The organism is Paenibacillus sp. FSL R7-0026 (assembly GCF_038004485.1).
In the GTDB taxonomy this organism is placed as follows: Bacteria; Bacillota; Bacilli; order Paenibacillales; family Paenibacillaceae; genus Paenibacillus; species Paenibacillus xylanexedens_A.
On the sequence record NZ_JBBORG010000001.1, the window covers coordinates 1901475 to 1959145 of the forward strand.

53 protein-coding genes, 1 tRNA gene and 1 riboswitch (2 of these 55 cut by a window edge) are annotated in these 57671 nt (G+C 46.3%); of the genes, 37 read left to right on the plus strand and 17 right to left on the minus strand.

Annotated features, from left to right (window positions below):
- Positions 1-48 carry the start of a thiol peroxidase gene (tpx, locus tag MKY44_RS08800; RefSeq protein WP_036609653.1) on the minus strand. 471 nt of this gene lie to the left of the window's left edge, so 48 of the gene's 519 nt are visible here — the first part of the coding sequence; the start codon lies at positions 46-48; its stop codon lies beyond the left edge, outside the window.
- 148 nt (positions 49-196) lie between these two features.
- Between tpx and MKY44_RS08805 the strand changes: the two genes are divergently transcribed.
- Together MKY44_RS08805 and MKY44_RS08810 are read left to right on the plus strand one after the other, a co-directional pair.
- The gene (locus MKY44_RS08805; protein ID WP_341006797.1) at positions 197-823 is read left to right on the plus strand and encodes a rhomboid family intramembrane serine protease; all 627 of its coding nucleotides are present in this window, start codon (positions 197-199) and stop codon (positions 821-823) included.
- A gap of 69 nt (positions 824-892) precedes the next feature.
- Positions 893-1804, plus strand: a complete 912-nt coding sequence (locus tag MKY44_RS08810; RefSeq protein ID WP_036609648.1) for a LysR family transcriptional regulator — start codon at positions 893-895, stop codon at positions 1802-1804.
- 43 nt (positions 1805-1847) lie between these two features.
- Here MKY44_RS08810 and MKY44_RS08815 read toward each other — a convergent pair whose 3' ends face one another.
- Together MKY44_RS08815 and MKY44_RS08820 are read right to left on the minus strand one after the other, a co-directional pair.
- Positions 1848-2528 (minus strand): zinc metallopeptidase, encoded by a 681-nt coding sequence (locus MKY44_RS08815; protein WP_036609646.1) that lies wholly within the window; start codon positions 2526-2528, stop codon positions 1848-1850.
- A gap of 28 nt (positions 2529-2556) precedes the next feature.
- Positions 2557-2985: a MerR family transcriptional regulator gene (locus MKY44_RS08820; protein WP_017689377.1), complete on the minus strand. Its 429-nt coding sequence runs from the start codon at positions 2983-2985 to the stop codon at positions 2557-2559.
- A 352-nt stretch (positions 2986-3337) separates the two neighbouring features.
- Between MKY44_RS08820 and MKY44_RS08825 the strand changes: the two genes are divergently transcribed.
- Genes MKY44_RS08825 through MKY44_RS08835 form a run of 3 tightly spaced genes read left to right on the plus strand, consistent with a single transcriptional unit; the run spans position 3338 to position 6599 of the window.
- On the plus strand, positions 3338-4738 hold the full coding sequence (locus tag MKY44_RS08825) for an ammonium transporter (RefSeq protein WP_074094452.1): 1401 nt from the start codon (positions 3338-3340) through the stop codon (positions 4736-4738).
- Between the two features lie 41 nt (positions 4739-4779).
- A complete protein-coding gene (locus tag MKY44_RS08830) occupies positions 4780-5865 on the plus strand; it encodes a DUF294 nucleotidyltransferase-like domain-containing protein (protein WP_445670680.1) in 1086 nt (361 codons plus the stop codon).
- The gene (locus MKY44_RS08835; RefSeq protein ID WP_017689374.1) at positions 5862-6599 is read left to right on the plus strand and encodes an exonuclease domain-containing protein; all 738 of its coding nucleotides are present in this window, start codon (positions 5862-5864) and stop codon (positions 6597-6599) included. The genes MKY44_RS08830 and MKY44_RS08835 overlap by 4 nt, the downstream gene beginning before the upstream one ends.
- Here MKY44_RS08835 and MKY44_RS08840 read toward each other — a convergent pair.
- Positions 6585-7076, minus strand: a complete 492-nt coding sequence (locus MKY44_RS08840) for a M67 family metallopeptidase (protein ID WP_341006799.1) — start codon at positions 7074-7076, stop codon at positions 6585-6587. The two genes, MKY44_RS08835 and MKY44_RS08840, sit on opposite strands and share 15 nt — an antisense overlap.
- A 225-nt stretch (positions 7077-7301) precedes the next feature.
- On the opposite strand from MKY44_RS08840, the gene MKY44_RS08845 reads away from it, so the two are divergent.
- Entirely contained in the window at positions 7302-7853 is a 552-nt protein-coding gene (locus MKY44_RS08845) for a TlpA family protein disulfide reductase (RefSeq protein WP_341006800.1), read from the plus strand.
- An 82-nt stretch (positions 7854-7935) separates the two neighbouring features.
- Here the strand turns inward: MKY44_RS08845 and cimA are convergent, their stop codons facing one another.
- On the minus strand, positions 7936-9555 hold the full coding sequence (gene cimA / locus MKY44_RS08850; RefSeq protein WP_100529309.1) for a citramalate synthase: 1620 nt from the start codon (positions 9553-9555) through the stop codon (positions 7936-7938).
- A 531-nt stretch (positions 9556-10086) separates the two neighbouring features.
- Here cimA and MKY44_RS08855 point away from each other — a divergent pair.
- The 3 genes from MKY44_RS08855 to MKY44_RS08865 all read left to right on the plus strand — a co-directional run bounded on the left by MKY44_RS08855 (position 10087) and on the right by MKY44_RS08865 (position 13411).
- A complete protein-coding gene (locus tag MKY44_RS08855; RefSeq protein WP_341009810.1) occupies positions 10087-11388 on the plus strand; it encodes a DNA polymerase IV in 1302 nt (433 codons plus the stop codon).
- A gap of 117 nt (positions 11389-11505) precedes the next feature.
- Positions 11506-11748, plus strand: a complete 243-nt coding sequence (locus tag MKY44_RS08860; RefSeq protein WP_091032191.1) for a ferredoxin — start codon at positions 11506-11508, stop codon at positions 11746-11748.
- Positions 11749-11968: 220 nt separating this feature from the next.
- Positions 11969-13411, plus strand: coding sequence for a L,D-transpeptidase family protein (locus MKY44_RS08865; RefSeq protein ID WP_341006801.1), 1443 nt, complete (start codon positions 11969-11971; stop codon positions 13409-13411).
- Positions 13412-13453: 42 nt separating this feature from the next.
- Here the strand turns inward: MKY44_RS08865 and MKY44_RS08870 are convergent, their stop codons facing one another.
- Positions 13454-13591, minus strand: a complete 138-nt coding sequence (locus tag MKY44_RS08870) for a hypothetical protein (RefSeq protein ID WP_017689367.1) — start codon at positions 13589-13591, stop codon at positions 13454-13456.
- Between the two features lie 255 nt (positions 13592-13846).
- On the opposite strand from MKY44_RS08870, the gene MKY44_RS08875 reads away from it, so the two are divergent.
- The 3 genes from MKY44_RS08875 (at position 13847) to MKY44_RS08885 (ending at position 16364) form a co-directional block, all read left to right on the plus strand.
- On the plus strand, positions 13847-14944 hold the full coding sequence (locus MKY44_RS08875; RefSeq protein WP_017689366.1) for a quinone-dependent dihydroorotate dehydrogenase: 1098 nt from the start codon (positions 13847-13849) through the stop codon (positions 14942-14944).
- Positions 14945-15079: 135 nt separating this feature from the next.
- Positions 15080-15895, plus strand: a complete 816-nt coding sequence (locus MKY44_RS08880; protein ID WP_036609636.1) for a GTP pyrophosphokinase — start codon at positions 15080-15082, stop codon at positions 15893-15895.
- Positions 15882-16364: a DUF309 domain-containing protein gene (locus MKY44_RS08885; protein ID WP_074094460.1), complete on the plus strand. Its 483-nt coding sequence runs from the start codon at positions 15882-15884 to the stop codon at positions 16362-16364. Before MKY44_RS08880 ends, MKY44_RS08885 begins: the two co-directional genes overlap by 14 nt.
- A 218-nt stretch (positions 16365-16582) precedes the next feature.
- Here MKY44_RS08885 and MKY44_RS08890 read toward each other — a convergent pair whose 3' ends face one another.
- Entirely contained in the window at positions 16583-17131 is a 549-nt protein-coding gene (locus tag MKY44_RS08890) for a thioredoxin family protein (RefSeq protein WP_036609632.1), read from the minus strand.
- A gap of 221 nt (positions 17132-17352) precedes the next feature.
- Here MKY44_RS08890 and MKY44_RS08895 point away from each other — a divergent pair, with 221 nt between their 5' ends.
- The 6 genes from MKY44_RS08895 to MKY44_RS08920 all read left to right on the plus strand — a co-directional run bounded on the left by MKY44_RS08895 (position 17353) and on the right by MKY44_RS08920 (position 24244).
- Complete coding sequence (locus MKY44_RS08895) at positions 17353-19050, plus strand: RsmB/NOP family class I SAM-dependent RNA methyltransferase (protein ID WP_341006802.1); 1698 nt, start codon at positions 17353-17355, stop codon at positions 19048-19050.
- Positions 19047-19793, plus strand: a complete 747-nt coding sequence (locus MKY44_RS08900) for a pseudouridine synthase (protein ID WP_341006803.1) — start codon at positions 19047-19049, stop codon at positions 19791-19793. Before MKY44_RS08895 ends, MKY44_RS08900 begins: the two co-directional genes overlap by 4 nt.
- Before the next feature lie 342 nt (positions 19794-20135).
- Positions 20136-20939, plus strand: a complete 804-nt coding sequence (locus MKY44_RS08905) for a Cof-type HAD-IIB family hydrolase (protein WP_036670159.1) — start codon at positions 20136-20138, stop codon at positions 20937-20939.
- 97 nt (positions 20940-21036) lie between these two features.
- Positions 21037-22077: a hypothetical protein gene (locus MKY44_RS08910; RefSeq protein ID WP_341006804.1), complete on the plus strand. Its 1041-nt coding sequence runs from the start codon at positions 21037-21039 to the stop codon at positions 22075-22077.
- A 104-nt stretch (positions 22078-22181) separates the two neighbouring features.
- Complete coding sequence (locus MKY44_RS08915) at positions 22182-22733, plus strand: GNAT family N-acetyltransferase (RefSeq protein WP_341006805.1); 552 nt, start codon at positions 22182-22184, stop codon at positions 22731-22733.
- A 380-nt stretch (positions 22734-23113) separates the two neighbouring features.
- A complete protein-coding gene (locus MKY44_RS08920; protein ID WP_341006806.1) occupies positions 23114-24244 on the plus strand; it encodes a glycosyltransferase family 4 protein in 1131 nt (376 codons plus the stop codon).
- A gap of 135 nt (positions 24245-24379) precedes the next feature.
- On the opposite strand, the gene MKY44_RS08925 is transcribed toward MKY44_RS08920, so the two are convergent.
- Complete coding sequence (locus MKY44_RS08925; protein ID WP_074094468.1) at positions 24380-25435, minus strand: YkvI family membrane protein; 1056 nt, start codon at positions 25433-25435, stop codon at positions 24380-24382.
- A gap of 204 nt (positions 25436-25639) precedes the next feature.
- Here MKY44_RS08925 and MKY44_RS08930 point away from each other — a divergent pair, with 204 nt between their 5' ends.
- The 4 genes from MKY44_RS08930 (at position 25640) to MKY44_RS08945 (ending at position 27458) form a co-directional block, all read left to right on the plus strand.
- On the plus strand, positions 25640-26221 hold the full coding sequence (locus MKY44_RS08930; RefSeq protein ID WP_036609617.1) for a xanthine phosphoribosyltransferase: 582 nt from the start codon (positions 25640-25642) through the stop codon (positions 26219-26221).
- A gap of 97 nt (positions 26222-26318) precedes the next feature.
- Positions 26319-26648: a hypothetical protein gene (locus MKY44_RS08935; RefSeq protein ID WP_036609615.1), complete on the plus strand. Its 330-nt coding sequence runs from the start codon at positions 26319-26321 to the stop codon at positions 26646-26648.
- A 119-nt stretch (positions 26649-26767) separates the two neighbouring features.
- On the plus strand, positions 26768-26986 hold the full coding sequence (locus MKY44_RS08940; RefSeq protein WP_307413871.1) for a hypothetical protein: 219 nt from the start codon (positions 26768-26770) through the stop codon (positions 26984-26986).
- Positions 26987-27128: 142 nt separating this feature from the next.
- Complete coding sequence (locus MKY44_RS08945) at positions 27129-27458, plus strand: carboxymuconolactone decarboxylase family protein (protein ID WP_017689352.1); 330 nt, start codon at positions 27129-27131, stop codon at positions 27456-27458.
- Positions 27459-27531: 73 nt separating this feature from the next.
- Here MKY44_RS08945 and MKY44_RS08950 read toward each other — a convergent pair whose 3' ends face one another.
- The gene (locus tag MKY44_RS08950; RefSeq protein ID WP_341006807.1) at positions 27532-27996 is read right to left on the minus strand and encodes a C40 family peptidase; all 465 of its coding nucleotides are present in this window, start codon (positions 27994-27996) and stop codon (positions 27532-27534) included.
- A 5-nt stretch (positions 27997-28001) separates the two neighbouring features.
- Positions 28002-28133: riboswitch (cyclic di-AMP (ydaO/yuaA leader) on the minus strand.
- Positions 28134-28552: 419 nt separating this feature from the next.
- Between MKY44_RS08950 and pelA the strand changes: the two genes are divergently transcribed.
- Both pelA and MKY44_RS08960 read left to right on the plus strand, forming a co-directional pair.
- A complete protein-coding gene (gene pelA / locus MKY44_RS08955; protein ID WP_341006808.1) occupies positions 28553-29515 on the plus strand; it encodes a pectate lyase in 963 nt (320 codons plus the stop codon).
- Between the two features lie 176 nt (positions 29516-29691).
- A tRNA-Leu gene (locus tag MKY44_RS08960) sits at positions 29692-29775 on the plus strand.
- A 143-nt stretch (positions 29776-29918) separates the two neighbouring features.
- Here MKY44_RS08960 and MKY44_RS08965 read toward each other — a convergent pair.
- Positions 29919-31613, minus strand: coding sequence for a carbohydrate-binding protein (locus MKY44_RS08965; protein WP_445670644.1), 1695 nt, complete (start codon positions 31611-31613; stop codon positions 29919-29921).
- 408 nt (positions 31614-32021) lie between these two features.
- Between MKY44_RS08965 and MKY44_RS08970 the strand changes: the two genes are divergently transcribed.
- A complete protein-coding gene (locus MKY44_RS08970) occupies positions 32022-32861 on the plus strand; it encodes a divergent polysaccharide deacetylase family protein (RefSeq protein WP_341006814.1) in 840 nt (279 codons plus the stop codon).
- On the opposite strand, the gene MKY44_RS08975 is transcribed toward MKY44_RS08970, so the two are convergent.
- Positions 32836-33579 (minus strand): N-acetylmuramoyl-L-alanine amidase family protein, encoded by a 744-nt coding sequence (locus MKY44_RS08975; protein WP_341006815.1) that lies wholly within the window; start codon positions 33577-33579, stop codon positions 32836-32838. The genes MKY44_RS08970 and MKY44_RS08975 overlap by 26 nt on opposite strands.
- A gap of 195 nt (positions 33580-33774) precedes the next feature.
- Here MKY44_RS08975 and MKY44_RS08980 point away from each other — a divergent pair, with 195 nt between their 5' ends.
- Complete coding sequence (locus MKY44_RS08980) at positions 33775-33993, plus strand: YqzE family protein (RefSeq protein ID WP_339784717.1); 219 nt, start codon at positions 33775-33777, stop codon at positions 33991-33993.
- Between the two features lie 154 nt (positions 33994-34147).
- Here MKY44_RS08980 and MKY44_RS08985 read toward each other — a convergent pair whose 3' ends face one another.
- From MKY44_RS08985 to MKY44_RS08995, 3 genes are all read right to left on the minus strand, one after another.
- Entirely contained in the window at positions 34148-35155 is a 1008-nt protein-coding gene (locus tag MKY44_RS08985) for a hypothetical protein (protein WP_341006816.1), read from the minus strand.
- Between the two features lie 153 nt (positions 35156-35308).
- Positions 35309-36487, minus strand: coding sequence for a YqhG family protein (locus tag MKY44_RS08990; protein WP_341006817.1), 1179 nt, complete (start codon positions 36485-36487; stop codon positions 35309-35311).
- 3 nt (positions 36488-36490) lie between these two features.
- Positions 36491-38254 carry a DEAD/DEAH box helicase gene (locus tag MKY44_RS08995; RefSeq protein WP_341006818.1) on the minus strand — a complete coding sequence of 588 codons (1764 nt, stop codon included), beginning with the start codon at positions 38252-38254 and terminating at the stop codon, positions 36491-36493.
- A gap of 528 nt (positions 38255-38782) precedes the next feature.
- On the opposite strand from MKY44_RS08995, the gene MKY44_RS09000 reads away from it, so the two are divergent.
- Positions 38783-41422: an adenosylcobalamin-dependent ribonucleoside-diphosphate reductase gene (locus MKY44_RS09000; protein WP_341006819.1), complete on the plus strand. Its 2640-nt coding sequence runs from the start codon at positions 38783-38785 to the stop codon at positions 41420-41422.
- Positions 41423-41505: 83 nt separating this feature from the next.
- Here the strand turns inward: MKY44_RS09000 and catA are convergent, their stop codons facing one another.
- Positions 41506-42153: a type A chloramphenicol O-acetyltransferase gene (gene catA / locus MKY44_RS09005; RefSeq protein ID WP_341006820.1), complete on the minus strand. Its 648-nt coding sequence runs from the start codon at positions 42151-42153 to the stop codon at positions 41506-41508.
- Between the two features lie 231 nt (positions 42154-42384).
- Between catA and MKY44_RS09010 the strand changes: the two genes are divergently transcribed.
- From MKY44_RS09010 to MKY44_RS09050, 9 genes are all read left to right on the plus strand, one after another.
- Positions 42385-42945 carry a flavin reductase family protein gene (locus MKY44_RS09010; protein ID WP_341006821.1) on the plus strand — a complete coding sequence of 187 codons (561 nt, stop codon included), beginning with the start codon at positions 42385-42387 and terminating at the stop codon, positions 42943-42945.
- Between the two features lie 575 nt (positions 42946-43520).
- Positions 43521-45605, plus strand: a complete 2085-nt coding sequence (locus MKY44_RS09015) for an acyltransferase family protein (protein ID WP_341006822.1) — start codon at positions 43521-43523, stop codon at positions 45603-45605.
- A gap of 257 nt (positions 45606-45862) precedes the next feature.
- Positions 45863-47176 carry an extracellular solute-binding protein gene (locus tag MKY44_RS09020; protein ID WP_341006824.1) on the plus strand — a complete coding sequence of 438 codons (1314 nt, stop codon included), beginning with the start codon at positions 45863-45865 and terminating at the stop codon, positions 47174-47176.
- Between the two features lie 101 nt (positions 47177-47277).
- Positions 47278-48159: a carbohydrate ABC transporter permease gene (locus MKY44_RS09025; RefSeq protein ID WP_091032136.1), complete on the plus strand. Its 882-nt coding sequence runs from the start codon at positions 47278-47280 to the stop codon at positions 48157-48159.
- A 15-nt stretch (positions 48160-48174) separates the two neighbouring features.
- On the plus strand, positions 48175-49050 hold the full coding sequence (locus MKY44_RS09030) for a carbohydrate ABC transporter permease (protein ID WP_445670645.1): 876 nt from the start codon (positions 48175-48177) through the stop codon (positions 49048-49050).
- Between the two features lie 30 nt (positions 49051-49080).
- Positions 49081-50862: a cache domain-containing sensor histidine kinase gene (locus MKY44_RS09035; protein ID WP_341006825.1), complete on the plus strand. Its 1782-nt coding sequence runs from the start codon at positions 49081-49083 to the stop codon at positions 50860-50862.
- On the plus strand, positions 50859-52445 hold the full coding sequence (locus tag MKY44_RS09040) for a helix-turn-helix domain-containing protein (RefSeq protein WP_341006827.1): 1587 nt from the start codon (positions 50859-50861) through the stop codon (positions 52443-52445). Before MKY44_RS09035 ends, MKY44_RS09040 begins: the two co-directional genes overlap by 4 nt.
- A gap of 90 nt (positions 52446-52535) precedes the next feature.
- Positions 52536-55112, plus strand: coding sequence for a beta-mannosidase (locus MKY44_RS09045; RefSeq protein WP_341006829.1), 2577 nt, complete (start codon positions 52536-52538; stop codon positions 55110-55112).
- A 217-nt stretch (positions 55113-55329) separates the two neighbouring features.
- Positions 55330-55557, plus strand: coding sequence for a hypothetical protein (locus MKY44_RS09050; protein ID WP_047842410.1), 228 nt, complete (start codon positions 55330-55332; stop codon positions 55555-55557).
- 117 nt (positions 55558-55674) lie between these two features.
- Here MKY44_RS09050 and MKY44_RS09055 read toward each other — a convergent pair whose 3' ends face one another.
- Complete coding sequence (locus MKY44_RS09055; RefSeq protein ID WP_341006830.1) at positions 55675-56790, minus strand: FAD-dependent monooxygenase; 1116 nt, start codon at positions 56788-56790, stop codon at positions 55675-55677.
- A 266-nt stretch (positions 56791-57056) separates the two neighbouring features.
- Here MKY44_RS09055 and MKY44_RS09060 point away from each other — a divergent pair, with 266 nt between their 5' ends.
- Positions 57057-57539: a MarR family winged helix-turn-helix transcriptional regulator gene (locus MKY44_RS09060; protein ID WP_017689314.1), complete on the plus strand. Its 483-nt coding sequence runs from the start codon at positions 57057-57059 to the stop codon at positions 57537-57539.
- Positions 57540-57636: 97 nt separating this feature from the next.
- Here MKY44_RS09060 and MKY44_RS09065 read toward each other — a convergent pair whose 3' ends face one another.
- Positions 57637-57671 carry the end of a hypothetical protein gene (locus tag MKY44_RS09065; protein ID WP_341006831.1) on the minus strand. 265 nt of this gene lie beyond the right edge of the window, so only the last 35 of its 300 coding nucleotides appear in the window; the start codon falls outside the window, past its right edge — the gene reads right to left on this strand; its stop codon occupies positions 57637-57639.

Here is a 57671-nt window from a genome sequence, read left to right on the forward strand (position 1 = left end):
AATAGGGTTGCCTTTAAATGTGGCTGCGCCTGTACGTTCTTGTGTCATAATAATGTTCCTCCTTATAAATTGGTGATCCGTACCAAAATCCATTATAATCTTTTATGAAAGGCATTGTCCAATTCGGGCATGTACCATTACGATGGATCAGAGATGTAAGTCCGATCTGAACAGGGTGGAGTGAAAGAAGAAATTTATGATATTTATTCGCTATGAGAACTGGAAAGGTTATTTGAAGTATTTCCCTTTGACGTCGCTTTTTTTAATTGCCAATGTAGTCATGTTTATTGTGTTAACGGTGAACGGTGGATCAACGAACAATATGGTGCTGCTGAAATTTGGGGCACTTACGAATCATGAACTGTTCGCACAGGAGTGGTGGCGTTACATCACATCCATCTTCCTGCATGCGGGCTTCAGTCATTTATTGTTTAACAGCTTTGCGTTAATCGTATTTGCACCACCGATGGAACGGTTGCTCGGGTCGGTGAGGTATGGTGTATTGTACCTGGGTGGCGGTGTATTGGGTAATATTCTTGCTGTTGCGTGGTATAACTCGGTTGGGAGTATTACCATCTCGGTAGGTGCTTCAGGAGCGATCTATGCTGTCTATGGTGCATTCCTGTATGTAGCGCTGTTCCAGCGAACGATGATGGACGAGGCTTCGCGCAAAACGATGTACACATTGCTTTTGTTCGGAATCATATTCTCCTTCGCCATGTCAGGAATCAACTGGATGGCTCACCTTGGCGGATTGTTGGGTGGATTCTTTATTTACGGACTGTTGATCAGATTGTGGAAACCCCGCAGCTTAAAGCGGTAGTCAGAACGTTCTCAAGATGGAATGCAATCAAGGATAAGTAGGGTATAACAGATTGGAGCGATCAGGCGAGTGGAATTAAGACAGTTGCATTACTTTTTGAAAGTGGCACAGAAGGAACATGTAACACAGGCTGCTGAAGAGTTGCATGTGGCACAGTCGGCGGTGAGTCGTCAGATTCATCAGCTGGAAGAAGAACTGGGCGTGGACCTTTTTATGCAAAAGGGACGAAACCTGCAGTTGACTGCAGTGGGACAGCTTTTTTGCAAACGAATTGAAGGTATATTAAAAGATTTGGACAAGGCAGTCGGGGAAGTTCATGAGTTTCTGGACCCGGAGCATGGGGAGATTCGAATTGGATTTCCGCATAGCCTGGGGATTCATCTCATTCCTTCCGTGGTGGCTGCTTTCCGTCAGCGCTACCCCAACGTGAAATTCAGATTCAAGCAGGGGATGTTCCCTACACTGATTCGTGATGTGTTATCGGGAGAGGTAGACTTGGCATTCATTTCTCCTTTTCCAGAGAAACATGATCAAGTAGATGGCGATATTGTACTCACGGAAGAATTACATGCCATCCTTCCTCCTAATCACCCGTTAGCTGGTGAAGAGACAATTGCGCTTGAACAGCTCAAGGATGATAAATTTGTATTATTCAGCAAAGGTTATTCTCTTCGTCCTATTGTGTGGCATGCCTGTCTGGAAGCTGGTTTTACACCCAAGATCGCTTTTGAAGGGGAAGAGACCGACACCATCCGCGGATTGGTCGCTGCGGGCATGGGGGTTAGTCTGCTGCCTGAGATGGCGTTATTCCAGACGAATCCGTTGCAACCGGCACATGTGGCCATCTCTCATCCTAAAGTAACGCGAACTATCGGGTTAATTCATCGTGCGCATGATAAACTGCCGCTGGTTGCTCAGTCCTTTCGTTCATTCTTGCTTGATTATTTCGGTTTACAACAAAACAATACCCCATCCGATTAACGGTGGGGTATTGTTTTTTGTTTTTGTTGTATTAGGTACCCAATTAATCGCGGCTGTTGAAGATTCCGATGTAACGAATCAACTCAAGCAGTGAGATCAACGCTGCAGCAACGTAAGTCAAGGCTGCGGCATTCAGAACTTTTGCAACACCTTTTTCTTCTTCATTACGGATGTACCCTTCGGATACCATAATCTCTCTAGCGCGATTACTTGCATTGAACTCAACCGGTAAAGTGATGAGTTGGAATGCTACAGTTACGGAGAAGAAGATGATGCCGATACCTACAAGGTTCATGGCATTGAAGATGAATCCTGCAATTAACAGGAATGGAGCTAATCCGGATGCAAAGTTCACAATTGGGAAGATCCGGTGACGCAGTGCCAGCATCGGATAACTTTCTTTATGCTGAATGGCGTGGCCAACTTCGTGACACGCTACCGAAACAGCTGAGATTGAGTTTTCATAATATACTGGTTCTGATAAACGTACAACCCGATTGATCGGATCATAGTGATCAGAGAGCGTGCCGCGTACAGGTTCAATTGGAACATCGTGCAGGCCGTTAGCATCAAGCATCTGGCGAGCGGCATCGTAACCAGTCATTCCGTTCTGGTTCGGTACCTCCGACCAACGTCTAAACGTACCTTTAACGCGAAATTGCGCCCATAAAGAGAGCAAAAAGGCGATAATGATCAATACGAACATACCGTTATTAAAACTCATATTCATTCCTCCGCTTTCTAAGAATAAGCTACATCATGGTGTTCTCAAGCAAGATTTTTAGTGCCTCCATTGTACCGGCACTTTTGGTGAGGAGTCCTGCCATCATTTTACGTGCTTGTACAGGTTTCATCTCTCCAAGTAGCGGTTTGAGTTCGTTAACCTCTCGCTCAAGTTGTTGTACATGAAGCTCCAATGTTGTCAGTTTGCTGGCAACTTGTTCTTCTGTACTAACCAGACGCCACTTCTCAAGAGATTGCTTAATCTCGTCGAGACTATACTTCTCTTGTTTCATCTGTACAATACGTTCAAGCCTCGTTAAAGTTTCATTACTATAGAGACGATAATTTTTTTGTGTACGTTCTTCGGGAGCGATTAGTCCAAGCTTTGTGTAATAATCAATCGTCCGTTCACTAACACCAGCGGTCTTGGCAAGTTCGCCAATCCGAAAAAGTTTCATATCCCCAATGATATTCACCTCGCTTGCAAGTTCAAATGTAGGGAATTGTAGTTTCCACTTGTGAATTTCTAGACTACGCCCAATTTTTCTTACTAATAAGTATGATACATGATCTTTAACCGTACAGTCAAACGTTATGCTTTGGCAATCAGCATACTGCATTTCTATATCTATGTACTCATAGAATGTGATTATGTACTTAAGTGCAAGAAAAAGACGTATGACTTTATTCCCAGAAATAATTTTCAGTTTTGATGAAAATACTCTTGTCAACTTTCCTCTCTTCTGCTTATAATGACATTAAGAGTTTCACGTTATGTGAAGAAACTTAACATAAGAGGGAGTGGGGTATATGAGAAAGAAATGGTTGGTTTCTGTGTTAGTAATGCTCACTTTGTTCGCTTTTCCGGTTAGCGCATTTGCGGCTGCGGAGGGTCCGACTAACATTGAACTTCAAAGTGGTTTGAACTCAGCCTTTACGTTTCTGGCTGTTGTACTCGTGTTCTTGATGCAAGGGGGATTTGCTTTACTCGAAGCGGGTTCAACACGAATGAAGAATGCAGGACACATTGCGGGTAAGACCATCCTGACATTGGGAATTTCAGTTATTGCCTTCTGGGCTTTGGGTTTCGGTCTTGGTTTCGGTAATGGTAACAGCTTCTTTGGAACAACAGGATTCTTCCTGAGTGGTGACAAGATGGCTGCTTCCTTCGAATCACTGGCTTTCTCCGATGTTCCACTGACTATTAAATTCGTATTCCACCTCGCCTTTGCGGCGGTATCACTGGCCATTGCCTGCGGTGGTATGGCTGAACGTGCAAAGATGAGCGTATATATTGTTTTCGGTACTCTTTATACCATTATCATGTATCCGGTTGTTGCTCACTGGGTATGGGGTGGCGGCTGGTTGGCTGAGCTGGGTATGCAAGACTTTGCAGGATCGACGGTTGTTCACTTGACTGGTGCGACTGCAGCATTGGTAGCGACCATCTTGTTGAAACCACGTATTGGTAAATATAACAAAGACGGCAAACCTAACATCATTCCAGGTCACAACCAAGTGTATTCCGTACTCGGGGTTATTATCCTCTGGATCGGTTGGTTCGGATTCAACCCAGGTAGTACATTATCTGCCATGGGGGATGGATTCTTCGGTTATGTCGCGTTGACTACTAACGTAGCTGCTGCAGCCGGTGGTGTTGCTGCACTGTTGATCTCATGGGCAGTACTTGGTAAGTCTGATATTCCTAGCATGTTAAACGGTGTGCTTGCGGCACTCGTTGCGATTACGGGAGCATGTGCATTCGTTGAACCTTGGGCAGCGCTGGTTATCGGTGCTCTGGCGGGTATCATCACATTCTTCACAGCACAGTACTTCGATCGTAAAGGAATTGACGATCCAATCTACGCTTTCTCCGTGCATGGTATTGCTGGTATGTGGGGTGCGATCTCCACAGGTTTGTTCGCTACTCCTGAACTTGCCGAGAATGCGGGTGTAGGTCAAGCAGGTCTGTTCTATGGCGGTGGATTCCACCAATTGGGCGTACAGCTTCTCGGTCTGGCAGGTGCTTTTGCCTTCGTACTGGTCATGTCCTTCATTATTCTGGGCGGAATGAAAGCGATCATGGGCATTCGTGTTACTGAAGAAGAAGAAACAATGGGTCTGGATATCAGTGAGCACGGTACTTACGGATACCCTGAACAAATGAAAAATGTAGATTCTAAATCCAATGGTGGTACGTTCAGCTCCTGAGGTGAATGATGCTGAATCATGCTTCAAGGAGGCTGGACATGATGGAACCCATCTCGTATACAAACTATTCCTGGTCTTATCAGGGAATCGATGGTGCGGTGTCTTCTCAAGAACTGCGCCAGGCACGTGTGATATTACAGAACGAGCTCCAGGAATTGTTGTCCGCTTCCTTGTCGCCGATCGAGTGGTACCAAACGGTAAATGAACTGCATGACCGGATTGCACGGAAAGCAGTAGAGTTATGCATTCAGGGGATGGTTGAGGAAGGCTTCGACCAACCTCCCGTCCCCTATGCCTTTATCGTATTTGGCAGTTCCGGCAGGGAAGAAGCAACGTTATGGAGTGATCAGGATAATGGCATGATCATTAGCGATACTCCGCATGAAGGTAAAGAGGAATATTTTGCTCAGCTCGGACAGCGAATGACGGACATGTTAGAAGAGCTTGGTTATGCCAAGTGCGAAGGCAAAGTCATGTGCTCTGAGCCACTCTGGAGAAAAACGCTGGCGTCATGGAAGCAACAATTAGCAGCTTGGAGCTCTGATCTGAATTGGGAGCCTGTTCGTAATCTGATTATTGCTTCAGACATGCGTTTTGTTGCAGGTGAGCAAAGTCTGACAGAGGAATGGATCACGAGTTTTTATGAACAGTTCAGACTGGTTCCTGAACTTTCGGATGCAGTTCTTCGCAATACGGTTAAACATAAAGCGACATTAAATGTACTTGGACGTGTGGTCACAGAACGATTTGGTGAACATGCAGGTGGATTTGATGTCAAGTATGGTTTGTACATTCCACTGGTGAACAGTGCCCGTTATTTGGCTTTGCAACATGGGATCAAGGAGTCATCTACATTAAAAAGAATGGAGAGACTGACAACACTTGAAGCTGTTCCGTTTACATTACTGGATGCATGCCAGCGGGCCTTCTTAGCCGCTTTGAAGTTTCGCCGAAGTACACCGGTTGTCATCCAAGGGGATTTGCAACATAGCAGCGGGTTCCTGGATGAGAAACAGATGAAACAAAAACAGATTCATTATGAGCTCAGGGATACGCTCGGGTTGGTACGAAGAGTGCATCGTGCTTTGCAAAGACAGTTGCGTTTTGCAGAAAGGAGACGTCCATGAGAGAGCCGGCAAGGGGCAATACAGGATTCTGGAATTCGCTGCGTCAGGGAGGGGTCCCTTCCGCCATCGCTTCCATTATGGGAGCCCCTACGGCGCAACACATGGCGTTTATCCGCTCCATGATGAGAGAACAGCGCAGACCTGAGGTTCTGCATACACCTTTAAATGAGCTGGACGCAGTTGTATTTGATCTGGAAACGACGGGATTTTCGCCCCAGCATGGGGATGAGATTATCTCATTTGGTGCGGTCCGTATACATGGTGGTGTGGTACTGGAAGGGGAGCAGTTCTATACGGTGGTGCAGTCCAAGACCGCGGTTCCGGAACATATTACTGAACTTACAGGTATTACACAGGAGATGACGTTGGACGCACCGACTTTGCTGGAAGGGCTGCATGATTTCATGTCTTTTGTAGGTGGAAATGTTCTGATTGCACACGCAAGTGCGCATGATCGAGCCTTTTTGAATGCAGCTCTGTGGCGGACTTCAAAGGTAAGGCTGACACATCGTTTAATCGATACGATGATGTTGGCCCGCTGGCTTGAACCAAGCAGGCCGGGGTATGGTTTGGATGAATTGCTGGAATCCAGAGGGATTCCGATCTATGGACGTCACCATGCACTGGAAGATTCAAAAATGACTGCACAGTTATGGTCCTGCTACTTGGAGGACATGACTCGTAAAAATGTGGAGACCTTGGGTGATCTGTATACCCAGCTAAGTCACGCATAACGGAACGGGAAGCAGATTGTATGAAGGCACAACGTGTTGTGTCGGATCCTGCGATTCCTTCGAAGATTCAATCAGATAACCGTTCAGATGCATATGAGATCGCGACCCGCTTGTAAGGTCGGGTGAGCCGATGAGGTACATCTGAAGCAAACCGGCGAAGGCTGGAAGAGCTTGGATGTCCTCTAAGGAAGGAACAGGCCTGGTCTGGGGATGAGAATGGAAGATACCAATGAGCTTAGGCTCGGAGAATACGCACCGAATCCATTCGGCATCGTCCAGAGCAAAATGGTGCAGCGGGTCAGGTGCTACGTTACGAATGGGCTGAAACCGACTGATTCGTATACCGCCCGCTGCGGTTTCACCCAGCATAACCCCGCAGGCTTCTTGCGGCAGCGAAAGGAACATGTGCTTTGACATCTGTTGTTCTACGGAAGAAGGGATGTAGAAGGCGTTTTGCTGCCCGTGAAGTGCTGCCATTTGTATTCACCCCTCTCTCTTTGGCTCCTGCTTAGGCAGGAGTCCTTTTTCATTTTATTTTCTGTAATGCGGATTGTAAAATTTTAAAGGAAAAGGGTACAATAATAAAGAGAACATTTGGAATCATGTTCTGGTGAACTATGATAGAGCGTGATAAACACTTAGCATGTGCAGAAATTACGGTTTCAGTTTCAATATGCTAATTATATAAAAGGGTGGCGGGTTATGAAACGAAACATATACATACTCCTTGGTGTTGTCTTGCTGGTTGGTATTGCACTGGCCCAGAATGCGGGTGACGGCATTGCAGCCGTCTTTAAGCAGGAAGAACCGATGCCTACAGAGACGGGACCTCGTGCGGGTCTTCTGGCGCCTGCTTTTTCTCTGACAGCAATGGATGGAAAGACGTACAGTGTGGGCGGTACCAAAGATAAGGCCACGTTCGTCAGTTTCTGGGCATCCTGGTGTGAGCCGTGTAAGCAGGAAGCTCCAGAGCTGAATAGAATGGCCGCGAAATACAAGGATAAGCTTGACATGTATGGGGTTAATGTAACGTCATACGATAAACTCAAAGATGCCAAAGCTTTTGTAGATGAGTACCAACTGACATTCCCTATTCCCTTGGATGAGAAGGGGACTGTGTATGCTCAATACAATGGGGTGGCTTTTCCAACGAATGTTCTGATTGACTCCAGAGGAGTTATACAGGAGATTGTTCTGGGCATATTGCCCGAGAAAGAGTTGGAACGTAAGATTAAAGAGTTAATTGCAAATTAATTTTCTGCAAACAAAGAAGCCTTTGCATCCATGAATCATGGGTACAGAGGCTTCCTTTTTATTTTCCGGGAAATAAGCGTTATTAGTGGTTGCTTATCCCATGAGCAGGAATAGGGAGTGTGCCCGGCTCATCCTGCAATTTTTCTTGAAGCAAAGCATAGCGGAAACTGTGTACAAGAGCTTCCCAACTTGCTTCAATTACGTTCTCGGATACACCGACAGTGTTCCATGTGTTCTCCGTATTTTTGGATTCGATCAATACACGAACTTTGGCAGCTGTAGCATCCTTCTCATCCAGAACACGCACTTTGTAGTCTGACAGATGCATGTTGGCAAGTGAAGGGAAGTATTGCACCAGCGCTTTCCGAAGGGCGTTATCGAGTGCGTTAACCGGACCATTGCCCTCAGCAGCGGTATAAGCGCTTGTTCCAGCGATATTCACTTTGACAAAAGCTTCAGAAACAACGGATTTGCCCGCTGTTTTCTCCACAAGCATTTTGAATGATTCAAACGTGAACAATTCTTTCATGTCACCGTTCGCTTCACGAATTAACAATTCAAGCGAAGCATCTGCGCCTTCGAACTGGTAACCCTGATGTTCCAGATCTTTGATCTTCTCAATAATCTGACGTGAGTTGGCACTGCTTGGATCGAACTCAAGCCCCAGTTCCTGTGCTTTGGATACAATGTTACTTTGTCCGGCAAGTTCTGAAACCAGCACACGCTGTTTGTTGCCGACCAGTTCAGGCACGATGTGTTCATAGGTACGTGAATCCCGCAGGATGGCAGAGACGTGAATTCCACCTTTGTGAGCAAAAGCAGCATTGCCGACATAAGGCTGATTAATCGGCATATTCACATTGGCAATCTCGCTAACATAACGAGCCACGTTTGTAAGTTGTCTCATGGAATCCTCAGTAACACATTCATAGCCAAGTTTCAGTTGCAGGTTCGGGATAATGGATGCGAGATTGGCGTTACCGCAACGCTCTCCATAACCGTTCATCGTTCCTTGCACCTGACGGGCTCCGGCTTGTACAGCGCTGAGTGTGTTGGCCACAGCCAGTTCACAATCATTATGTGTATGGATACCGAGATGTGCATGAGGCAGGCTTCTATGCAGTGTGGATACGATCTCGTGCACCTCGTTTGGCATCGTCCCGCCGTTGGTATCACACATAACGAGCCAGTCCGCTCCAGCCTCGTGAGCCTTGGTCAAGACAGCTTGAGCATACTCCGGGTTATGTTTGAATCCGTCAAAGAAGTGTTCTGCATCAAAGATCACTTCCATACCATTCTGTTTCAGATAGGCGATGGAATCATAGATCATGGACAAGTTTTCTTCCAATGTAGTCTGCAAAGCGGTATGCACATGGAAGTCCCATGATTTACCGACCAAAGTTGCAGCCTGAGCACCAGATTCGATCATGCGTTTCAGGTTGGCGTCTTCACTAGCAACGCTGCCTTTACGGCGGGTACTGCCAAAAGCAACAACCTTTGCGTTCAGGTTTAATTCCTTGACTCTTTTGAAAAACTCAATGTCCTTGGTATTGCTGCCGGGAATTCCGCCTTCAATATAATGGACGCCCAGGTCATCAAGCTTCTTGGCAATTTTGAGTTTGTCGTCTGCCGATAAGCTGACACCCTCCCCTTGTGTGCCGTCACGTAAAGTCGTATCGAAGATGGAAATGGCCTTTGACATGAAGATCCTCCTTTGAGATAAAGCGCTCTTTTAAAAGTTTGGATTGTAAGTTGGGAAAAGCTGTTAAGTACGTTAGTGGACGAATCCTTCGATTCGGCAACGCTACACTGTGTTAAACTCCATGCGCTGATTTGTCCTAAAGTCGTCAATTTGTATAATTAATTATTATAGCACCATTATAGCCAAATGCTACATAGAAATCGCAGTTTCATGTAACAATTAACGGATTTTAGAGAAAAAAGAAGGATGTTAATCATAATTCGGATGTATGTTATAATCTATTATTGAGTTTTAATTGGAATATATGGAAGAAAAGGAGGAGTGATTTTGACTTTTTTATGGGGAAATACGATTATTGCTCTGATCACTTTGATACTTTTTGTGAGTGTAGGCTGGTTAATTATTCGGTCTCTGATCAGATCTCGCAGAAAATAAATCCTCATGACTGAATTAACATAACGGGTTTGATATACTATAGAAGAAAGAAATTCGTTTCATTAATTAGTGTGCAAGAAAGGGCGGGGGTTCATGATGTCTTCAGACGGCAATCCTCCAGCAAATGTGGATCAATATTACCCAGCAGCCGGACGGGTGATTCTGCATGTCGATATGAATGCTTTCTACTGCTCTGTACATGAAGCCGAGGAACCAGATTTATATAGAGAAAAAGCAACGGCCGTTGCGGGCAGCAGTGAACTGCGAAAGGGTGTAATTGTAACCTGCTCATATGCCGCTCGTAATCGAGGCATCTCAACAGGTATGGTCGTGCACCAAGCCATGAAAAAGTGCCCTGATCTCATTGTAATTCGTCCTGATTTCCATTTATATCGTCAATATTCAAGAGCCTTCATGCAGATTGCGTATAGTTATACGCCTCAACTTGAGGCTACATCCATTGATGAATGTTATCTTGATATTACAGGTTCAAGGCAATTCGGGAATCCAATGGAGATTGCGGAGAGTATTCAGCGTAGAATCAAGGATGAATTGGGGCTGCCATGTTCCATTGGTATTGCACCCAACAAATTATTGGCAAAAATGGCTTCGGATCTGAAAAAACCGAATGGTATCTCCATTTTACGCATGAGAGACGTACCCCGGATTCTTTGGCACAGACCATGCAACGAGATGTTTGGCATTGGCAAAAAAACGGCTGAAAAGCTGAAAAAACTGGGCATTGAAACGATTGGTCAATTGGCCAAGTCGGATGAGAACATGTTGACCGAACTATTTGGAGTTAATGGAACATGGCTCAAAAATTCCGCGAATGGCATTAACCATTCCGCAGTTCACGCGGAACGTGAGGCCAATAAATCCATTGGGCATACAACCACTTTACCGGCGGATGTATCGGATATGAATGAGATTCATCGGGTGTTCCTCAATATAAGTGACCAGGTAGCCAGAAGATTGCGCAAGCACGAAATGTTCAGCCAGGGGATTCAGATTACAATCCGCACACCGGATATGAAGACAATCACCCGATCACGTCTAATGGAAGTACCTACGGAGGATGCAACGGTCATATACCGTGAGGCCTGTAAACTATTTGAGAAGCATTGGGGTAGTGGCAAGCCTGTACGCATGCTGGGTGTGACACTCCAAAACCTGATTCCAAGAGAAGAATCCGCTGTACAGATGGACTTGTTCGAATATGAGCAGAAGCCCAAGAAGGACAATCTCATTCGGATTATGGATCAGTTACGTGATAAATTTGGTGAGAATGCTGTTGTGACCGCTGGCATGCTTGGAGATGATCCTTCCGTGCTGCTTCGCAATCATAAAGTGCGCGGTACTTCCCTGCAAAAAGATAACTTGCAAAGTCTTGATTAAATAAGGGATAATAGAGACTTGTGGTTGCAAAATGATTTGTAATTATCCTTACTTTGTATTAATATGTTTCTAGATAAAAACACTGTACGTTTCGAATTTTAGGAGGAGAGAATGTAAATGAGTAAATATACTTGGGTTGAAAAAGACACATGCATCGCATGTGGCGCTTGTGGAGCAACAGCTCCTGACATCTACGATTACGATGATGAAGGTTTGGCAGAAGTTATCTTTGACGGCGATGCTAACCATGGTATCAAAGCTATTCCAGACGACTTGTTTGACGATATGCAGGATGCATGCGATGGCTGCCCTACAGATTCAATCAAAGTAGCGGATGAGCCTTTTAATAAAGAGGGTTAAGTATTTCTTGCATGAACACAGAGCACTTTCTTTTGTCTTTACGACAAGGGAAGGTGCTTTTTTTGTTTTCATTTAACTGTGATCTTATGACCTGTGGATCAAGGACGAACATTGTCGAACCCTCTTTTTTTCCACCGGGTACTCAAGTCCTATGGATTCAACGCCTGGTTATGCCGATATATAATGGTATACGCAAAAAGGCGAAATAGTGGAGGATCGGATGCAGAATACTCATCTAAGAACATATGTCAAGAAACATCCCGACAATAAAATGGCTTGGTACTTGCTTGGAAAGGAGTATTTGGGCGAAGGACAGGAGGCCAAAGCCAATTATTGCTTTCAGCAAGCGGGCGAGGTTTACGAGGCATTTGAACGCAGTAAAGCTCCTGCTGACATCTGGGTAGACTATCAGGAGAAACTGGTGGAGATGTCTGAGCAAAAAGAGAAAAAACAACGTAGACGCAAAATGTGGCTTACGTTGTTCATGCTGCTTGTGCTGGCAGGTCTGCCACCTGCGGACGCTCCGGGTTTCAGTCGTGAAGCGGCCGACGCACTGTCAGCAGCACTGGAATCCACAGATGACATCGAAGCGCCTGTAAAAGCGGATAAACAGGTTGGAACTGCATCCATTGCGCCAAGCAATGTGTTCACTGCTGCGGCATTTGGTGGAGGTAATCATGGCGAGGCTGCGCTCGCAGCTGCCTGGTCCGGGTCTGGCCCAAAAGTAGAGACCTCTGCTGTACTGGGCATGCAAACCTCGGATGACTGGTCTTTATGGAAACGAAATATGCCTGTGAAATACATAGTACAAACCAATACAAGCGGGAAATTGACTGCACAGAGTTATGATGCCAAGCAATGTAACTGTGAACCTCCTGAAATTACACCGAAAATCAAAAAGATGGCCTTGGCGTGGACCGCCAAGCAGGAAGCAGCTGCATCATTATCAAGTGCAATCGTTGCCTATCGCAAAAAAAATGATGCTTGGCCCAAGAGTGTAACGCAAATGGCTCAGCCATTTCCGAACAATATTCTGGGAGAGACTGCGTCAGGGATGACCGAGATGTTTCCGAAGCTGCTAGCTTTGCATCAAGGAAAGGCACAGGAAGGAAAGAACGATTCGAGTGGTAAAGAGAATGGTTCAACGACTTCGAATTCGTCTCAAAGCAAAAATGCCGCTTTTGCAGATACGCTGGGAGGTCAGCCTTTTTTGCAGGAACCGCTGGAGATTGTCATTGATAAGGATAAACATAAACTTGCATTAATCAGTGGGGATACCATTATTCGTATGTATGATGTGGGACTTGGCGGTGATCGCACACCGGAGGGTTCATTTATCATTACAGATAAAGTGGTCAATCCGAATGGACGCTCGAACGGTGAGTTTGGAAGCAGAGGTATGCAGCTCTCAAATACGAATTATGCCATCCACGGGACCAACGAGCCAGACAGTATCGGACTGGATGAATCCCTTGGATGTGTGAGAATGCGTACAGGAGATGTAGAAGAGTTATTCGCTCTTGCTCCGCAAGGCACTCCAGTACGCATTGGAGAAGATGTACTGCCAGATCTGACGCTTGTTCCAGAAGCAAAGCAGCGTTATCAGCATACACTTGTTCCAAAGCAGAATAATCCGAACAAAACGTATCACTGGCTGAATTGATCTGTTTGATATGTAGAATCAGATGGATTCAGCCTGAATCATCTACATGTTGGCAATAATGATAAGAGCACCAATGATGATGATCAAGCCGCCTACACTGGCTGCTGTCCATGCAATGGCTTTGCGATTCACTTCTTCTTTCTTTTGCTGTAATGCAGGTGGTTTACGTTTGGGAGCCATGAGTTATTCCTCCTTATTTGGAATAGAACTGGTGTAGAGTAACCATGCTCTCATTGTAAAGAATTCAACTCGTCATTTCCAGTGGGCGGGTGGATTTCTTGTGAGCATTTTGTATTATTCGATTTGTGCTGTCTATGCGCAAACTACTTTCCTTTTTAATAAGAAACAGATAAACTTGTGAGTAGAGTGTTTTTTTACATATGAAAAGACGGACAACGGCTTTTTGGCGTACCGGACCAGAACGGAGTGAGTGATTTGTTATACAGAAGTCTTGCTAAACCTTTGTTGTTTAAAATGGACCCTGAACAGGCCCATCATCTGATTATTGGCGGTCTTAGTGGCGTGGGTAGCATCCGTCCGGTTCCTTCCGGACTGCGTGTGATGTACGGCGTTCGTGAAACGTCTGATCTGGCTGTTGACATGTTTGGGTGTCATTTCCCTACACCTGTTGGTCTGGCTGCGGGTCTGGACAAAAACGGGCAGGCCGTAACGGGCTTTTCTTCCATCGGATTTGGATTCATGGAAGTGGGAACCGTGACACCACTTGCACAACCAGGTAACGATCAACCACGGCTGTTCCGTTTGCCTCCAGATGAGGCGTTGGTGAACCGAATGGGCTTCAACAATCTTGGTGCGGAAGCCATGGCAGGTGAATTGGCACGTCTACAGGATCGGCGTATTCCAGTGGCTGTTAACATCGGCAAAAATAAGGCTACGTCTAATGAGGAAGCTCACCTGGACTATTCGAAGTGCATTCAGGCACTATACGATTATGCTGATCTATTCGTGGTTAATATCAGTTCACCAAATACACCTGATTTGCGTAATCTGCAACATGGGAATGAATTGAAGGAACTGCTCGCTGCGGTTATGAACGAGATGAACGTGCAGCATGCACGAGCGGGCGGAGCGACCAAATCCGTTCTGGTGAAGATTGCACCGGATGTGAATGATCAGGAACTTGAATATATGGTTCGCACAATTGCAGACAGCGGTGTTGCTGGCATTATTGCAACGAACACAACCATCAGTCGTACAGGACTCTCCCACCAACATGCGAAGGAAACAGGCGGTCTGAGCGGTAAACCTCTACGTGATCGTTCGACGGAGATTATTCGCCAGATCTATCGCCAGACCGAAGGCAAACTTCCGATTATCGGTTCAGGTGGCATTTTCACAAGTGAGGATGCATACGAGAAAATTAAAGCCGGAGCAAGTCTTGTTGAAATATATACAGCATTGATCTATGAAGGACCTGAGGTGAATCGGCGCATTCATGCCGGACTGCGTGAGTTGCTGCGCAAAGACGGTTATCGTCATATCTCTGAAGCGGTTGGTGCGGAACATCGTTAAGAAGGAATGTGAATCCCCGGAATGAAAATATAGAAGCATGGGAAGAGCGTAAAATGGTTCGGGACTCTTCCCCCCGCCAAACATCATGTATAATGGAATAGAACAGGGGACGCTATAGAGACAGGAGGCATAAGCATGGACGGTAGAGACTGGGGTACATTTTTACTTCCTTATGAACAAGCGGTAGAGGAATTGAAAGTCAAGTTTAAGACAATGCGAGCGGAACTGAAGAAACGGGAAGAGTATGCCCCGATTGAATTCGTTACCGGTCGTGTCAAAAAAATATCCAGTATTCTGGAGAAATCCAGACGACTGAATGTGTCGCTTGATGACGTGGAAACAGGCATTGAGGATATTGCAGGTATCCGCATTATGTGCCAGTTCGTGGATGATATCCGCCGGGTTGCCGAGTATATTCGAGGCCGTAAGGATCTCACGGTACTCATTGAGAAAGATTACATTACGAATTTCAAAGAGAGCGGCTACCGAAGCTTCCATATGATTATTGAGTATCCCGTTCAGACGGCTCTGGGACAAAAGAAAGTTCTGGCCGAGATACAGATCCGGACGCTTGCCATGAACTTCTGGGCTACCATTGAACATTCGCTGAGTTACAAGTTTCGCGAAGGGTTACCTGATGAGATGAGAACCAGGCTGAAAAAAACGGCTGAGGCCGCGTTTATACTGGACAACGAGATGTCTGCAATTCGTCTACAGATTTTGGAGGCGCAGAAGGCATTTGAGGATGATTCCAATATCGTGTCAAGAACATTGAATATCATTCATCAATTATACTTCTACCACCTTGTCAGTGAAGCAATTGAAGCACAGAAGCGATTTAACGATTACTGGGAACGGCATGATATGGAAGGGCTCAAAGACTTGCTGGATGACGTGAAGAAACTTCTGAACAACGCCAGAAAGGGCGAAAACCCGGATGAGCATCTATGAGCCACTGTACGTTGACTACCTAATCTACTTCAATCGGGATCAGGATTATTTCGAGTGCCATGAGGTGCTGGAAGAATTGTGGCTTGAACGGAACCGGGATTCTCTCTATAAAGGGTTGTTGCAAATTGCGGTTGGTTTATACCACTTCAGGAATGGCAATCTCCGCGGAGGAACGATGATGTTACAGAGCTCACTTGATCTTCTGGAACCTTATCCTGCTACGATTCTGGGCATTGACCTTGGGGCTTTGGTACGGGATGTACAGGAAATCGTGAAGCAACTGTCCCAATCAGATGTTCAGTCTGTGACTTACAGGGATTTGTCCATACGAATTGTTGATGAGGTCTTAGAACAAGAGATATCTAGAAGATCGCTTGAGCTAAAACCAAATATTCCGCAGCGCCGGAGTCCTACCAGAGGGCGTATATACGAAGAGAAGATGAAGGCGATGGATCAGAGTAAAAGTTGAACCGTAATCAGCGTTAACATTCAAATGAGCATTCCATGGATATGAAGTTCCATGTATATGAAACACCCCGACGATTCCTGTAAAGGGAACGATCGGGGTGTTTTTGAATGTTGCGTCATATTCAGATGGTTGCAGGTGCCACAGTCTGTCCTTCAACAGAACAGTGTCTGGTGATACAAGTACCTGATTGTAGATACTTGTGGGAACGGATCTATCAGTTAGCTTGCCGAAGGAGCGGCACTTCCTTTATATTTTTGGAAAAATTGTTTGTAATCATCCAGTGTGTAGCCTTGGTCACTGCCATTCTCTTTCAGTCCACCAACCATACGGTCTTTCTCGACACCAGCCTCATAATAGACGAGTGTAGGTGTGAACTCGATATTGTAATCGGTCCATCCTGCTTCGAATTCACGCAGATTGAACTGCGGAAGCTCAATACCTTCACTGTCAACTAGCGGCATCAACTGAGGTGTTGTGGCACGGCAGTGCGAGCAGTCGGAAGCAAAGAAATAAACAAAAAAGCTGTCTTTGTTATCGATTTTGGCTTTGAGATCTGTGGGTACAATAATTTGTTGATAGTTGGGATCACTAAGTAGCTCCCGTGTAGCTGGATTAAGCTTGGAAGCAGCGATGCCATAAGCATTTTCCACTGAATCCATCTGTTTCTTGGATTGCTGGTCTACGACAACCAGTGCTGCAATCATAATGATTAAAATACCCAGGAAAATAAGGATCGCAGCACTTTTCTTTTTCTTCTTGGATTTCATTGGACATCCCCCATCGATCATATCGAAATATAGTTTGGGCAAAAATAAAGGTTGGGATTATATGCATAAACACCCGAATTTTTGCTCAGGAATCAATCTACTTGCCATTATACTACATTACACGCTGTAGTGGAATAGATACGATATGATAGGAAAGCAAAGCTTGGATATGATAAAATAAAACGATATTGCAATCTTACCAAGACAGGATGAGTGGGAATATGGGTGTAAAGTTACCTTTGATATTTGCTGAGCGAATGAAAAGTTTGCTGGGTGATGAGTTTGAACAATTTATGAAATCGTATGAACAGTCTCCTCATGCGGGACTGAGAGTGAATACGCTAAAAATATCGATGGAACAATTCGATGAGATTGCTCCGTTTGATCTAAGACCTATTCCGTGGTGTGAGACAGGGTTCTATGTACCTCATGGTGTTAAACCGGGGCTCCACCCTTATTATCATGCAGGCCTGTATTATATACAGGAACCAAGTGCTATGGCACCAGTTGAATTATTGCAGGTGGAGCCTGGAGATCGTGTGCTTGATCTATGTGCTGCTCCGGGAGGGAAAACCACACAGATTGCTGCAAAGCTGCAAGGCAAGGGTGTACTTGTGACGAACGATATCCATGCTGAACGCACAAAAGCACTGGCCAAGAACGTGGAATTGTACGGGGTGCGGAACGCCGTTGTTTTGAATGAGTCGCCAGAGCGGATCGCAAATGCATTTCCTCATTATTTTGACAAAGTATTAATCGATGCGCCTTGTTCAGGTGAAGGTATGTTCCGCAAGGATGAAGACATGGTGAAATCGTGGGAACATCATTCGGTGGAAAAATGTGTGCTCATGCAGCGGGATATCTTGGAGACTGCGGCACGATTGCTGGCCCCGGGAGGAACCATCGTATATTCGACATGTACCTTTGCGCCGGAGGAAAACGAAGCGATGATTGCGGAGTTCCTAAATGTAAACCGTGATTTCGTAGTCATGGACATTCCTGAAGAGACAGGGTTTGCTCCAGGACGTCCGGAATGGGTACGTCAGATGATGCCGGAGAAGGCAGAAGAGACGGAAGCTGTACTGGATCAAACGCGTGGCACCGCAAGATTGTGGCCTCACCTTTTGGAAGGAGAGGGACATTATGTCGCTGTATTGCAGCATCGTGCAGGTCAAGAATTAGAAACAGATCAACCTGGAGTAGTTAAAGAAGGAGCAATGGAGTATGGACAGGTCGTGGATGTGTCCAGGATTGAAGTAGAGGGGAACAAGGATCACTCTATTGCTGCTTCTTCAATTGCTATGACCAAGGCTGATCGTAAAAAGGAACGTTTGTTGCGAATCGAATCCCGAGAGTCCCATGACAGACAGGTTGGTGGCGGCAAGAATTCGGGTAGACAGAGCAAAAAAGGTAAAGATCACGGTGGACGTAAATCGGAACGGGGTCATGGACGCGGAGCCGATTCGGCAAGTATTGATCCGGTTGCGATCTACAGTCAGTTTATGAAAGAACAATTGGAGATTGAGTTAACTGGAGAGACGGTATGTTACGGAGATCGGGTGTATCAATCATCGGTTGGTGCAGCTCGGTTGGAGGGACTGAAAGTCATTCGTCCAGGCTGGTTTATGGGCACGATTAAGAATGGACGATTTGTTCCGTCCCACCCGCTTGCGTGTGCTCTGAATGCATCTGAAGCACGGCGAAGCGTAAATCTGTCATCCGCTGATGGCGAAGCCGTGAGATACCTCAAGGGTGAAACATTAAATATTGAAGAAGAACGAGTGGTGCTCAAGGCAGATACGTTTGCCAAAGGGTACGTTCTTGTATGTGTAGATGGTTATGCCGCTGGCTGGGGAAAATGGCTGGATGGTGTACTGAAGAATGAATATCCGGCAGGCTGGAGGTGGACATCGGTATGAGTGGGAAAGGCAAACAAACGCTGCGTCTGGACAAAATATTAAGCCATATGGGTGTGGGAACACGAAGTGAACTCAAAAAGATGGTGAAACAAGGCAGAATTCATGTGGACGGCAAAGCGATGAAAGACAGTGGTGTACAGGTGAACCCTGAGGTCAACGTTATTGAAGCCGATGGCGAGCGGATTGTGTATCGGGAGATGATCTATCTGATGCTGCATAAACCTCCGGGTGTCGTGTCTGCTACTGAGGATAACAGAGATAAGACGGTGTTGGATTTGCTCCGTAAAGAGGATCGGGTGTTCAATCCTTTTCCTGTGGGACGACTGGATAAGGATACGGAGGGACTGCTCATTCTTACGAATGACGGTCCACTTGCCCATGATCTGTTATCTCCACGCAAACATGTGTCCAAAACCTATGAAGCCCGTGTTCTGGGAAACGTGGATGAAGCGGATGTGCAACGTTTCAAGGCGGGCGTTCAATTGGATGACGGATACGAGACGTTGCCGGCCGAACTGACTATACTTGGTCAAGAAGAAACGGAAGAAGGCACGATCTCGTCGATCTCGCTTATTATTCACGAAGGGAAGTTTCACCAGGTAAAACGTATGTTTCAGGCGGTAGGCAAGCGAGTGATTTATCTGAAACGCGTAGCCATGGGTGAGCTGGAACTAGCTTCCGATCTTGCTATCGGAAGCTATCGTGAACTAACCGCAGATGAGTTGAGCCTTCTGCGGAAGTAAAAGCTCCCGACCTTCGCGAAGCGGAGCAGGGAGTCGTGGAGGGAAGCTAAGCCCCGATACTAACGCCGAAGGCGAAAAGCTCCCGATCTTCACGAAGTGAAGCAGGGAGCCGGGCAGAGAGCGAAGCCCTGCCCGTAATGGTCCCGGTTAAGCTTGGGCGGGACCGCCGCTGACCAGCGGTGTGCCCGGCAACAAGCGTTCCTACGACAACCGTGACATAGCAAGACCCGACCTAACACCGTTGAGCAAGACGGGAGTCCAGAGGGCAGAGCCCTCTGGGGCCCTCCCTCGGAAGGGAGGGTTTGGGTGGGTGCGACTACTAACAGATGAGGATGAAGCCAGATGACTTATAAATTAATTGCACTTGATGTAGATGGAACACTGCTGAATGATCATCATGAACTTACCGAATGGACTCAGGAGACCTTGATCCAAGCTTCCCGTCAGGGAGCAGAGATTGTCCTGTGTTCAGGTAGAGGTCCTGCCAACACGATTCCTTTTATGGAGCAGATGGGACTGGATGGATATGTGATTACACATAATGGCGCCGTTACCGCGCAAGTCGATACCCGTGAGGTGGTTCATCATTTTGCATTAGATGGACAAGGACTAGAGCCGATCATATCGTACTGTAGAACCAATGGAGTACATTTTGACATCAATACGGCATTTGGTCTGTATGTGGATCAACCGGAAGGTTTGGGGTTGCAGGTGCGTGAGATGTATTACAACTTTATGGCCGAGCCACTGAAGTTACCCAAGTGGGTTGACATGACAGAACCGCTGGCGAAGTTCACTGCATTTGGTCCGATTGAACAGATGGATGCAGTACTTCAGGAATGGTCTACCTGGAATCTGCCTTATTATATGACACGGAGTGGTGACTTTTTTATTGATCTGATGCATCCCGAAGCGTCCAAAGGCGCTGCACTTAAAAGGCTTGCCGAATCGAAGGGAATCATGCCTTCGGAGATTATGGCGATTGGTAACTACTTCAATGATATTACGATGCTGACCTTTGCGGGCAAAGGCATTGCCATGGATAACTCACCGGACGAGGTGAAAGCTGCTGCGGACGAGGTTACACTCTCCAATAACGAGCAGGGTGTGGCACACGCAATCCAAAAATATGTGTTATCCGTCTAACCCTACATCTTATACTTAAAATGCACGCCTTCCTCATAATCTACCGTACTCAGGGGCATCCTAAGAGAATAACGTTAGGAATGGAGGAGGACACGTGATGAATTATGATGTGGAATTGGTTGCAGACCTGCGGACATCAGGTGGAGAAGTACAGGACGTGATGGTCAATGGTCAATATGCAGGCTCACTGTTCCTTGTGTACAGAGAAGGAGATCGTTTATCAGGTAGTCTTCAGATCGAGCAGGAGTCTCTGCCAGATGATACAGAGCAACGTATCGTGGAAAAAGTGCATGCCTATGTCCGTTCTCTTGCAGATGCGTTGGAAGCTGCGTATTATGAAGTGCTGGTTAGTTGTGGCTCATTACATACGGTTCTGCATAAGCCTGAGTCAGAGACAGTGTGGCCGTCTGAAGATATGAATCATGACGAAGGCAGCTATGACGATATAGGTAGCAGTGGAAGCAAGGTAATTCCTGTTTCACAAGCCGAATCGTTTACATATGAAGATCGGGATCAGGTTCTGGAGATGGAAATGGTAAGCGCAGGGCGCAGCATATCGACCTATATTTTCAATGATGTCGAAGGGCAGGAACTAGCAGAAGCTTCCTTAAAACAATATGGCGCTGATGTACAAGGTGAAATACACTGGTATGACGAGCCGGAAGAGAATCAATTGGAAGCTGCGGCAGAGTTGCTGGTCAGAGAGCTGGATGAAGATATCATCGATACGATTACGATCCGCATGTGGCATCAGGGCAACGAACTCGAAACGCTAGAGTGGGTACATCGCGATTTCTCCGAGGATTTGGAGGATACCGATGAATCGGATCTGAATGAGTTGGAAGCTGCTGAAGAAACGTGTTATGTCATGCTGAAGCGTAAGGATCGGGAGTTCCGGGTATATGAGCTGTTTCTTCAGGAAAGAGGTGGATTGCCTGTGGGAACAGCAACAATAGACACTTCTCATTCCGATCTGACGGGATACATTGATTACGAGGTTCCTGGTACCAGCATTCAGCGAAAGAGCCTGGTCGAAGTGTTGATGCTGGAGTTGGACAAGGAAATGGAGTTTGACACCTTGCACCTGACGATGTTGTATCGAAATCAGATTATTGATGAAGCCAGAATAGATGGGTAAAGGGCAACCGCCTTTTACCTTTTTTTTGTTCTCATTTTGACGAAAAATCCATTTCCCGGTATAGTACCATTAGTTTAAAAGAGATCAGGAAGCGGAGGAGAACAATGATGCACTCATTCAGGATCATTAGCCAATATATTAACGATGGTTTTCAAGCGGTTCAGGCGAAGCCGGAAGATACGGAGGATGTGATGTCGCTGCTGGTGGAGACAGCCGAATGGTTACAGAGCCAAGGTTCTTCCCAATGGAACGCTTTGCTTAAAGGTGAAGATTCACATGATACGGCAGGGGCGATTCGCCGTGGGGATGTGTTTGTATTTAAAAAAGGGGCGGACGTAGCGGGGATGGTCATCCTTTTGGTTCAGCCAAGTCCTTGGGATATTCATCTTTGGGGTTCAAAAGCTTATGCCAAGGACGGCGCAATTTATCTGCATCGGTTAGCGATTCGAAGAAAATATGCTCAGAGCGGTCTGGGACGGTCCATTTTGCAATGGTCCAGCAGCGGCATACATTTTGAAGGAAAACACACTGTTCGGTTAGATTGCGGAGCGAGCAATGCTACGTTGAACGCCTTTTACGCGCGGAACGGGTATACTTTTTTGGGAGAGACCGATGGTTACAGTACATATGAGAAGCCCGTGGAGCCACTGAGCTGAGAATTTTGACTATCCTATGAATATGTTGACGACAACCGCAAGCGATGGGCTGCTGAATGAAAGCTTTTGCTTCTGAGAGGCACGTTTCATGAATATGTTGTATATACGAGTTGGTGAACAAAAGCTTGGTCAGTTTAGCTTTGATTGAGCTGTTTAAATAGCCAAAAGTTTGCACTATCTTACGTAATATAGATGTTCCGGCTTCCCTATGTCATAATGGATAGTAGAGCCGTATGCAGAGAAAATAAATGATGTGCATACAACAGAGGATGGGCAATTGAGAGGGATTCTCATTTTGTATCTTTACTGAACATATGTTCTGATATATCATGAATGAAGATGCATTGAAAGAACGTAAGTTAGAAAGGGGGAAACTAACGGTGAAATTGCTGCAGGCGCTTTTCTTTCCTCCGGAGCAGCCCGGAGGTGTATCCTCTATGATTCCGTATATGCAAGAGAGATTTACAACCCCGAGGTGGGAAATGGATCTGTTCTCGTTGCCAAAGCGAATTCGCAACAAGGGCAGAGAGGAAGTTCAGTTCGAAACGTTTGACTGGACGGAATATCAGGGTAGTCCTGTTGTCCAAAAATATATTCAAACTTATCGTGATTATCTTTGGTGGACCAAACTGCGTATTCAGAAGCCCTATGATCTGATTCATGCCCACCATCCAATTGCAGGACTTGCGATGAAAACGGTTTTCCCGGATACACCCCTCATTCAGACGATTCACTCCAGTTATGAACGAGAATTAATCCTTAATGGACGCATTGAAACGGATGGACCGGAGCATCGATTCCTGCTTGCGATATATGGTGAGCTGGAACACCAGGCAGAGCGCCTCTTGACGGTGTCGGATTCGTTCCGTCGTTATCTGGCTCCCTACGTGAAGGAACCTGATGTCATCGGTGTGATTCCCAATGGATTTGATGAGAAGCGCTTTAAGCCGATTCCTCATGATAATGCGATACCACAACTGGTCACGGTATGTAGGCTTGTTCCGGCGAAAGGGTTGGATATTCTTTTCAAAGCTTGTGCGGAACTGAAGGGCCGAGGTCATGATTATGTGTTACATATTATTGGAGATGGACCGATTCGTCCTGATCTGGAAGAATTGGCGCAGCGATTGGGGATCTATAATGAGACCATCTTCTATGGTTACACACTGCACCCTGAGGAATTCATGCCATTCTTTGATATTTTTGTACTTCCTTCACGGGCAGAAGCATTTGGTTCCGTCTTCGCTGAAGCGGCGCTGAGTTGTCTTGCCCTTGTGGGTACGGATGTAGGTGGTATACCGGAACAAATCGAGAACGGTAGCAATGGGTTGCTTGTTCCGGCAGAAGATCCTTCTGCATTGGCTGAAGCCCTTGAAAAGGTGATGCTGGACCCGGCTTATCGTTATGAACTTGCCCGTTCAGCGTGTGAAAAAGCCAAGACACATTACTCACTCGGCAGATCGGTCAATGAGTTGAAAAAGATGTATCTACAGTTTCCTGGCAAAGCCTAAAACGTAGAGCAAAAAGTGCGAGCCGCTGTGCTAAACAGCGGCTTTTTGTCATGTTTAAGGAAAGAATACCCGCGGTGAATTGTGGTTAGAGGGCAAACGGATGCTCATATTCATGAAGTACATGGACCGTGAGATTTATATATTGTTGCGTTTACGAAAGGTGCCCCAGCGGTTCAGTACTAATTTGGCAGCCCAGATCAATGCCATACTTCCAAAGATGGGGTAAAGGATGGACAGCAGGGAACTGAATCCAAACTGGCTGAGTGAGTAACACAACAGCATAATGGTTAATGTAATGAAACGGGGATGAACACGTATATGTTGTCTGAGTTGCAAGGTCATTCCGTAGATATCGGCTACAAAGGTACTGAATATTTCCATAAAAATAAGGGATACATATACAGATTGGACTGCCCATCCAAGTTGAAAGGCAATGCTACCCATCGGGATTTCGAATTGAATGATGCCGGGCATCTGAGCTGACATGGCAAAATGAGCTGCCATCAGCATGAAACCAACGCCAATTCCACCCAATACTCCACCCCACTTCAGCACATTCCGGCTACGAATCTGGTTACCTACAGGCACAAGAACAGCTTGAGCCAACACCAGATTGAATGAAGTATACAACAGTGGAGACAGCCACACTTGAATAGGGTTTGAGTCTGTCGTCAGTGTGATGAATCGGGAAGCACCTGGATGATGGATCGTACTGGTGATCATGAGTAGAGATAACAGGAGCATCATGGGCACGACGATGCTATTCATTTGTAGGATGGCTTGAATGCCCCGACCGAGAAGCAGATATGTCCCTACAAGTGTGACGATCAGACCTGTCTGATAATGCAAACCCAGATGTTCGACAAAAACGGAGCCTGCTCCGGCAAGCATGACACTGTTCACGCCAATGAGAATGAGAAGGGTCACCCAGGTGATCCATTTGCCCGCCTTGTGGCCGAATAAATGTTTGTTTAGATCCTCATAAGAGCGGGACCCGGTATCGTGAGCGATCAACATCATTTTGGTACCTAACCAGACAAAGAGCATGGTGGATAAGCCTATGGTGATGGTGGCCCATTTGCCATACTGGGTAAAAAACTGCAAAATTTCCTGCCCTGTAGCGAAGCCGGCTCCAACCACCGTTCCAATGTATGTAAATGCGATCTGCAGCACCCGAAATGCCTGTTTCATGTGTTTCCCCTCTCAGGCCCCTGTATAGTTTGGACATGCGGGTACCATGGTACAAGGTATGCTTGACCCACGAAAGTCATGACAATCGATAATGAGCTTTGGCTTGAAATGCGTCCCAAGGACAGCGCCCAGGCAATTTCGCTTGAACTTATAGATAGATATATGATACTTTTACCTCATAGGATAGGCTTGGGAGGTCAAATCATGGAATTATTGAAACAACGAATTTTACAAGAAGGTGTGGTTATCTCGGATCAAGTATTGAAGCTAGATGGTCTGTTGAACCACCAGATTGATCCTGCATTAACGATGGAGATGGGACGTGAGTTTGCTGCCCGTTTTCGTGAAAGTGGAGTAACTCGGGTAATCACGGTAGAATCCTCAGGGATTCCGGTTGCTTTTGCAGCAGCCTATGAACTTGGGGTGCCCCTTGTATTCGCCCGTCGCAAAAAAACACTTCTGGCTGATCCTGATGCTTACTGTGAACGTGTACCGTCCTTTACCAAAGGAATTGTAACTGACATTATGGTATCCCGCGAGTTCATTCATGAGAATGACCGTATTTTGTTCATTGATGATATCATTGCCAATGGAGATGCCGCTCGTGGCGTCATCAAAATTATCGAGCGTTCTGGCGCGGAACTCGTCGGATTCGGCGTTGTGGTCGAGAAAAGTTTTCAGGCGGGGGCACGCACGATTCGTGAACAGGGTATTCCGGTGGAAGCCTTGGTACGCATTCGTTCCCTGAACGATGGTACGGTACAATTTGACGATAACGAAATGTGACATTTTAAAGGAATAGGGCCTATTTTTTGAACTATGCCTTTGCATGACCGCCGATTTCATTTATAATGGGGTTATGTTAGGGAGAGGAGGCAACACCATGGGGAACCAACCGGCAACAGAACAATTTTTTAATGATAAGCTGGCGGAATCGAAAGTTCATTTTGAACGTGCCCTGGATTGTAAACATACGGAATTCGATGACCTTTATCCCTATATGATTGAACATCCTCAATTTTTCTGGTACAAACGCTATGTTGCCTGGTCAGAATTACTGACGATTGTAGGCTTGTGCGAAGAGTTGTCCTTCTCTTGGAAAGAACAATTTACACCGCATCAAGTGGAGTACCTTGAAGAACGTGTGATGTCCGCCAAAGTGCTTGATTTTTGGTTCGAGAAGAACGACAGCAAAGAGCACGCGCAGCGGTAACTTTCAGTCGGGACATAATTTCGAATGACATGACAGTCCAATACAGTCACGTGAGACCTAAATGACATTTCATTTAGGTCTCTTTTTGTAAATAAATTTGGAATATAGGAGTCATGAAGATGATTAGTGATACAGAACTGGACGCCCTGCGTCTGTCAGGTGAGAAAGTAAGAGTCGTTCGGGACGAGCTGGAATCGAACGATGTAACGGGAATTGTGGTTGCCTGGGATGGCGAGCAGGTACTTATCCGTCGTCAGAATCGACGTGTCGTTAAGCTGGATCGAGGTTACCGCTATCAGCTGTTCAGCGAGCCGCGCCAGAGTCCACTTAGTGAGTAACAGCTTATAATTATGGCAGAGCCATGAGAGTTAAATGTTTGGAATTACCATGATTTCTTGGCATAATTGACTCACTCGGGAGAGAAGATAGGTACAGTGAGGGAAGATCTGTAACTATAGCCGAGAGGGTGTGCTACAAGCCATGACATTGATGAATGATAAAGTTCATGCCTACAAGGATCAGATTGGAGCATTAAGCGATGTACTGCCAGGTGTGGTGAAGTCGTATCATGAGTTTACCGGAGAATGTTTCCAACCTGGCGTGATTGATGCAAAGACAAAACAGCTAATTGCACTTGGCATTGGATTATTCGCCAACAATGAAGTATGTACCTTCTACCATGTAGAAGAAGCCCGTGCCAAGGGAGCAACAGATCAGGAGATTATGGAGACCGTTGCGGTGGCCGGAGCTGTTGGAGGAGGACATGCCCTGTCTCAGGGTGCGATGCGAGTGCAGAAGGCGCTGCATTAGTAAGCAATGCAACATACATTTTTAAGTACAAAAAAGGCATCCGGTTAATAACCGATGCCTTTTTGTATGTGAATTACATTTTACCTAACATTTTATCATACATAAACTGTCCAGTTACCCGACGTGCTGTTACATAGCGGTCATTGAAGTATGGATTCGATAACTTCGTGATGCTTACACCTTTACTGCTGGAGGCATGAGCGAATTGTCCGCCGCCAATATATACACCTGTATGTGAAATGCCTTTGCCTGTTGTATTAAAGAACACCAGATCACCTGTCCGAACATTGCTCTTGGATACAGGCGTACCTGTTTTGGCTTGCTGCTGAGAAGTACGTGGCAATTCAATGCTGTATTTGTTGAAAAGATATCTCATAAAACCAGAACAGTCGAAGCCGGCTACAGTCGTGCCACCCCATTTGTAAGGAATACCTGTCATGTTGTTCACTACGGAGTTGATACTGCTTGCCTCTGTGCTTGTTGCCCCGGATGTAAATAATACAGCTGCTCCAAAAATGGAGATAATCAGTTTTTTCAAAATCAATGTTCTCCCTTCGATGCCTACGGAGTTAGCTAAGGGTTCGGTAGAAGGTTCCCTATATTTCCTATGTATAAGAATAATTCACCCAAATTGGTTCCCCCGTTTTCAAACATGAAACTCGGCAATGAATAATTAAGTTTTTGTAACTATTTGAAACTATATTGCATAAATGCGTAATTGTCAAACCCATTTAAACCCTTTCTTAATACCTCAATGTTAGCGGAATTAAGGTTTTTATATGAAAAAAGGGATCAAGTTTGGGTATCATTCATGACAAAAACGTCATTATTGATTCGTTTAAGACGAATTTGGATAAATAGATAGGTTTATCATGAGTTAAAAGAACTATTCCGTTATGTAGAATTATAGAGATTATATTCATTAAGTTGCATATATTGACAAAAATCGATTTTTTGCATATTATCTGATTATCCAATCCACATATTGGATTTAAAATGATTTTATTATGCGATAAATACAAATAAAGGAGGTTTAGGGACGCGTATCATAGATAAAGTAGAAGTGGAAGATTTATAAAAACGAACATAGGAGAGTGTTACATTTGAAAGCGAAGAAATTAGTTACTTTTGTCCTGGCATGTACGATGGTGTTCTCAGCAGTTGGAATGGCAGTTCTTCCTGTAGGGACGGTATCTGCTGCGGATGCATCAGGTACAACAGCGAGTATTTCTGATATTTTGAAGAACCAGCTGCCGGATGGAGGTTGGAGAAAAGATTATAAACAGACAAGTGGGGAGTGGGCAAAGTCCACGATAGACAACAAGGCTACATACTTAGAAATTAGAAGATTGGCGAAGGAATTTAAAAAGACGAATGATCCGCGTTACTCCACAGCTGCAATCAAAGGAATTAACTTTTTGATCAATATGCAGTATTCAAATGGCGGATGGCCACAGGTCTATCAAAGCTCCGGATATCACAAGCATATTACCTACAATGATGATGCCATGATTAATGTAATGATCATGCTCGATGAAGTAGCAGCACGCAAAGGTGATTTCTCGTTTATTGATAGTACACTTGCTAATCGCAGTAAAAATTCAGTTGCCAAAGGTGTGGAGGCGATTCTGAATACACAAGTCGTTTCAGGCGGTAAGCTGACAGGATGGGGACAACAACATGATTCCAGTTCCCTTAAACCAGCGAGCGCAAGAATCTACGAAGTGCCATCGCTGACAGCTGGAGAGAGTGTAACGATTGTTAAATTCCTGAAAACCAGACCTGCTAACGCTAAAATTACCGCATCTATTAAAGGAGCGGAGGCTTGGTTTAACAAGGTAAAAATTACGGGTTACAAGTATGAAAGAGCTAATGGAGATAGTAAAATTATCGCTGATTCCAAAGCTGCACCAATTTGGGCACGCTTCTATGAGATAGGAACGGACAAACCAATCTTTATTGGTCGTGACGGGGTAGTTAAATACAAATTAAGTGATATTGATAAAGAAAGAAGAGGTGGTTATGCATGGTATGGTAACTGGCCTTCCAAGCTGTAATTTGAAGTATGCTTCCGTTTTAATGAACCAAACTATTAGCAGCAGTTAAAGGTAGAGCCCGAATCGACACGGACGTCTGGTTCGGGCTTTATTGTTATTATTTTCAGTGTTGACATGATAGATTCCGCATGATATATTATTTCTTGTCGCCGATATTGATGACGGAGATACAATATGCGGTCGTGGCGGAATTGGCAGACGCGCACGGTTCAGGTCCGTGTGGGCTAACCCCCGTGGAGGTTCGAGTCCTCTCGACCGCATCTAAAAAAAGACTCCTTAAGCTAACACTTAAGGAGTCTTTTTTTGCATTTTTTGATATAACACTAACACTAGATTTAGTATCCAAGAGGTTAGTGCTTAGCTGCATGTACAGCAAATGTCTTCCATCAGCCATACGGAACGTTTATTGTGCTGCGGTAACATTAACGCTGTCAATATTCGGTCCTTCCGATCCAGTGGTAACCACTTTCAATGTATTGGTCCCCGTGTTCATGGGGACCTGTATTGTTTTTTCAACCCAAGTGGACCAGCTTCCCGTAGCCGGAAAGGGCTCGTTGCTAATGACTTTGGTTCCGTTCACAAAAATGTCGAGGTTCCGAGTGCCGCTTTCCAGCGCATAACGAAACTTTACGTTTTTGGTACCTGTTGTCGTGTTATTAATGCCGTTCCATTGAATGGCCGAACCAGTCATCGCATTGAAGTTAACATACCCGGAGCCAGTGTAACCGGGGTAGATTGTTTCAATGGCAGCTTCCGTAAGTGACGTTCCGGTCTCGGCTTCATACGTGGTGCCACTGCCTGTATTCCCGCCGCTATTTCCGCCAGTAACGTTGGCAACAAACGTTGTTACGCTCTGAGGCGGGAGCTGTGCCGTGAAGGCTCCATTGGATACGGTAAGCGCGTTTCCGCTTGACAAGTTTCGACTGCTGTCCGTAATCCATGAGGACACAGTGGAGGCATTACCATTCTGCAGAACGAATTTTTGGCTTGTGGCTGAAGTTCCACGGTTAATTGCCACGACGACGACTTTGTTATCACCTTTATAGGCTGAGACAAATGTGTTTGTATCCGGATTTTTCGTTGCATCAACTCGCAGGTAGCCTGGACGCACGAATTTAGAGAAATGAGCCATATTATACCCGCGTTTGCTTATGGTACCGTCCTCTTTCATCGGACCATACTGTCTGCGGATGTACCACCACACGTAGGCCTGGAAATCACCTTCTACCATGGCATTGTGCATGTGATAGGAAACGTCTAATGCTTCAGGCCAGCGGTCTGCTGAGTTGTTGTCACTGTTCGGAACATACACCTCAGTCATCCACAGTTCTTTACCGGCTCCTTTTTGCTTAAAGAGAGGGTAGGCAAAATTCGAAATCTGGGTTCCATACGTATGTGCTCCCAGAATGTCCATGTTGGCAAGTGCCTGCGGATCATTCAGGATTGGGTCGGATATGTTCTTTAAGTATTGGAAGGATTCAGGCGCCATGACTTTGGTACCTTGAATGGACCCGGCATTTTCTTTCATGAATCGAAGGATCTCCTGTGGAGTCCACCAGGTCCAGTCATGAGCATAATCCGGTTCATTTTGCACAGAAATGGCATACAGATCTACGCCGTTATTTTTCATGTAGTTTACAAAGTCGTTCAGATGTTGCGCATATGCGGCATATTTGTCGTATTTCAGACGTTTGGCATTTGTGTCCCCATTGCGGTTGAACGTTTCAACCATGCTGCTTGGAGGATTCCATGGGGAAGCAAATACGATAGCACCCTTTTCAATAGCCCGTTTGGCTGTGGCAACTTCACGATACCAGTTATTAGAATCCGGATCAACGTAGATCCTGAGAATGGAGAAGCCTAACTGATTCTGATCATTACCGAAAGCAGTTTCACGTTGAGCGGGAGTCAGATCACCAATCCAGGCAGGGAGGTTAATGCCTCCAAAGCCCTTGATCAGCTGTTTTTCCGAGGACAAATTAATGTTGGCATCGCTGGCTGCTGACACATTTGTCGGGGTTAACATCAAAGGCAGGGCTGTTAAACAGGCCAAAAGAACATTAATCGTCTTTTTTAGTTTGAATTTCACTACTTTCATCCTCCTCGATAATAGTAAATGGTTACATAGAGAAACCGCGACCAGGAAAACAAACAAGAATAGCGGATTGTCTGGCATTTATTTTATGTAAACCCTTTCAAAACCTCCTTCCATAAATCATAGGAAAGAAATGCAGCACATAAGCTCTTTCATTTGTTGATTCTACTAAATAATTCCTAAACTGAAAACCTGACAAATTACAGTATTTTTTCTAATTAATCTCTATTTTCCAACTGTTCAATGACAGTTCTTGTCTGAATGCTAAGGAGAAAACTGGAATGATGGAGATCTTCACTTGAGATAGAGCTCTTCAATGACGGGGATATTCTCATTAAGGAAGGCTTTGGCTTACATATTCCTCCCTTCATTATCAAACAATGAGATCACAGAAGTTACGGGGAGGGAATCATGATGAAGGTACAGAGAAAGAATTATCGATTCATTGCAGGTATCATGGCATTATTGATTGTGTTTTACGCAGGCATATCGGGAGGAGGGCTTACAGCGGCAGCTTCAGAGTCCACATCGAATCACAAACGGTTAGCGATTATCATCGATGATGTTGGTAATGACATGAAGGGTACGGCAGAGATCCTGGCGATGCCAGTTAAACTAACGGTAGCGGTCATGCCTTTTTTGCCAACAACAAAAAAAGATGCGATAGCTGCACATGAAAAGGGGATGGATGTGATTGTGCACATGCCCATGGAACCCAAGAAAGGACGACCTGAATGGCTGGGCCCGGGTGCAATCACATCCAATCTAACAGATGAAGAAGTGCGCTCACGCGTGGAGAAAGCGATTGATGATGTGCCCCACGCCATTGGCATGAACAATCATATGGGTTCCAAAATTACTTCGGACAAACGCATCATGTCCATTGTGCTCGATGTATGCAAGGAGCGGGGCCTCTTCTTTGTAGACAGCCGTACGAATTTTCGCTCTGTGGTGGGGGAACTGGCCATATCCAAAAACATGCCACCTGTAGGTAATGACATTTTCCTGGATGATCAAAACTCCAAACAACACATTCGCAAGCAACTGGATCTGGCTGCTCAGCGTGCGATCGATAAGGATATCTGTGTTGTCATTGGTCATGTCGGCCATTCAGGGATGAACACATCCGCAGTAATTCGTGAATCTGTCTCCCGTCTGCAAAATCAGGTTCAATTTGTAGGGATCGGTGATCTGGTTCGAGATGTGTGGCAATGGCATTCTGCTCCTACACTACCGACAGATAATAAATAATGCCATTGGCAATGGACTGGGCGATTCTTTTTTGCTCTGCGGGGTCATTCATTCTGGCTCGATCTTCCGCATTGCTCAAAAATCCGGTTTCAACGATGACGGCAGGTTGCTTTACGTAATTCAATATATAAAAGGGCTTGCCCCATACAACCCCGTGCTCCGTTCCGTACAACTTGTTCATGGCATCCTGAATGGATTGGGCCAGCAAATAACTCCTGCCTTCTTTCTGGTGCAGTACCACCGGGCCGTGTGCTGTCGATCGGGGACTCCAGTTCGCATGAATGCTGACCACGATATCTGTACTTACTTCTTCGCTAAGGCTTTTACGTTGGGCAAGATCTCTGGTATGACGGGAGCGGCTGTTCAGCCAGCGGTTCTCATCACTAAGTGCATAATCACCAAGTCGATTGATGATAACGGCATAACCTTTGCTGCGAAGCAGGAGATAGACCTTTTGGCTAATGGCAAGGTTAATATCTTTTTCCAGCACACCTTGGGCTGACGTACCACCGTCAATACCGCCATGGCCTACATCGAGCAGGATAACGGGTGCTGCAAAGGCATGATGACTTGAGCGATAAGCATCTCCATCGGTCACCGGAAGCATGGATGGACTGTTCTGGGACGGGGCTGCTTTTCCATAAGTGACATGGGGCAGCATGAGAAGGCAATGGAAGCTGATTAGCAAGGCCACCGAAGCGGTCAGCAGCTTATACATGGGAATACACACTCCTTTATCAAATAGGTATCGAATGCAGATTAACGACTCGATGGATACCTTTGGCATTAGACTGTGCATTCTGATGGTTTTCATACTTCTTTCAATAAAAAAATGTTTAACCATAACACATCTTGCACACAATAGAACTATCGTAAGCTCCGCTAATGTGCAGGAGCGAAGGAGGCAGATGTTATGGCCAAAAGTGATGAATTGGTAAAATACATTACGCAGCGTGTTGTTCATTATATCGATACGCCGAAGGATGAGCGGAAAGGTCGCGCCAAAAGGAAAGAACCATGGGCGATGAAGTGGTTTGGCATGATTCCGTTTGCTGTATCTCTGTGGGTGGGGAAAAAGGAAAAAGAATTGGACACCCAGTCTCATAAACGAAGTTCTTCGGGCAAAGGGTAACGATCGCTTACCTACTTCACTCAGCGAGTTTGAAGACACACCCTAATGTAAAACCAAAAGACGCAATCCCGTTATTTCATGGGAAGGCGTCTTATTTGTTGTGGAGGTTTATTGTTTTAACGTGATCTGAATGATCTGTAGAATTAGCTAATTGTCAGGGCTTCAAGATGTAAAAATGGCCATCTTGCTGCAATGTGCTCAAAGGGACAAAGCGTTGAATAGATGATTTTCCGCCTAGCGCTACATATAGAATGGACTCTGCTTCCTGATCTGTATGCCACAGCTGATAACCGCTAACGGGTAAAGGACCGCCGTATACAACGTTACGATCACCCGCTGAGAAAACAATCTCTTGATTCTCCCCGTGTTGTATCACATCTTGTGCCCGGTCGGCAGCAACAGGTTTGGAGGTAAGCCACAACAGATTGTCAGCCGGATTGAAGACGGGTCGGAGATGATGTGGGTCGACTGATAAAGATGGCGTTGTGGATAAATCAGTTATGCTGACAGAGGTCTGTTTGGAATCAGCCTCCAGCAGGTTCAGAAACTCTGACGGCAGTACATCTCCGTTCGTAGCATCAATATAAAGTGCAGGATGATTAGGTTGCTCCACTTTCCAATAAGCCAGCAGGGGAAGAGCATAACCAAGATGAAGCTCTCCTCCGCCAGCAAGTAATGCCTCAAGGTTCACATGTTGTCGATCCAAGGCTTGTCCAAGAAGTTCATTGTTGTATGGTGACTGTTCTCCATGACCATATTCACTAAGCATCAACTGACCCTGCTCTGTGGCCGTAATAATCATATATCCGATAGGTTTGCCTTCAAACTCAGCTTGTACGAGCCAGCTATGTAAACCCGGCCCCAGAGGGTAGAAGTTCAGGTCGGCGTCCTTCCAATGCGCTTCGCCGTTAGCTGTATCAAGTGTAACAGCTTGTTGCTCTGCAAACTGTTGCACAGCAGCGGGAGCTAGCTTTTCAGTCTGAATGGCATGATGTTTGGGACTATACTCTGTTGATGATGCGGGGGATGGCGAAGACGTTTTTTGTTCCTCTGCATTGGCTATCGACCAAAAAGAGAATAGGGCAAGACAACTGAGCAAGCCCAAGGTTATACAGGTTGTTTTCCGAGCGTTGTTCCAACATGTATGAAAGAATCGTTTCAAATTTACACCTACTTTTCATTTATCCGTTACCTGAGCGCGTTCTAGTTTCATTCTAGGGGACAGGCTATGCAAAGGTTGCCGCAACCTGTCGGGCAGCTGATCATGAATAAACACTACTTTTGCCAGCATTTGCAGGAAAAGTAGTGTCTTCGTCTATCTTAAGTGAAACATGCCGCTGCTAATGGCAGTCACTTTCACTTTGGGTTCATATTGCCAGATCATCTCGGTCCGGCGTGTCTCATACTGCAGTTTCATAGCTTCACGATCGATTACCGCCTGTTTTGCTTTCTCTTCTTCGGCATCTGTCTCGGAGTCGATCGGTACTGCGGCCTCTGCCGCCAGTTCTACATCTGATCCAATGGGTTTAGCGTTAGTTATATCCAGAACGTTTTTCAGTGGTGCAGGTGACGTGCGGTCAGAAGGGACATTCTCCGTGTCTGAGGTTATGTTACCTGGTGATTCTACCTCAGGCGTATCTTCCCGGAGTACCGCCTCATAGTAGGTGTCCAACACGTCCAGCTCCAAATCAAGCCGCTCTTGGGCTTTCTCTGCCCAGCTATAATCGAGTTCCAGCAAGCGGTTCGTCAAATGAGATTCCAAAGCAGCTCCGGCATCAAATAACGAAACTTTAGCTGTCTGTACATGCATGTTCTCCGCAAGCCTCGGACTGAGATCACGTCGGTTCAGCTTGGTGCCGAATTTTTCTATAATTTCACCTGAGCGAAGGGAGATGCCGAGAAAATGCAATTCCTCCCGTTTCAAATCACAGGCGAATTCCACCTTGAAACACACACCAAGCCAAGGCTCATATACGGCTGGCGCTGTAGCCCGCAATTGCCGTTTGGCAGCCTGTTCGAACAGGTTCACGAAGGCACCGCCTTCACGGGCAGCGCCGAAAATCTGCTGGAGTCTGCGACTGCCATACACCACTTCTTCACGCAATATTCGTCCTGGCCCCAGCTGTGGCAGCGATGGCGTAATACCGAAGTAACGGCCTAGAATAGTTTCTTTTGGTGGCTCGCCTTGAGGACTGCCGTTGGTTACGCCATTCGTTCCATCAGGAGGTGATGCTTGCGCAGCTTTGGCTTCTGCTGCCTCAATGGCCTGCTGATAACTGTCAGGATCAAATATAAATGTAAAGGACATCGTTTCAGCGGGGGCTCCGGTTCGTTCCACGAACCCCCAATAATAGGGGCGATTGGTCAACGCTTTGTCCGCCTCAGGTGAGAGTTTGACTGTAACATGGGCAGGGGAACGCTCCATAATCTGACAATCCAGTGCTTCCAGATAGGTGAGAACATAAGCCTGCACTTCATGGGGAGACATGGTCATGAGTTAGCTACCTCCTTTGCGAAGATCCAACAACCCGGATACGGCAGGCCCTTCATCTGAAACCTCACGTTGAATAGAGTTCAGCGATTGTCCAAGTGAATCCATTTTACGGCGAATATCTTCATCAGTTTGTGATTCCAGCATGATTTTGTACAAACTTTTCTCAATAGACTCCTTCTTCTCCAGCCGTTCCAGAATGACATCCAGCCCGCCGATCACCATCTCAAACATATTGATCTTCTCATGCAGCAGATTCAGAATATGTTCCTCAATCGTTCCAGTCGTGGATAAATTGAAGATGTTCACGTCATTTTGCTGTCCCAGCCGGTGTACCCGACCGATCCGCTGCTCTACCCGCATAGGGTTCCAAGGCAGATCAAAGTTGATCATATGATGGCAAAATTGCAAATTGATGCCCTCACCACCTGCTTCGGTTGCAATCATGGCCTGCACACGCCCGCGGAAGAGATCCATCATCCAGTCTTTTTTGCCTCGATTCATGCCACCCCGATAGGGTACAGCCGTAAGCCCATTGTTGCGGAAATAGTTTAGCAGATACTCCTGCGTGGCCCGGTATTCGGTGAAGATAATTACTTTTTCATTCATGTTCCGTACCAGCTCCATCGTTTTCTCCGCTTTGGTATTCTCCTTGATCGCTTTAATATGGGCAACGAGTTCCCAAATCTTGTCGCGAAGGGGAGAGTCCAGCGGAAGTTTCTTCGACAGATTAACCAGTGTCACGAATACCGCATCTCGACTGCTGCACACTTCACGCTGCAATGTAACAAGGGAGAGCATGCTGCTCAGGTTGCCGCCAGCTTCCTGGTACTGGTCTTTAACAAAGGAAGTCACGCCATCATAAAGCGCTTGTTCTTCGGGCGATAGTTGCAGATTCACGTTGGAGACGTTCCGTTTGGTAAATTGAACGGGGCCTTCGCCGCGGCGGTTACGAATCATGACTTTGGATAACTCGTTCTTAAGCTGTTCCTGATTTTTCGGAACCCGTTTATCTACAACAAAGTTGGCCGCAAAGTCACCCTGACGACCCAGTTGACCGGGTTTCAGCAGGTTGATCAGGTTGAACAATTCACTCATATCGTTCTGCACAGGTGTAGCTGTAAGCAGCAGACAATACTTTTTGCGCAATTTCAGCATGAATTGATAGTTGGTTGTTTTCTTGTTTTTGAGCTTATGGGCCTCGTCAATAATGATCATGTCGTAATCGGTATTCAGCAGCATATCTTTATGCGGGTCACGTTTGGCTGTATCCATGGAAGCAACAACCACTTCATTCTGCCAGGAATAGGCCTTTTTCTGGGCAATGGCAGGGATGCCAAATTTCGAATTTAACTCCCGTACCCATTGCAGCACAAGAGACGCTGGCACGAGAATGAGTACCTTGGATACGAGACCCCGAACCATATATTCTTTCAGAATGAGACCGGCTTCAATGGTTTTGCCAAGACCCACCTCATCGGCAAGAATGGCCCGGCCTGACATTTCAAATAATACTCTGCGTGCAGTGTCCATCTGGTGAGGGAGTGGGGTAAGGCCTTGTAGATGCTTGAGACATTGGATCTCGTCAAAATTGGGAATCAGGTTGGTCTCTTCGGCTTGAATGCCGAGTTGGAAGAGTCGGTAATCCCCCCAAGGACCTCCTTTATCCAGTCGTGATTCCAATTGATCAATCCAGCTTCGATCAAATTCCAAAGGTACGGGCAGCTCAGCTACTGGTTGATTCGTGTGGTGCGGGTTTTTCCGGTTCATGGTGCTTCCTCCCCTGCCATACGTGATGACGTTTTATTCGTAGGTAATAGTATGGACGAATGAGAGTCAGTTCATAACTATATAAGTTGAACTACAGTTTATTTGCACGAACACTACGATGACAGAACAACCTTCCAATCGCTGTTATCCCCAGATTTCTTTGATTCCCTTTTCTGGAGGGGAAAATCCGGGGATAAAGGCGAACGCTTCGCTTCTTCAGGTTTTTTCTGTCCTCTCCGTTGACGTGCAAATGATTAGTTTAACTTATATTGAACCCAGAAATTTAGTAAAGGCACATGTTTTTTCTGTCTCAAAAAATTCACTGATGTCGTATTCATGCGTTTGAGGGTGTGTGAAGAAGTTTGTTCGAGCAGGGGAGTCTATAAAAATAAGGTCTGTGATAAAAGTTATATGGATAATCAATATATGGTGTATTATACTGAATTCATATCACTATATGTGGTGTTTGATCATAATTTACTTTTATAGTGAAAATGGAGCTTTATACCGGGGAGGTTGAATGTAGCGATGAAATCGAACCAACGGTCGTACCAATTAGCAGGACTTAGCGAAAAAATATTTCTGGACCGATACGCCTGGAAGGACGCTGATTCGAATCATGCCAAGGTCGGAGATGTGGTATTGGTATTAACGAAGGATGATCCCAAGTTCCCGACCAAGGAAGTGGGCGAAATCATAGAACGTCAGGGTCAGCTTGTACAGGTAAGGACTCGAAGCGGAGAGATGATCGAGACAAATGTGGAGAAACTGACACTCAACATAGAAAAAACTCCGGAAGAGATGTGGAACCGTCTTGCCAAAGCAATGGCTTCTGTCGAATCCACAGCCGATCAGCGGGCAACGTGGGAGTCCAAGTTCCGCTCCGTGTTGGAAGATTGGAAGTTAGTACCCGGAGGCCGCATTGCTGCGGGTGCGGGGGCAAGCGACGAGTTAACACTCTTCAATTGTTATGTCATTCCGTCTCCGCAAGACAGTCGGGGTGGCATCATGAGAACTTTGACCGAGATGACGGAGATTATGGCACGTGGGGGAGGTGTTGGCATTAATTTGTCCTCTTTGCGTCCCCGCCGAGCGGTGGTGAAAGGTGTCAACGGATCATCCAGCGGTTCCGTATCGTGGGGCGGATTGTTCAGTTATACGACTGGACTGATTGAACAGGGCGGAAGCCGCCGGGGTGCGCTCATGCTGATGATGAATGACTGGCATCCAGATGTGCTTGATTTTATTACCGTGAAACAAACGATGGGGCAGGTGACCAATGCCAATCTGTCTGTATGTGTGAGCAACGCATTTATGGAGGCTGTCAAGCAGGACGGAGATTGGGAATTGGTTTTCCCCGATACAAACGATCCGGACTACGACACCGAGTGGAACGGGGATATGCAGCAATGGAAAGCCGCAGGTCATTCGGTGGTGCACTATCGTACACTGAAGGCTCGCGAAATCTGGCATACCATTATTGAATCAGCCTGGAAATCGGCAGAGCCTGGTGTGGTATTCATGGAGTACTATAACCAGATGTCCAACAGCTGGTACTTCAATCCGATCATCTGTACTAATCCGTGCGGGGAACAAGGCCTGCCTGGCTGGGGTGTATGTAATCTTTCTGCCATTAATCTGTCCAAATTCTACGATGAAACAAATCAGGATGTGGCTTGGGATGAACTGGCGGAAACCACTCGCATCTCGGCTAGATTTTTGGACAATGTCATCGATGCAACACCATATCATTTTGAGGAAAATAGACTGAATCAGCAGCGTGAACGCCGGGTTGGGCTTGGCACAATGGGATTAGCAGAGCTGATGATTAAGCTGCGTATACGATATGGCAGTCCTGAATCCCTTGAATTTCTGGATAAACTCTATGGATTCATGGCAAAGGAGGCCTACCTGGCATCGGCAGAGATTGCAGCAGAGAAGGGTGCTTTCCCAGCATTTGAAGCTGAACCGTACTTACAGAGTGGATTTATGAAAAACATGGTTGCGATGTACCCTGAAGTGGGGGAGGCCATTCGTAAAAAGGGCATTCGAAATGTCACACTGATCACACAAGCGCCAACGGGCAGTACAGGTACGATGGTGGGCACATCCACAGGTATTGAGCCGTATTTCGCCTTCAAGTATTTCCGTCAAAGCCGTCTAGGTTATGATGAACAGTTCGTACCGATTGCACAAGAATGGCTGGATGACCATCCTGGTGAAGCTTTACCAGACTATTATGTGACGGCGATGGATCTGTCGGCTGAGAATCACATACGGGTGCAGGCAACGATTCAGCAATGGGTGGATAGTTCGATCTCGAAGACGGCCAACTGTCCGGCTGATTTTACAGTGGAGGATACGGCTGAGCTGTACGAACTGGCCTTCGACCTTGGCTGCAAGGGAGTAACGATATACCGCGACGGCAGCAGGGATGTGCAGGTGTTGTCCACGTCGAAGAAGGAAGAGACCCAGGCTGAAGATCAGAACACGGCGAAAGCTGAAGAGAAGACAGTCGTATCTGCAATAGAAAACCCCAATGGTGCTGAAGTGCAGTCAAGTGATGAAACTTTCAATAGCCAGGTTGGTGTTAGAACGCATTCTTCCGATCAAGCCCCGCCCTCTTCTACAGTGCTGGATAAACAATACAGAAGCCGTCCTCAAGTACTGCGCGGTGCGACATACAAAATCAATACGCCATTTGGTATGGCTTACATTACGATCAATGATCTGGAGGGAACGCCGGGTGAGATCTTCCTGAACGTGGGCAAAGCGGGATCGGACGTGTTTGCCATGGCTGAGGCACTCGGTCGAGTATGCTCTCTATTCCTTCGATACGGAGACCATGGGCACAAGGTTGAACTGTTAATCAAACATCTCAAGGGAATTGGTGGTTCGGGAGCGATTGGCTTCGGAGCCAACAGGGTTGAATCGATTGCTGATGCAGTCGCCAAAGCATTGGAAAGTCATGTACAGAGCAATGCTCAGGAGAACGAAACTGGAGCATTACAAGAACAGAGTCAAGTGGAGAGCACGTATCCAGAAGTGGAGGATCAGAAAACCTTTATCGAATCGAGAGATTTATGTCCTTCATGCGGCTCGGCATCCCTGATGAATGTGGAAGGTTGCAAAACATGCAGCAACTGTGGGTACAGTAAATGCAATTAAATATCTTTTGAAAAAAAGAGAAAAAGAAAAGGCACTCCTGACTCCATCATGAAGTCAGGAATGCCTTTTCGTCATTTAGCTAACTAACACCAATCCAGGCATCGATCTGCAAGTGATTGCAATTCATTAAATACAACACCAGCATGGTAGCCGTCGCACACGGCGTGATGTAACTGAACGGATAAGGGAAGATGTACTTTATCGTTCTGTTGAACATATTTTCCCATCGTGAAAATAGGCAACAAGTAGGTTCCCTCATTGTAAATATTCAGATTAAATCCCGTAAAGTTCACCCAAGGAATACTGGAAACGGGAAATGTATTCGGTGGTTCATTGGGTTTGGCAACAAATTGTTTGTGATCTTTGTAATTCTTCATATCTTCCAGATAACGATTGTGGAACGTCTCGAAATCTTCATGGAATGCTGTCCAGATCGTTGAGAAACTTTTGTCGTCCTCATGAAAAATCGTATAACTCGGAGACATTTCGTCCCAGTAGCCCAATCTTCCCTCGGCGTCAAAACAAGTTCGAAATTCTCTGTGTGCATTGACAACCGTAGAGATCATGTGAATAAGAGCGGGATAGAACTTCAATCCTTTAAACTTCAGTTCGTTGATCAATAGAGTGATATCCAGATTAGCAGTTATGCTGTAGGTACATCTGACCTGATTCAAGTAGTGGTCAAAGTATGGCTTTCGATCCCACTGATCTAACACGATTGAATTAAACATAAGTTATAACCTCCTAAATTTGAATAATGTCTTTATTTAGGAGGTATATTTGACTGATTTGACCATATCCTATCACATTCCCAGTATCGTATTTTTAGAAATTGACCATCTCAGTATAACATGATACTGAATGTGTCGCTTATAGCGAAATCCTCTGCAAAACGCTTTTTCAACCTGTTTCTTTCCTTTATAATTAAAGTTGTCTTTATAACGAAGAAGAGAGGGGATTAGATGCGTCAGCCGATAGAAGAACCTATATTTTATTCTTATCCTGGAATGGTAGCGGTGGTGACTTCACGTCATGAGGGAGTCCAGAATGTGATGGCGTCCGGATGGCATACATACATCGGATCATCACCAGGCGTATACGGCATCTCCCTTCGTAAGGAAACATACTCCTATGAACTCATTGAGAAGAGTGGCGTATTCGGTGTTCATTTCCTGCCAGGTCATCGATCGGAGTGGATTCAAGCTGCAGGAACGTTCAGTGGAAGAGATACGGATAAATTCACAAGATTCGGCATTCCGTATGAGGAAGGAATCAAGGTAAGTGTACCCATTTTGACAGATGCTTATTTTGCTTATGAATGCAAGGTTATGGAGATTACGACATATGGTGACCATGAATGGATTGCAGGCGAAGTATTGCAGCGATATCAGGATCAGAAGTACTTTCTGGAGAACGGAATGGTTGATCTGGAGAAGTTGCAAATCCCAATGTACACAGGACGTTCAGCATACCGGATCGTGGATGCGAGGACAGAAGAAAAGATTCACCCGTTCCACCTCTAGGGTCCTAGGCAAGAAGAAGCAATTATGAGCAAAACTTTCAATCCGGTCTGACATAGGTTTATAATGGATATTGGCTGCTGAGCAAGTCGGCAGCCTTTTGTTATGAATTCAATTGTTTCAATCGATGTGTGCGTGGGTATGCTGGTTTGCGCAAGCGGGACAGGTAATTTTAGCCACTCGATGAAAAGTACTATATTTAACGACAAAATTAGAGTATGATTTTACAGCTATATGAGCTGGCAGGAAAGGTTACATCGGTTTAATCGTTTGTAACTATCCCTGTAAAGTATGAGGCTTATTTCGGGCGTATAATGCTAAACGTGAACTCACGAATGAATATAAATAATATCGTAATGATTAAAACTTAATGGACTGGCCACACGTCTTCCTTAAGTCTATAGAATTCACCAAGAATGTAGCATCATCGGATCGTGCTTCGAACAGAGGCTTTTCTTATGTTGTAAATGAAAGATGGAAGGTGCAATACGTATGTTAATGACAACCAGAACGATCAGGAGTTCCTTTATGCCCCCAACACCGATGTTGTTGACTCACAGTAACAAGGAGGGGCATGCATGTCACAATCGTTAAATCGTAAGAGACATATGAACGGACTTGACGGCTTGCGAGCCATCGCTGTACTTGCGGTAATTGCGTATCATCTGAATTTGGATTTTATTCCGGGCGGACTGCTCGGTGTAGGTATATTCTTTGTTCTCTCGGGATATTTAATTACAGATATTCTCGTGTCACAGTGGCAGGAACATGGACGCATTTCACTCGGTGATTTCTGGGTAAGACGGGTAAGGCGTTTGCTTCCAGGCATGCTGACCATGACAGCTGTGGTGATGATCTGGTTGGCCTGTACGGACCCATCCCGGCTTGCTGCGCTTCGTGGTGATATCGTTTCGGGTGTATTATACATAAGCAATTGGTGGTATATCTTTCACAACGTTTCCTATTTCGAAAGTTTTGGCCCTCCATCACCGTTTGGACATTTCTGGTCGCTGGCTGTGGAAGAGCAATTTTATCTTATATGGCCTCTTCTACTGATCGCAGCAATCGTAGTGTTCAAAAGAAAGGGATGGCTGGTCGTCTTCATTGTTGTCGCAGCTGAATTATCTGCTGGCGCAATGGCCATCATGTATAATCCGGATCTGGACCCGAGCCGTGTATATTATGGAACAGACACGCGGGCATTTGCACTGCTTGCTGGTGCTGCTCTTGCTGTGGTGTGGCCTAGTCGCAAGCTGTCGAACTCTCTGTCTGGCATGAACCGACTTGTGCTCGATGTGTCCGGACTTGCTGCGCTTGCTTTATTAATCTACATGATGCTGAATAGCAGTGAATATGATCCGTTTCTGTATCAAGGGGGCATGGTGCTTCAGGCTATTGCAACAACGTTGCTGGTAGCGGTGTTGGCTCACCCATCGTCTTTCTTGGCAAGTATCATTGGCGCGAAGCCATTACGCTGGATCGGAGAGCGATCCTACGGATTATATCTGTGGCATTACCCTGTCATTATGTTAACCAATCCCGCGGTGGATACGGGAGGAGCACATCCTGTACGAATCATTTTACAGGTTGCTGCAACGGTTGTACTGGCCTCATTGTCCCTTAAATATATTGAAAATCCGATTCGGTACAATGGATTCCGTGATTCTTGGTCCCGATTATGGGGAAGAGGGCGGTCATCAATCGGTATACGTAACGTATGGTGGAAGCGGGCAGGTCTGTTGATGACGATTCTGCTGTTGTCCTATACGGTATCTCAGATGATGGTCTCACATGCAGCGAACTCCGATTCCCATTCGGTATCGATGTCCAACACATTAAATGGAGAGAATTCCGTAGCGGAGGAACAGGGACAGGATGTGTTGCCAGCTATTACAGGAACGTCAGGCTCTGGCCACAAGAACGATGCTCAGACCCATAAACCGGAAGCAGGAACGAAAGATGATCCGGGGAAAAATGAGAAGCCAACAGGAGAGTCTGCTCCAGATTCAAAACCTGACGACCATGACAATTCAGTGAATCCTGGCAAGGACGGTCAGTCTGAAGATAAGCCGGCTGATGACTCCGTGACTAACGAGAATGATACACCGGATGACGCCGGAGCGAATCAACCCGATCATACGGATGATGCACCTGATTCATCTCAGGACAATGAAGAAACGGCTCCTCCAGCCGAGGATGGCAAGGTTCATTATACCGTCATTGGAGATTCGGTGATTTTGGATGCAAAACCGTATCTGGAGCAAAGTATATCGGGAGTGTATGTGGACGGACATGTTGGTCGTCAGATGTGGCAGGCAGGCGATGTATTGGAAGGTCTGAAGCAAAACAACCAAATGGGCAGCAAAGTGGTGCTGGAGCTCGGGACGAATGGTTCCTTTAACTCCAAAAACTTGAATGCTGTGCTTGATTATCTGAAAGATGAGGATCAGGTATTTCTGGTTACTGTGCGCGTACCTCGTCCGTGGGAACGAACGGTGAACAGGGCATTGAATGAGGCTGCATCCAAATACAGCAATGTCTCCTTGATTGACTGGAACAGTGCAAGTGAGGGACATGACGAATATTTTGAAAAAGATGGCGTACATCTCACTACGCAAGGGTCCGAAGCTTTTGCAGAACTGGTGAAAAACAGTATCCAATAATACGCAATCCATATTTAATACGATTTAGCACTTATTCATTATATATTGCCTGGGGTGAAGCTGCCGACGGCTGCAACAAGAAAGAGCTCTCATTGTGAGGGCTCTTTTTATATGTTTTGAACAATAAGTCAGCAAAGTAAATTCCAAACAGGGGAACCGATATTTTTCACCCCTGCATCCGTGGATCGTCACCTTACGGTATGATAGCGTTACCATTTACAATAAGTGTATTCAAATCGCCGAGGGGGATTATAGAGATGTTGAAAAAATGGCTTTCGGGTTTCCTGGCAATAACATTGTTCTCCATTATTCTGGCTGGCTGTGCTGGCGGGGACACCTCAGAAGGAGGCAGTGGCAATGACAAAGTAACCGTCACTCTCTGGCACAACTGGACCGGACAGGATGCAAAGGCGGTTGCGATGCGCCAAATAATTGAAGATTTTCGCGCGGCGCATCCAGATATTGAAGTTGTGGATGAAGGCCTGCCCACTGATGGTCTCAAAACTCGGCTTCGTACGGTGGCCGCTGCCAACGAGATGCCAGACCTGTTCGTGATGTGGCCGGATGCCATGACTAAGGAATTTGTAAAAGGGGATCTGTTACAGCCCATTAATGCAGAGCTGGACGCAAAGCCGGAGTGGAAAGATAACTTTATCCCGAATGCACTGGACGGATACACTGTGGACGGGAATATCTACTCCGTGCCCATGAATCTGGCGCCGAGTTCCTTCATTTATTACAATGAAGCTCTTTTCAAACAGTACAACGTAAAAGTGCCTGAGACGTGGGCGGAACTGGAACAAGCGATTGCTACTTTTAATCAAAATAAAGTCATTCCCATGGCACTTGGCAACAAGGCCAACTGGGTAGCTCAATCAACGATATTCAGTACCCTGGCTGATCGGATTACCGGCACAGACTGGTTCCTGAAAGCGGCAGCACAAGATGGTGCAAGTTTTACCGATCCACAATTTATTGAAGCCTTGAACAAGATGCAGGAGCTTGGCAACACCAAGGCCTTCCAAGATGGATTCAACAGTATCGACGAGACACAGATGATGCAGCTTTATTTCCAAGGTAAGGCAGCAATGGTCATGAACGGCGGATGGGCCTTGGCAAATCTGGTGAACAATGCACCTGAAGAGGTGCTGAACAACACGCATATTACGATTCTTCCTCCAGTGGACGGAGGTCAGGGTGAACCAAGAACAACATCCGGTGTTGTAGGAACCGGGTTGGGTGTAAGTAAAAAGCTGAGCGGTGCACAAAAAGAGGCAGCGATGGAGCTGTTCTACGCGTTGGCAGGACCTGATGGTCAGAAGGCCACATTGGATAGCAGCACATTGGTGAGTTACAAGATTGATCTGGACAAAACCAAAGCGCATCCATTGTTTGTAGAATTATATGATCTGATGCAGGAAGTAAAGATTACGCCAGTATATGATTCCAAGCTGGGATCGGCAACGGTTGAGGTTATTAATAATGCATTGCAAGAGCTGCTAATGGGCGGCAAGGCTGAAGACATTGCGGCCAAAATTCAGGCGGCTCAAGCCAATGCAGTTAGTCAGTAAACATCCGTTAAAACCCCTTCCCGGCAGGGGAGGGGTTTTAAGTATGAATGGGATAGTCAGTTGCAAGTTGGTAAAGGCATTTATGGAAGGGAAGTGAACAGATGAACGCACTGCGCAGTCGGCGTTTTATTATGCTGGGGCTGGCCCCGGCAGTCATCATTTATGCATTGTTTGTATTTGTACCGGTCGTGTGGTCGGCATACTACGGTTTCTTCAACTGGTCCGGCATCGGCGCATCCAAATATATTGGTGTGGATAATTACGTGGAGATCTGGCATGATCCTGTGTTTTGGCGGGCACTGAAAAATAACGTTATTTTTGTGTTGGCATCGGTATTTGGACAAATTCCGTTAGCGCTGATGTTGGCGGTCATCTTACACAAAAGTAATCCATTACAGCGGTTTCTGCGCTCAGCCGTATTTCTGCCGATGGTATTATCCACTGTAGTTATCGGTATGATCTGGCAGTATATCTATCATCCGCAGATCGGGATATTGAACTTTCTGCTGGACGCACTGGGGCTGGAAAGTTGGAAGCTGCAATGGCTTTCCGATGACAAGATTGCCATTTTCTCATTGGTACCACCGCTGCTCTGGAGCTTTGTCGGGTTGTATCTGATTATCTTTATCTCGGCACTACAGAATATTCCAGGAGAGATTCATGATGCTGCCAAAATAGACGGTGCTTCTGGAATCCGGAAACTGGTATCCGTCTCTTTGCCCATGATCTGGGGAACGGTTCAGGTTGCGATCATTCTATGTATTTCAGGCAGTCTGAAATCATTCGATCTGGTCTACATCATGACAAAAGGTGGGCCGGCTCATGCGACAGAATTGCTCGCTACGTATATGTATAATTCGACCTTTACAACATACCGTTATGGTTTTGGTAGTGCCATCTCCACAACCATCGTACTGATCTCCCTGCTGCTGATCGGAACAAGCCAGTGGCTAACCAGTCGCAAACGAAAAGAGAATCAATAGAGAGGAGGAGCTATCATGCGCGTGACACCTGTATCCATGCCATCACCACGAAGCGGCTCGGGCCATCCGATTCGTCATCTACGTAGCGGAATTGTTTGGACGCTGCTAACGGTCTATGGTATTTTAACATTGTATCCGTTCTACTGGCTCGTGATTAGTGCGTTCAAAACAAATGAAGATTTCTATAGCAGGCCCTTTGGTCTGCCGGCAAACTGGAACGTAGCCAATTTCAGCAATGCATGGGAAAGCTCCAGGCTGGGGACTGCTTTTGGCAATTCACTCATTGTATCGGTTGGATCACTTATTCTAACGCTGTTTATTGCAGCGCTGTCTTCATTCATTCTGGCTCGTTTCCAGTTTCGCTGGAAAGGGTTAATTATGACCTTCTTTGTTGTAGGCATGCTAATTCCGATCCATAGTACACTTGTCCCCTTATTTATTTTAATGAAACAGATGTCCCTGCTAAATACGTACTGGGCATTAATATTACCTTATACGGCTTTTGCATTGCCTACAGCTATTTTTGTGCTTACTGCTTATCTGACAAGTGTTCCACGTGATATTGAAGAGGCAGCTTTCATTGATGGAACAGGACTTTGGGGGCTGTTTACCCGGATCATGTTACCCATGTCCGTACCTGCGTTGTCGACGGTTACGATCCTGAGTTTCCTGCATGCGTGGAATGACTTTTCATTTGCGCTTGTATTCATCAACAAAACCGGATTGAAAACGTTACCGCTGGCCATTGCGAACTTTGCGGATGGGTATCAGACGGATTACGGTTTAACGCTTGCTGCCATGACCCTGTCGGTCATTCCAACCATTATCTTGTATCTCATTTTTCAGGAACAGGTTATGAAAGGTATGACAGCCGGAGCTGTCAAAGGATAAGCGAAAGCGCATCCAGAGGAGGAGAAACGTTTGGCACGCTGGCTCACATCTTCGTTACAAAGGAAGCTATCGGTCGTCGTGACGGCTTCAATGATTGTGCCATTGCTGGCCTTGGGTCTGTTCGCCTTTCTGATCTCTTCCCGCATTACAGAGCAAAAAACAAAACTGTCCGGCATGGATACGCTGAAACAGGTGGAAGCGAATCTTCGTTATATGCTGCAAGATGCCGAGAACCTATCGATTTTCCTGATTGGAGAACGGGACATCCAGCAGTATCTTAGCCACAATGAAGATCATGAGCTGGACCGGGTGGATATCCTGGGCAGGATGACCAATCTGGCTGCTTCCAAGAAATATATCGCCAACATCGCTATATATCCGGGACGTTTTGATGCCACATTGTCAACCGCTACCTGGTATGAATCCAATGAATCCAACCTTTCGTATCCCTCTGTTCCAAGCGGTGAAGCAGTCAAACAATGGACGGGGGTGTACCCGGTGCAGAATTACGCGGGTATACAAAATGTGATCACATTGGTTCGGCCGATTCGTAGTATCCATGATTATCGACCCATCGGCTGGCTGGCGATCAGCCTGGATGAGAAGGCCATATCCAAAGGATGGGCTGCTCTGGGGTTAGGCAGAGGGCAAGGCAGACTGGAGCTCATCGGCAGTTCTGGAGAGATTCTGTCTTCGATGGACAAATCCCGGCTTGGACTTAAGCTGGAAGGTGTCGAACCAGGGATTACGACGTTAATTCAGGATGGCGGTAGCGGAACCACCACGTATGGCAATGGTGACGATAAACGGACGTTGCTCTATTATCCGGAAGAATTGACGGGGTGGACATTGGTTGGAACGGTTCCTTATGACCAGTACAAGTCCGAGAATCGGTACATTCTTATTCTAACTGGCTGCGCCGTTGCTATGTCTGCTGTGATTAGTGCTGGCTTGGTCTGGTTTACGGTGCGGCGTGTGACGAGGCCGCTTCGTGTGCTTACCAGACATCTGTCTCGAATTGATCCGGAGCGTCCTCTTCCGCTGTTCCGGTCTGAAAGTGATGACGAGATTGGCAGGCTTGGGGAGAGTTACAATCTGCTCGGTGCACATATTCAGTTATTGAAGGAAGAGGTTATTCGAGGTGAAGCTCGCAAAAAAGAGGCAGATCTTCGAGTGCTTCAGGCGCAGATTAACCCGCACTTTCTCTATAACACGCTCTCTTCAATTCATTGGATTGCCTTGATGTCTGAAGAGAAGCGGATTGCGGATATGGTTGAGGGCCTGAGTGATTTTCTACGTATCAGCTTAAACAATGGTCAGGATTACTGCCCTGTGGAACAGGAGATTGCTCATATTCGCCATTATGTGCGTGTGCAGTCGATTCGTTTCCCTGATCAATTTGTGTTGCATTATATCGTAGATCCAGCGCTTGAGAAGCGAATGATGCTGAAGCTATTGCTGCAACCGCTGGTTGAGAACGCCATGATTCATGGCATTCAGCCCAAAGCAGGCGTGGGTACTATCACCATAATGATTCGCAAGGATCCGGATAATGAACAGATAAATGTGCTGGTGCTGGATGATGGTGTCGGCATGGAGCCGGACAGACTGGAGCAATTAAGGATAAGCATTAGGGAATGGATGGGAAAACAGCCGGAAAAACAGCTAAACCAAGGCGGTTATGGGCTCTGCAATGTGAATGAGAGACTGCTGCTCCATTATGGAGCGGATGCACAGCTTGAAGTAGACAGCAGGGTTGGGGGAGGTACCCGGATTTCGTTTTCCATTCCAATCTTGGAGGGTTCGCCATGAGACTATTAATTGTTGATGATGAAGTGATTATCCGTACAGGGCTTGCCAGCGTTATCGCTTGGCATGAACTTGGAATTGAACTTCTTCAACCTGCTGCCTCGGCAGAGGAGGCGTTAACACGTTTGGCTGAGGAACGTCCGCACATCCTGATGACGGATATTCGGATGACAGGCAGATCAGGGCTGGAACTGGCAGAAGAGGGTCTGAAATTGTTACCTGAGCTGGAGGTCATTATTTTGTCCGGATACGATGACTTTTCTTATGCCCAACAGGCGATTCGCCAAGGTGTTACAGATTATCTGCTCAAAACAAGCAAGCCGGAAGAGATCATCAAAACCGTAATACAGGCCAAACAGCGAATCACGGAACGTTGGGCAGAGAAGTCCAGAGAGGGACAGCTTATGCGGGAGAATCGAGAGCGGTTATTTGCCGGGTGGATCATTGATGGTGACACCGCTTCGGGTCATTTTCCTTCATTTTTGCGATCTGATGCTGGAAAAGAGGCAGGGGTTGTTGGCCTTGATGATGAACAGATTCTCAGACAAGTCATTATTCTTCGAGCAGAGGGTTGGGATCGATCCTCGGATGCGCTATTACGATTTGCGGTGCAGAATACCCTGGAGGATATGTTACCTGGTGCGATTGCTCATGTAGAGAAACAGCAAATTATCTGTGTAGTTTCATGGCCGCCTGTGGAACATGAAACTACGTTCAGGCTGGAGAGTGCATTACGTCGGGTGGAGCAATTACTGAAGTGCACCCTGCGCGTAGCGGTAGGTCTGCCTGTGCGTGGATATGCAGATCTGCACGAAAGCTACAGAACTTCTTCAGCTGCATTCCGATATCGGGGTTTGATGGATGATAAAGTATGGCATTATGAGCACGTTCAGGATCGCCAAGGTGGTAAAACTGTACTTACGCACGAAGAGGAGACCAGACTTGGTACAATATTGCTGGATAATGATTCAGTCACGTTAACGACATGGACGCGGGAACTTGTGGCTAATCTGATTACAGAACCGGAGGTCACACCAGATTCGTTCACTGCTTGTTTGCACTCGGCCATCATTGCCGGTCATCGCTGGCTGACTCGCACAATGCGAGCTACAGGGCGTGAAGAACCCGCAAGGCTCGAGCCCTGGTTGCCGGAACCGGATGCTGAAGCTGGTGAACTCGGGGATATGCTGTTCCATCATCTGTATGGTCTGATGCATGTCTATCATAGCCGAATGGGTCAGGGACAGGCTGCCCATGTGCAGAAGGCTATCGGTTATATTGAATCTTCATTGGCGCAGGATATTAATCTGCAGCTGGTAGCTGGACATGTTCATTTGCATCCGGGTCACCTCAGTGAGCTGTTTAAAAAAGAAATGGGTGTGACCTTCGGAGATTTTGTCACCGATATGCGTATACGAAGAGCGATGGATATGCTCGCGGTGTCTCCAGCGAAGGTCAGTGAAGTCGCTGCAATCAGCGGCTACGAGGACGTGAAATATTTTAGCAGACTGTTCAAAAAACATACGGGCAAAACCCCGAGTGAATATCGCGAAGAGGCAATGTCGTTTAAGCCTTCGGGAAGTTAGAAATGAGCAGATTAGGAAACATGTCTTGCCTTACTGCAAACGTTTTCGATATGGTATTACTCAGGGTTATTAGAGAGTGAGGGCATACGGATGAAGACCTATTGTTCGAGTCAGGATTTATCGGGACAATGGAAGATACAACATTTTGAAGTTGGAGAGAAGCGGGCAATGGATGTGGCGGCTGCTGCGCTGGATGACCGTTTCTGGATTGGGGCTGAAGTGCCTGGCGATGTACATGCTGCATTGGTTGAGCGTAGTATCATTGATCCACCCTATTACGGACATAATGATGCCAAAAGTCGCTGGATTGAGCAAAAGGAATGGTGGTATCGCACAACCTTCAATCTGGTGAGAGATGCAGAGACGGAGGAGCACTTTGAATTGGTGTTCGAAGGATTGGATACGTTTGCAACGATATATGTCAACGGCCATGAAGTCGGGAAAACCGCCAACATGCTTATGTCACATGCATTTGATGTAACATCTCTGGTACGCAGCGGCTGGAATGCGATTGCTGTCAAGTTTGATCCGCTTCACCTGCATCACCGGGACAAAGAAACCTTTGACTGGTCCTCGTATACGAAGGAACGGCCATGGTTGCGAAAAGCAGCGATGAATTTTGGCTGGGACTGGGGTCCACGCATGGTTACGGTGGGGATCTGGGGTGCGGTAAGGCTGGAAAAACGAACAATCGCCAAGCTGGAAAATGTGTATGCTCGTACGGAATCAGCCAGTTCAGAGCAGGCCTTCTTACATGTCACGGCGAATGTGAAGTCGGTCTTGTCTTACCGTAGCAGACAGAAACGAGAGCAGGCTGTGGTTGCGTCCTGTAATGTTCGTCTGTTGGATCGCAGCGGACACGAGGTGGCAGGTGTAACTGAACTACCCGTAGAGGGTGGCAAAGCGGATACCACATTAAACGTTACGTCACCTCAGTTATGGTGGACTCATGATCTGGGTGAGCCATACCTGTATACACTGGAGGTTACATTGCATGCAGATGGCGTTGAGGTGGATCGTTATAGCGAGCCTTATGGTTTACGAACGATTGAGCTGGCTCTTCACAATGAACGGGGTGAAGATGCATTTGCTTTTATCCTGAACGGAGTCAAGATCTACGCCAAGGGAGCCAACTGGATTCCGGCTGATCATCTGATTGGCGCCATCCCGAACTCTCGGTATCGTGAGCTTGTCGAGCTGTCGGTGGAAGGGCATATGAACATGCTGCGTGTCTGGGCTGGTGGTATATATGAGAAGGATGTCTTCTACGATGAGTGTGATCGGCAAGGGGTGTTGGTGTGGCAGGATTTTGCATTCGCGAATGCACTGTTCCCGGATTTCAATCGTGATTTCATGGATAATGTACGGCAAGAGGTAGAAAACAATGTCCTGCGCCTGCGTAACCGTGCCTCGCTTGCCCTGTGGTGTGGGAATAATGAAATAGATTGGCTCTATGATATGAAGTCTGCAAGTGGAGATATTACCAGCCCGTTCTACGGCGAACAAATCTATCATGAGCTGATCCCTGAAGTGCTGGAGCGATTGGATCTGTCTCGTCCGTACTGGCCTTCTTCTCCGTTCGGGGACAGCAACGGTCAGGATGCGAATGACCCGGATGTGGGGGATCGCCACAACTGGCAGGTATGGCATGGTTCGGTCTATCCAAGGAAGTATGGAGAGCCACCGCTGCTGGACTACAGCATTGAAGGTGTAACGTTCAAAAATTACAAAAACGATCATGCATTGTTCAGCAGTGAATTTGGTATGCACGCCTCGGCCAATCGCTACACGCTGGAGAAAAATATGCCCGCAGGGCAGTTTTACTGGGGCAGTCCGGAGATGGCCTATCGTAACAAGGATACCAATCATCAGAAAGGCATTCTGCTAATGGAGGGTTATACAGGCATTCCGCAAGATATAGAAGAGTATATGAACTACTCCATGCTCACTCAAGCAGAAGGCCTGCGATATGGAATTGAACATTTCCGGCGCATTAATCACCGCAACAGCGGTGCGCTTGTGTGGCAATTGAATGACAGTTGGCCAGGAACAAGCTGGTCCATGATTGATTATGAACTGCTGCCGAAAGCATCCTTTTATTATGGGAAAATATTCTTTCATCCTGTCCTGTTGTCACTGGAGCATGAGCCGGAGGAGCCGCTTGCGTTGTGGGTTGTGAACGATACACGTGACGTCTTGAAAGGGGAGCTTCGACTCAATGTCTATGCATTGAATGGAGAGAAGATCTACTCCAGCTCACATGCTGTTGAGGTAACATCCCAATCCTCACGGTGTATTGCTGAATTAACTGAAGTACAGGTGTTACAGGGTAGACGCGCGGAGGAAGTAATGGTTGAGTTGGTATCCGAAGGATTTGAGGCACCGAGTAATCGGTACTTCTTGCGTGATCCTAAGGATGTGACGTTGCCGAAGTCTCAACTGAGCGTACATGTGAACGAGGAGGAGCAGTCTGTAACGGTTACGGCCAGTGGTGCGATTGCACGATTGGTGAAGCTGGAGCTTCCCCTTGGGCGTGTCCGATTCAGTGACAATTATTTCGATCTGCTCCCCGGAGAGAGCCGAACAGTGAGACTACGTCACCCAGAGCAAACGTCTCTGCCACTGACAGAACTTCGGGTTAGTGCCATGAACGGCAGAGAAGGATAAAATAATAATAATAATAGACTTCGAATCTTATTCGAGGTTCAAGGTGGTAATCCTGATCAGGGATGCCACCTTTTTTATTTTTGCAGCAGGTGAGTTCCTGTCGTTATGTCAGGTGATCTTGTCCGTATTCCACAAGCGAAACTTCCAATCGGGTTCACATCTTGGATCATTAAGGTTAGAATGATATAGAGAAATCGTTTTCAAAGGAGGTGGATTCATGTCATTTGTCTTTTACCCGGAGATGGTTATATTCATTTTGATGTTGATCCTGCTGATTATTGGTATTGTATATATCGTTCGTAAAAGCAAACAAGTATTGCGCCGCTTAAGCAATCTGGAGAAAGCAGTATATGAAAAAGATAACATCTCATCCTATCCGAAGGACGTTGATACTGTACAAGAAGCACCCAGAGAAGACACGTTTGCTCCACGCAAACGAAAATAAAGAAGGATAGGGAATTACATAAAAAAGATAAACCAACAAGCCAAACAGCCGATTCTTCTCTATGATGAAGTGATCGGCTGTTTGGGCATATAGGCATTTTATCTGTATTAACTGGGTTTAGAGAAAGGATTCATAACGCTGTTGGAAAGAGGATTCCATCTCCACTTGTCGTGCAAGTTGCTGCTGTACCTTTGCACCACGAATCGTCTGAAGTTCCTGAAGTTGTGCAGTGGAACTGAATTGATCTGCAGCCATTTGGACAAGTAATTCGGAGAGCACATCCGCATCTTCGAGCGCGGCATTAAGTCCAAATGCACCGGTTGGTGTCATGGTATGAGCGGCATCACCGATGAGTACAACATTGTCCTGTGCCCACGACTGGCAATAGCTGCTTTCGACAGATAACAGAACAAAATCACTCCAGCTCTGAATGTTGGCAGCTACAGAATCAGACAGGCAAGGAAAAGCAGATACAAGTTTATCTACAAAAGGAGCAATCGGCTGCTCTCGCAGCTTGGAGTAAGCTCCCTCGGGAATGTTCCATCCAATCTGAACATAACCGCCGAACTGTGAGAACAGTGCGAGCTGTTGACCATCCATGCTGGCCATCCGGACAGCGGGTTCCCAACCTACGGGTGCCGGAATGCGCGCCCAGAGCAGATCATACCCATGCTTGCGAATCTCCGGGGACATACCGGAATGTTTGCGTACAGCAGAGTATCTGCCATCAGCACCAACAATAACAGATGCTTCAATGGAAGCAGGAACGCCGTTCTGCCGAATGTTAATACCCACGACCTGGCCGTTCTTGTCTCGTAACAAACCGGTCATAATCGTATTGAATAGTACTTGTTCATATGAACTATGCTGCTGAGCGTGCGACACGATGGCCTCCAGGAGATGATCTTGGGGTACATGAATACCAACATGAGATTCTCCATTGCCCGGTGATACCGTATGAATAATCTGCCCATTTTCCCAATACTGAATCTGTTCCAAGATCAGCGCTCCGCGTTCCTGAATGAGGGAATAGAGGCCGTGTTTATTTAAAATGGCTTCGCCGTCCACATTGAGCAACTCCCCGCGAAACGATTTGTGCAGGTGGGGCTGCCGCTCAATGAGCATCGTGGAGATTCCTTTTTGATTCAGTAAATAAGAAAGCAAAGCACCGCCAGGTCCAGCGCCGACGATGCAAACATCCGTTTTGAGTTGTGATTGTATATTCTGATTCATGTGCATAAGTCCCTTGCATTATAATGGTGACGCTTTATTTACTTTATAACAACAAATTTATTAAAATAATTAAGTAACTAAAAGTAACTTTAAAGATATAGGTTATTATAAACAAACCCGTTGCCATAATGCAATAGGCGAAACCAAAAACAAGAGTCTTGCAGTCAACGATAGGGTGTCGGATACAAGCGCATTTTTCACAAACATCATAGTGTAAATATGTTACAATATAAGGTAGGTTATGATGAAAGGCAGGAGGAACGTTTATGAGCCCGGATACGGAGCGAAACTCTCAATTGGCAAATGTGGATCAATTGTTGGAGGCCTTCTTCAGATATAAAAATAAAGTATTGGATCAGCAGCAGAAGAACGAAACCAACTGTAAACTGAATCCGACAAAAAGTCATATATTGGGCATGATTTTACGTGAAAAACGCTGCATGGCGGTTGATGTGGCCAGACAACTCAGTTTGTCTTCCGGCGCAACCACCATTGTACTGAATCAACTGGAGACGGAAGGGTTGATCCAGCGGGTGCGCAGTGAAGAAGATCGGAGAATTGTGTGGCTGTCCTTAACGGATGAAGGCGCTCAGCTTGCCAAGACACTTAATGCGAATCGCGGCCGAATGACGTGGGAATTGTTGCAAGCACTTTCCGAAGAGGAGCAACAGCAGATGTTTGGCATGCTGAAGAAAATTGAACTGAAACTGCTGGAGAACATGAAGTCGTTTGAGCAGATCCACCGGTAGTCCATAATATGACTTGATCCTTAAAGACGTCAGTCCTCATGAGTTCGTCCCTAATTGCGGGGGGATGAACCTTGAAGACTGGCGTTTTTGAGTTGGTTTACAAATGAAAGCGAGCCACATGATCCGTTAAGC

Bases quoted from the DNA above. Each gene is read 5' to 3' on its own strand.
- MKY44_RS08830 (WP_445670680.1), top strand. From the start codon at position 4,780: ATGGAACCCATCTCGTATACAAACTATTCCTGGTCTTATCAGGGAATC.
- MKY44_RS09045 (WP_341006829.1), top strand. From the start codon at position 52,536: ATGAAGACCTATTGTTCGAGTCAGGATTTATCGGGACAATGGAAGATA.
- MKY44_RS08845 (WP_341006800.1), top strand. From the start codon at position 7,302: ATGAAACGAAACATATACATACTCCTTGGTGTTGTCTTGCTGGTTGGT.
- MKY44_RS09020 (WP_341006824.1), top strand. From the start codon at position 45,863: ATGTTGAAAAAATGGCTTTCGGGTTTCCTGGCAATAACATTGTTCTCC.
- catA (WP_341006820.1), bottom strand. From the start codon at position 42,153: ATGTTTAATTCAATCGTGTTAGATCAGTGGGATCGAAAGCCATACTTT.
- MKY44_RS08855 (WP_341009810.1), top strand. From the start codon at position 10,087: ATGTCTTCAGACGGCAATCCTCCAGCAAATGTGGATCAATATTACCCA.
- MKY44_RS08910 (WP_341006804.1), top strand. From the start codon at position 21,037: ATGAATTATGATGTGGAATTGGTTGCAGACCTGCGGACATCAGGTGGA.
- MKY44_RS09050 (WP_047842410.1), top strand. From the start codon at position 55,330: ATGTCATTTGTCTTTTACCCGGAGATGGTTATATTCATTTTGATGTTG.
- MKY44_RS08965 (WP_445670644.1), bottom strand. From the start codon at position 31,613: ATGAAAGTAGTGAAATTCAAACTAAAAAAGACGATTAATGTTCTTTTG.
- MKY44_RS08945 (WP_017689352.1), top strand. From the start codon at position 27,129: ATGACATTGATGAATGATAAAGTTCATGCCTACAAGGATCAGATTGGA.
- MKY44_RS08900 (WP_341006803.1), top strand. From the start codon at position 19,047: ATGAGTGGGAAAGGCAAACAAACGCTGCGTCTGGACAAAATATTAAGC.
- MKY44_RS08840 (WP_341006799.1), bottom strand. From the start codon at position 7,076: ATGGCAGCACTTCACGGGCAGCAAAACGCCTTCTACATCCCTTCTTCC.
- MKY44_RS09010 (WP_341006821.1), top strand. From the start codon at position 42,385: ATGCGTCAGCCGATAGAAGAACCTATATTTTATTCTTATCCTGGAATG.
- cimA (WP_100529309.1), bottom strand. From the start codon at position 9,555: ATGTCAAAGGCCATTTCCATCTTCGATACGACTTTACGTGACGGCACA.
- MKY44_RS08975 (WP_341006815.1), bottom strand. From the start codon at position 33,579: ATGTATAAGCTGCTGACCGCTTCGGTGGCCTTGCTAATCAGCTTCCAT.
- MKY44_RS08915 (WP_341006805.1), top strand. From the start codon at position 22,182: ATGATGCACTCATTCAGGATCATTAGCCAATATATTAACGATGGTTTT.
- MKY44_RS09000 (WP_341006819.1), top strand. From the start codon at position 38,783: ATGAAATCGAACCAACGGTCGTACCAATTAGCAGGACTTAGCGAAAAA.
- MKY44_RS08925 (WP_074094468.1), bottom strand. From the start codon at position 25,435: ATGAAACAGGCATTTCGGGTGCTGCAGATCGCATTTACATACATTGGA.
- MKY44_RS08890 (WP_036609632.1), bottom strand. From the start codon at position 17,131: ATGAAATCCAAGAAGAAAAAGAAAAGTGCTGCGATCCTTATTTTCCTG.
- MKY44_RS08995 (WP_341006818.1), bottom strand. From the start codon at position 38,254: ATGAACCGGAAAAACCCGCACCACACGAATCAACCAGTAGCTGAGCTG.
- MKY44_RS08990 (WP_341006817.1), bottom strand. From the start codon at position 36,487: ATGACCATGTCTCCCCATGAAGTGCAGGCTTATGTTCTCACCTATCTG.
- MKY44_RS08895 (WP_341006802.1), top strand. From the start codon at position 17,353: ATGGGTGTAAAGTTACCTTTGATATTTGCTGAGCGAATGAAAAGTTTG.
- MKY44_RS08930 (WP_036609617.1), top strand. From the start codon at position 25,640: ATGGAATTATTGAAACAACGAATTTTACAAGAAGGTGTGGTTATCTCG.
- MKY44_RS08865 (WP_341006801.1), top strand. From the start codon at position 11,969: ATGCAGAATACTCATCTAAGAACATATGTCAAGAAACATCCCGACAAT.
- MKY44_RS08940 (WP_307413871.1), top strand. From the start codon at position 26,768: ATGATTAGTGATACAGAACTGGACGCCCTGCGTCTGTCAGGTGAGAAA.
- MKY44_RS08970 (WP_341006814.1), top strand. From the start codon at position 32,022: ATGATGAAGGTACAGAGAAAGAATTATCGATTCATTGCAGGTATCATG.
- MKY44_RS08935 (WP_036609615.1), top strand. From the start codon at position 26,319: ATGGGGAACCAACCGGCAACAGAACAATTTTTTAATGATAAGCTGGCG.
- MKY44_RS09060 (WP_017689314.1), top strand. From the start codon at position 57,057: ATGAGCCCGGATACGGAGCGAAACTCTCAATTGGCAAATGTGGATCAA.
- MKY44_RS08860 (WP_091032191.1), top strand. From the start codon at position 11,506: ATGAGTAAATATACTTGGGTTGAAAAAGACACATGCATCGCATGTGGC.
- MKY44_RS09055 (WP_341006830.1), bottom strand. From the start codon at position 56,790: ATGAATCAGAATATACAATCACAACTCAAAACGGATGTTTGCATCGTC.
- MKY44_RS08885 (WP_074094460.1), top strand. From the start codon at position 15,882: ATGAGCATCTATGAGCCACTGTACGTTGACTACCTAATCTACTTCAAT.
- MKY44_RS09015 (WP_341006822.1), top strand. From the start codon at position 43,521: ATGTCACAATCGTTAAATCGTAAGAGACATATGAACGGACTTGACGGC.
- MKY44_RS08820 (WP_017689377.1), bottom strand. From the start codon at position 2,985: ATGAAACTTTTTCGGATTGGCGAACTTGCCAAGACCGCTGGTGTTAGT.
- MKY44_RS08835 (WP_017689374.1), top strand. From the start codon at position 5,862: ATGAGAGAGCCGGCAAGGGGCAATACAGGATTCTGGAATTCGCTGCGT.
- MKY44_RS08815 (WP_036609646.1), bottom strand. From the start codon at position 2,528: ATGAGTTTTAATAACGGTATGTTCGTATTGATCATTATCGCCTTTTTG.
- MKY44_RS09030 (WP_445670645.1), top strand. From the start codon at position 48,175: ATGCGCGTGACACCTGTATCCATGCCATCACCACGAAGCGGCTCGGGC.
- MKY44_RS08825 (WP_074094452.1), top strand. From the start codon at position 3,338: ATGAGAAAGAAATGGTTGGTTTCTGTGTTAGTAATGCTCACTTTGTTC.
- MKY44_RS08980 (WP_339784717.1), top strand. From the start codon at position 33,775: ATGGCCAAAAGTGATGAATTGGTAAAATACATTACGCAGCGTGTTGTT.
- MKY44_RS08805 (WP_341006797.1), top strand. From the start codon at position 197: ATGATATTTATTCGCTATGAGAACTGGAAAGGTTATTTGAAGTATTTC.
- MKY44_RS09040 (WP_341006827.1), top strand. From the start codon at position 50,859: ATGAGACTATTAATTGTTGATGATGAAGTGATTATCCGTACAGGGCTT.
- MKY44_RS09025 (WP_091032136.1), top strand. From the start codon at position 47,278: ATGAACGCACTGCGCAGTCGGCGTTTTATTATGCTGGGGCTGGCCCCG.
- MKY44_RS08870 (WP_017689367.1), bottom strand. From the start codon at position 13,591: ATGGCTCCCAAACGTAAACCACCTGCATTACAGCAAAAGAAAGAAGAA.
- MKY44_RS08905 (WP_036670159.1), top strand. From the start codon at position 20,136: ATGACTTATAAATTAATTGCACTTGATGTAGATGGAACACTGCTGAAT.
- MKY44_RS08880 (WP_036609636.1), top strand. From the start codon at position 15,080: ATGGACGGTAGAGACTGGGGTACATTTTTACTTCCTTATGAACAAGCG.